Annotated in this window: 52 protein-coding genes and 2 pseudogenes (1 of these 54 cut by a window edge); 25 read left to right on the top strand and 29 right to left on the bottom strand. The window is 65.6% G+C overall.

Translation table 11 applies throughout. The features are described from left to right. The 6 genes from AC3WRR_RS06385 to AC3WRR_RS06360 form a co-directional block, all read right to left on the bottom strand. Positions 1-333, bottom strand: partial view of an MFS transporter gene (locus tag AC3WRR_RS06385; protein WP_010811794.1) — the start only. 1,029 nt of this gene lie to the left of the window's left edge; the window shows 333 of its 1,362 coding nt (coding positions 1-333); it begins with the start codon at positions 331-333; its stop codon lies off the left edge, out of view. Positions 334-451: 118 nt separating this feature from the next. After that, positions 452-1,267 (bottom strand): enoyl-CoA hydratase/isomerase family protein, encoded by an 816-nt coding sequence (locus tag AC3WRR_RS06380; RefSeq protein ID WP_492296458.1) that lies wholly within the window; start codon positions 1,265-1,267, stop codon positions 452-454. 4 nt (positions 1,268-1,271) lie between these two features. Next, positions 1,272-2,825 (bottom strand): AMP-binding protein, encoded by a 1,554-nt coding sequence (locus AC3WRR_RS06375; RefSeq protein ID WP_439668867.1) that lies wholly within the window; start codon positions 2,823-2,825, stop codon positions 1,272-1,274. Continuing rightward, a complete protein-coding gene (locus AC3WRR_RS06370; protein ID WP_010811797.1) occupies positions 2,818-3,390 on the bottom strand; it encodes a (2Fe-2S)-binding protein in 573 nt (190 codons plus the stop codon). Before AC3WRR_RS06370 ends, AC3WRR_RS06375 begins: the two co-directional genes overlap by 8 nt. Continuing rightward, a complete protein-coding gene (locus AC3WRR_RS06365; protein WP_010811798.1) occupies positions 3,387-4,202 on the bottom strand; it encodes an FAD binding domain-containing protein in 816 nt (271 codons plus the stop codon). The genes AC3WRR_RS06370 and AC3WRR_RS06365 overlap by 4 nt, the downstream gene beginning before the upstream one ends. After that, entirely contained in the window at positions 4,199-7,231 is a 3,033-nt protein-coding gene (locus AC3WRR_RS06360; protein ID WP_492296456.1) for a xanthine dehydrogenase family protein molybdopterin-binding subunit, read from the bottom strand. The genes AC3WRR_RS06365 and AC3WRR_RS06360 overlap by 4 nt, the downstream gene beginning before the upstream one ends. Positions 7,232-7,494: 263 nt before the next feature. Here AC3WRR_RS06360 and AC3WRR_RS06355 point away from each other — a divergent pair, with 263 nt between their 5' ends. The 13 genes from AC3WRR_RS06355 (at position 7,495) to AC3WRR_RS06295 (ending at position 22,307) form a co-directional block, all read left to right on the top strand. Continuing rightward, positions 7,495-8,397 carry a LysR family transcriptional regulator gene (locus AC3WRR_RS06355; RefSeq protein WP_010811800.1) on the top strand — a complete coding sequence of 301 codons (903 nt, stop codon included), beginning with the start codon at positions 7,495-7,497 and terminating at the stop codon, positions 8,395-8,397. A 214-nt stretch (positions 8,398-8,611) separates the two neighbouring features. After that, on the top strand, positions 8,612-9,487 hold the full coding sequence (locus AC3WRR_RS06350; RefSeq protein ID WP_439668869.1) for a glycine betaine ABC transporter substrate-binding protein: 876 nt from the start codon (positions 8,612-8,614) through the stop codon (positions 9,485-9,487). 497 nt (positions 9,488-9,984) lie between these two features. Beyond that, a complete protein-coding gene (locus AC3WRR_RS06345; protein WP_010811802.1) occupies positions 9,985-10,791 on the top strand; it encodes an enoyl-CoA hydratase/isomerase family protein in 807 nt (268 codons plus the stop codon). A gap of 7 nt (positions 10,792-10,798) precedes the next feature. Then, a complete protein-coding gene (locus tag AC3WRR_RS06340) occupies positions 10,799-12,949 on the top strand; it encodes an acetate--CoA ligase family protein (RefSeq protein WP_037024410.1) in 2,151 nt (716 codons plus the stop codon). After that, entirely contained in the window at positions 12,946-13,773 is an 828-nt protein-coding gene (locus AC3WRR_RS06335; RefSeq protein WP_081645129.1) for an enoyl-CoA hydratase/isomerase family protein, read from the top strand. Before AC3WRR_RS06340 ends, AC3WRR_RS06335 begins: the two co-directional genes overlap by 4 nt. A 4-nt stretch (positions 13,774-13,777) precedes the next feature. Continuing rightward, on the top strand, positions 13,778-14,695 hold the full coding sequence (locus AC3WRR_RS06330) for an ABC transporter permease (protein ID WP_058698398.1): 918 nt from the start codon (positions 13,778-13,780) through the stop codon (positions 14,693-14,695). Next, positions 14,692-15,582 carry an ABC transporter permease gene (locus AC3WRR_RS06325; protein ID WP_052181628.1) on the top strand — a complete coding sequence of 297 codons (891 nt, stop codon included), beginning with the start codon at positions 14,692-14,694 and terminating at the stop codon, positions 15,580-15,582. The genes AC3WRR_RS06330 and AC3WRR_RS06325 overlap by 4 nt, the downstream gene beginning before the upstream one ends. 52 nt (positions 15,583-15,634) lie before the next feature. Beyond that, a complete protein-coding gene (locus AC3WRR_RS06320; RefSeq protein WP_492296452.1) occupies positions 15,635-17,197 on the top strand; it encodes an ABC transporter substrate-binding protein in 1,563 nt (520 codons plus the stop codon). Continuing rightward, positions 17,194-18,210: an ABC transporter ATP-binding protein gene (locus tag AC3WRR_RS06315; RefSeq protein WP_492296450.1), complete on the top strand. Its 1,017-nt coding sequence runs from the start codon at positions 17,194-17,196 to the stop codon at positions 18,208-18,210. The genes AC3WRR_RS06320 and AC3WRR_RS06315 overlap by 4 nt, the downstream gene beginning before the upstream one ends. Then, on the top strand, positions 18,194-19,210 hold the full coding sequence (locus AC3WRR_RS06310) for an ABC transporter ATP-binding protein (RefSeq protein WP_010811809.1): 1,017 nt from the start codon (positions 18,194-18,196) through the stop codon (positions 19,208-19,210). The genes AC3WRR_RS06315 and AC3WRR_RS06310 overlap by 17 nt, the downstream gene beginning before the upstream one ends. Before the next feature lie 60 nt (positions 19,211-19,270). Continuing rightward, positions 19,271-20,722 (top strand): aldehyde dehydrogenase family protein, encoded by a 1,452-nt coding sequence (locus tag AC3WRR_RS06305; RefSeq protein ID WP_010811810.1) that lies wholly within the window; start codon positions 19,271-19,273, stop codon positions 20,720-20,722. Between the two features lie 12 nt (positions 20,723-20,734). After that, positions 20,735-21,547 (top strand): enoyl-CoA hydratase, encoded by an 813-nt coding sequence (locus tag AC3WRR_RS06300; protein ID WP_439668874.1) that lies wholly within the window; start codon positions 20,735-20,737, stop codon positions 21,545-21,547. A gap of 70 nt (positions 21,548-21,617) precedes the next feature. After that, complete coding sequence (locus AC3WRR_RS06295) at positions 21,618-22,307, top strand: TetR/AcrR family transcriptional regulator (RefSeq protein ID WP_037024413.1); 690 nt, start codon at positions 21,618-21,620, stop codon at positions 22,305-22,307. A gap of 145 nt (positions 22,308-22,452) precedes the next feature. Here AC3WRR_RS06295 and AC3WRR_RS06290 read toward each other — a convergent pair whose 3' ends face one another. From AC3WRR_RS06290 to AC3WRR_RS06250, 9 genes are all read right to left on the bottom strand, one after another. Then, positions 22,453-22,806 carry a RidA family protein gene (locus AC3WRR_RS06290; protein ID WP_010811813.1) on the bottom strand — a complete coding sequence of 118 codons (354 nt, stop codon included), beginning with the start codon at positions 22,804-22,806 and terminating at the stop codon, positions 22,453-22,455. Then, positions 22,803-24,011 (bottom strand): NAD(P)/FAD-dependent oxidoreductase, encoded by a 1,209-nt coding sequence (locus AC3WRR_RS06285; RefSeq protein ID WP_454750531.1) that lies wholly within the window; start codon positions 24,009-24,011, stop codon positions 22,803-22,805. The genes AC3WRR_RS06290 and AC3WRR_RS06285 overlap by 4 nt, the downstream gene beginning before the upstream one ends. Continuing rightward, positions 24,001-25,380 (bottom strand): FAD/NAD(P)-dependent oxidoreductase, encoded by a 1,380-nt coding sequence (locus AC3WRR_RS06280; protein ID WP_010811815.1) that lies wholly within the window; start codon positions 25,378-25,380, stop codon positions 24,001-24,003. Before AC3WRR_RS06280 ends, AC3WRR_RS06285 begins: the two co-directional genes overlap by 11 nt. Then, positions 25,373-25,753 (bottom strand): (2Fe-2S)-binding protein, encoded by a 381-nt coding sequence (locus AC3WRR_RS06275; protein ID WP_063048021.1) that lies wholly within the window; start codon positions 25,751-25,753, stop codon positions 25,373-25,375. Before AC3WRR_RS06275 ends, AC3WRR_RS06280 begins: the two co-directional genes overlap by 8 nt. Then, complete coding sequence (locus AC3WRR_RS06270) at positions 25,743-26,879, bottom strand: NAD(P)/FAD-dependent oxidoreductase (protein ID WP_010811817.1); 1,137 nt, start codon at positions 26,877-26,879, stop codon at positions 25,743-25,745. Before AC3WRR_RS06270 ends, AC3WRR_RS06275 begins: the two co-directional genes overlap by 11 nt. A 13-nt stretch (positions 26,880-26,892) precedes the next feature. Next, positions 26,893-27,687: an ABC transporter permease gene (locus tag AC3WRR_RS06265; protein ID WP_010811818.1), complete on the bottom strand. Its 795-nt coding sequence runs from the start codon at positions 27,685-27,687 to the stop codon at positions 26,893-26,895. Between the two features lie 12 nt (positions 27,688-27,699). Beyond that, positions 27,700-28,497, bottom strand: a complete 798-nt coding sequence (locus AC3WRR_RS06260; protein WP_234788257.1) for an ABC transporter permease — start codon at positions 28,495-28,497, stop codon at positions 27,700-27,702. 118 nt (positions 28,498-28,615) lie between these two features. Continuing rightward, the gene (locus AC3WRR_RS06255) at positions 28,616-29,683 is read right to left on the bottom strand and encodes an ABC transporter ATP-binding protein (protein WP_439668876.1); all 1,068 of its coding nucleotides are present in this window, start codon (positions 29,681-29,683) and stop codon (positions 28,616-28,618) included. A 54-nt stretch (positions 29,684-29,737) separates the two neighbouring features. Further along, complete coding sequence (locus AC3WRR_RS06250; RefSeq protein WP_010811821.1) at positions 29,738-30,772, bottom strand: ABC transporter substrate-binding protein; 1,035 nt, start codon at positions 30,770-30,772, stop codon at positions 29,738-29,740. A 187-nt stretch (positions 30,773-30,959) separates the two neighbouring features. Here AC3WRR_RS06250 and AC3WRR_RS06245 point away from each other — a divergent pair, with 187 nt between their 5' ends. Next, positions 30,960-31,868 (top strand): LysR substrate-binding domain-containing protein, encoded by a 909-nt coding sequence (locus AC3WRR_RS06245; protein WP_010811822.1) that lies wholly within the window; start codon positions 30,960-30,962, stop codon positions 31,866-31,868. A 48-nt stretch (positions 31,869-31,916) separates the two neighbouring features. Here the strand turns inward: AC3WRR_RS06245 and AC3WRR_RS06240 are convergent, their stop codons facing one another. The 8 genes from AC3WRR_RS06240 to hisD form a co-directional block, all read right to left on the bottom strand. Continuing rightward, positions 31,917-32,276 (bottom strand): RidA family protein, encoded by a 360-nt coding sequence (locus tag AC3WRR_RS06240; RefSeq protein WP_010811823.1) that lies wholly within the window; start codon positions 32,274-32,276, stop codon positions 31,917-31,919. A 25-nt stretch (positions 32,277-32,301) separates the two neighbouring features. Further along, entirely contained in the window at positions 32,302-33,000 is a 699-nt protein-coding gene (locus tag AC3WRR_RS06235) for a GntR family transcriptional regulator (protein WP_010811824.1), read from the bottom strand. Positions 33,001-33,009: 9 nt separating this feature from the next. Next, the gene (locus tag AC3WRR_RS06230) at positions 33,010-34,266 is read right to left on the bottom strand and encodes an NAD(P)/FAD-dependent oxidoreductase (RefSeq protein ID WP_010811825.1); all 1,257 of its coding nucleotides are present in this window, start codon (positions 34,264-34,266) and stop codon (positions 33,010-33,012) included. After that, positions 34,263-36,032 carry an ABC transporter permease subunit gene (locus tag AC3WRR_RS06225; RefSeq protein ID WP_058698406.1) on the bottom strand — a complete coding sequence of 590 codons (1,770 nt, stop codon included), beginning with the start codon at positions 36,030-36,032 and terminating at the stop codon, positions 34,263-34,265. The genes AC3WRR_RS06230 and AC3WRR_RS06225 overlap by 4 nt, the downstream gene beginning before the upstream one ends. Beyond that, positions 36,025-37,203: an ABC transporter ATP-binding protein gene (locus tag AC3WRR_RS06220; protein ID WP_439668877.1), complete on the bottom strand. Its 1,179-nt coding sequence runs from the start codon at positions 37,201-37,203 to the stop codon at positions 36,025-36,027. Before AC3WRR_RS06220 ends, AC3WRR_RS06225 begins: the two co-directional genes overlap by 8 nt. Before the next feature lie 29 nt (positions 37,204-37,232). Beyond that, positions 37,233-38,321 (bottom strand): ABC transporter substrate-binding protein, encoded by a 1,089-nt coding sequence (locus AC3WRR_RS06215; RefSeq protein WP_037024414.1) that lies wholly within the window; start codon positions 38,319-38,321, stop codon positions 37,233-37,235. Positions 38,322-38,672: 351 nt separating this feature from the next. Then, the gene (locus tag AC3WRR_RS06210) at positions 38,673-39,632 is read right to left on the bottom strand and encodes a LysR family transcriptional regulator (RefSeq protein WP_010811829.1); all 960 of its coding nucleotides are present in this window, start codon (positions 39,630-39,632) and stop codon (positions 38,673-38,675) included. Positions 39,633-39,818: 186 nt separating this feature from the next. Next, positions 39,819-41,132 carry a histidinol dehydrogenase gene (hisD, locus tag AC3WRR_RS06205; RefSeq protein ID WP_492296442.1) on the bottom strand — a complete coding sequence of 438 codons (1,314 nt, stop codon included), beginning with the start codon at positions 41,130-41,132 and terminating at the stop codon, positions 39,819-39,821. 120 nt (positions 41,133-41,252) lie between these two features. On the opposite strand from hisD, the gene hisN reads away from it, so the two are divergent. The 6 genes from hisN to AC3WRR_RS06175 all read left to right on the top strand — a co-directional run bounded on the left by hisN (position 41,253) and on the right by AC3WRR_RS06175 (position 47,660). Continuing rightward, positions 41,253-42,044 carry a histidinol-phosphatase gene (hisN, locus tag AC3WRR_RS06200; protein WP_010811831.1) on the top strand — a complete coding sequence of 264 codons (792 nt, stop codon included), beginning with the start codon at positions 41,253-41,255 and terminating at the stop codon, positions 42,042-42,044. Positions 42,045-42,159: 115 nt separating this feature from the next. Further along, complete coding sequence (locus AC3WRR_RS06195; RefSeq protein WP_439671719.1) at positions 42,160-42,867, top strand: GntR family transcriptional regulator; 708 nt, start codon at positions 42,160-42,162, stop codon at positions 42,865-42,867. 39 nt (positions 42,868-42,906) lie between these two features. Then, positions 42,907-43,929 (top strand): tripartite tricarboxylate transporter substrate binding protein, encoded by a 1,023-nt coding sequence (locus tag AC3WRR_RS06190; protein ID WP_439671720.1) that lies wholly within the window; start codon positions 42,907-42,909, stop codon positions 43,927-43,929. 17 nt (positions 43,930-43,946) lie between these two features. Then, on the top strand, positions 43,947-45,647 hold the full coding sequence (locus AC3WRR_RS06185; protein ID WP_492296439.1) for a thiamine pyrophosphate-binding protein: 1,701 nt from the start codon (positions 43,947-43,949) through the stop codon (positions 45,645-45,647). Further along, complete coding sequence (locus tag AC3WRR_RS06180; protein ID WP_010811835.1) at positions 45,644-47,272, top strand: GMC family oxidoreductase; 1,629 nt, start codon at positions 45,644-45,646, stop codon at positions 47,270-47,272. The genes AC3WRR_RS06185 and AC3WRR_RS06180 overlap by 4 nt, the downstream gene beginning before the upstream one ends. Before the next feature lie 10 nt (positions 47,273-47,282). Then, complete coding sequence (locus tag AC3WRR_RS06175) at positions 47,283-47,660, top strand: carboxymuconolactone decarboxylase family protein (protein WP_010811836.1); 378 nt, start codon at positions 47,283-47,285, stop codon at positions 47,658-47,660. Positions 47,661-47,672: 12 nt separating this feature from the next. Here AC3WRR_RS06175 and AC3WRR_RS06170 read toward each other — a convergent pair. Beyond that, positions 47,673-48,599 (bottom strand): annotated as a pseudogene (locus AC3WRR_RS06170) (LysR substrate-binding domain-containing protein). A gap of 114 nt (positions 48,600-48,713) precedes the next feature. On the opposite strand from AC3WRR_RS06170, the gene AC3WRR_RS06165 reads away from it, so the two are divergent. From AC3WRR_RS06165 to AC3WRR_RS06145, 5 genes are all read left to right on the top strand, one after another. Next, positions 48,714-49,037, top strand: a complete 324-nt coding sequence (locus AC3WRR_RS06165; protein ID WP_058698407.1) for a MoaF-related domain-containing protein — start codon at positions 48,714-48,716, stop codon at positions 49,035-49,037. Between the two features lie 153 nt (positions 49,038-49,190). Further along, a complete protein-coding gene (gene dkgB / locus AC3WRR_RS06160; protein ID WP_010811840.1) occupies positions 49,191-49,997 on the top strand; it encodes a 2,5-didehydrogluconate reductase DkgB in 807 nt (268 codons plus the stop codon). Between the two features lie 92 nt (positions 49,998-50,089). Beyond that, a complete protein-coding gene (locus AC3WRR_RS06155) occupies positions 50,090-51,205 on the top strand; it encodes an alkene reductase (protein ID WP_010811841.1) in 1,116 nt (371 codons plus the stop codon). 20 nt (positions 51,206-51,225) lie between these two features. Next, complete coding sequence (locus AC3WRR_RS06150) at positions 51,226-52,167, top strand: cyclase family protein (protein WP_058698409.1); 942 nt, start codon at positions 51,226-51,228, stop codon at positions 52,165-52,167. After that, a complete protein-coding gene (locus tag AC3WRR_RS06145; protein WP_010811843.1) occupies positions 52,164-52,505 on the top strand; it encodes a MoaF-related domain-containing protein in 342 nt (113 codons plus the stop codon). Before AC3WRR_RS06150 ends, AC3WRR_RS06145 begins: the two co-directional genes overlap by 4 nt. A 423-nt stretch (positions 52,506-52,928) precedes the next feature. Here the strand turns inward: AC3WRR_RS06145 and AC3WRR_RS06140 are convergent, their stop codons facing one another. From AC3WRR_RS06140 to AC3WRR_RS06120, 5 genes and pseudogenes are all read right to left on the bottom strand, one after another. Beyond that, positions 52,929-53,888 (bottom strand): tripartite tricarboxylate transporter substrate binding protein, encoded by a 960-nt coding sequence (locus tag AC3WRR_RS06140; protein WP_010811844.1) that lies wholly within the window; start codon positions 53,886-53,888, stop codon positions 52,929-52,931. A 204-nt stretch (positions 53,889-54,092) separates the two neighbouring features. Further along, positions 54,093-55,050, bottom strand: a pseudogene (locus tag AC3WRR_RS06135) (fumarylacetoacetate hydrolase family protein); the annotation flags it as partial. Next, the gene (locus AC3WRR_RS06130) at positions 55,050-55,244 is read right to left on the bottom strand and encodes a hypothetical protein (protein ID WP_143010746.1); all 195 of its coding nucleotides are present in this window, start codon (positions 55,242-55,244) and stop codon (positions 55,050-55,052) included. The pseudogene AC3WRR_RS06135 and the gene AC3WRR_RS06130, both read right to left, overlap by 1 nt. 95 nt (positions 55,245-55,339) lie before the next feature. After that, the gene (locus AC3WRR_RS06125) at positions 55,340-56,128 is read right to left on the bottom strand and encodes an SDR family oxidoreductase (protein ID WP_010811846.1); all 789 of its coding nucleotides are present in this window, start codon (positions 56,126-56,128) and stop codon (positions 55,340-55,342) included. Between the two features lie 112 nt (positions 56,129-56,240). Next, the coding region (locus AC3WRR_RS06120) for an iron-containing alcohol dehydrogenase (RefSeq protein WP_492296435.1) at positions 56,241-56,986 on the bottom strand (746 nt) is incomplete at its 5' end.

Raw genomic sequence — 56,986 nt, 5'->3', positions numbered from 1 at the left:
GCCGACGCCGGTGACGGCCACCACCATGGCACCCTTGCGCCCGTGCCGGTCCGCGTACGCGCCGAAGATGGCCGAGCCGAGCGGGCGCATCAGCAGCGTCACCGCGAATGACGCGTACACGGCCGCCAGCGACAGCATCGCGTGCTCGGACGGAAAGAACAGCTTGCCGATCACCGGCGCCACGAACAGCAGGATAAACAGGTCGAACAGGTCGAGCGCCCATCCCATGCACGAAGCCGTCACCGCGCCCAGCACCTGCCGGTTGTTCGCGGCCACGGGCGCCGCGCTCTGCGCGCCGCTGGTCGGCACCTTGTCATTTGCCAGCACTTCCATCGTTGTCTCCATATATTTTTGAATGAACGGCTCCCCGCGATGCCCGCCAGGGGCATCGTCGATAGGTCCGTATGCGTCCGTATCTCCGGCGCGGCAGGCGGGTCAGCCCCGCCCGCGCTCAGCTGCCGCGGAAATCGGGATTGCGCTTCGCGTGGAACGCTTCCACGCCTTCGCGGAAGTCGTCCGAGCTGCGCAGGCGGCTGTAGCAGTGCCCTTCGAGTTCGATGGCGGTCGACAGCGGTGCGTCCTCGGTGTCGTTGAGCAGCTTCTTGGCGGTGCGCTGGGCCAGCGGGGAGAAGGCACGCAGTTCGTCGACCAGCGCATCGGTGGCGGCTTCCAGCTCGGCGTCAGCGACGCAATCCACGGCGATGCCCCACTCGTACGCCTGGCGCCCCGGGATGCGGCGCGAGCGCATGACGATGTCCTTGGTGCGGCCCACGCCCACCATCTTCTGCAAGCGCGCCGAGCCGCCGGATCCCGGAATCTGGCCGAGCTTCTGCTCGGGCAGCGCGTATTCCGTGGTGGCGGTGGCGATGCGGAAGTCGCATGCCAGCGACAGTTCGAAGCCCACGCCGAAGCAGTAGCCCTGGTTGGCCGCGATCACCGGCTTGCTGCAGCGCGCCGGCGCCGCCACGTTCCACGCGAGCTTCGACACATGCTCCGGCGACGCTTCCAGGAAGCCGCGGATGTCGCCGCCGCTGGAGAAATGCTTGCCCTGCGCGCGCAGCACGATGACGCGCAGGCGGTCATCGGCGTCCAGCGCCTCGAACACGGCACGCAACTGGTCGCGGGCCGCCATCGAGATCACGTTGTAAGGCTGGCGGTGCAGGATGATGTCCGCGCGCTCGCGGGCCGGGTCGATCTCCACGGAAAAACCGTCGAGGTCCTGCAGGCGCTGCTGGTCGGGATGGGTCAGTGCGAAGGCCTGGGTCATGTCGTTACTCCTTGATGGGGTCGCTGTGGGGAAGAGAGGAAAGTGCGCTGTATTCGCCCGCCGACAGCTTGCGGCGCAGGATCTTGCCGACCGGCGATTTCGGGATGTCGGCGACAAACACGTAGTCGCGCGGGCGTTTGAAGTTGACGAGGTCGGAGCCGCGGCAGTAGTCGTCGAGCGCGCCCGCGTCGACACAGCCGCGCGGCTTGACGAAGGCCACCACCTTTTGGCCCCAGCGGGCGTCGGGCACGCCGGCCACCGCCACCTCGTCCACGGCGGGGTGCAGGGACAGCACCGATTCGATATCGGCGGGCGAGATGTTTTCGCCGCCGCTGATGATCATGTCGTCGACCCGCCCGGTGACGAACAGGTCGCCGTCAGCGTCGAGGTAGCCGATGTCGCCGGTGAAGTACCAGCCGTCGCGCAGGGACTTGGCATTGGCGTCGTCGCGGTTCCAGTAGCCTTCGAAGGCCTCGTCGCCGCGCAGGTCGGCGATGATCTGGCCTTCCTCGCCGGGCGCGGCCAGCTCGTCGGGCGAGGCCGCGTCAAGCCGCGCCACGCGCAGCCGCGTGTTGAGGCCGGCGCGGCCCGCGCTGCCGGGTTTGCGTGCCGCGTGCTGGTCGACGCTGAAGGTGTAGACCTCGGACGAGCCGTAGTGGTTGACGAACAACTCCGGTCGGAACGCGTGCTCCAGGCGGGTCAGCAGGCCATCGTTCATGGCGGCGCCGGCGAAGCCGAGCTTGGTGACGGTGCGCACATCGTTGCTGTCGAAACCGGGCTCGGCCAGCAGGTCATGGTAGAGCGTGGGCACGAGATAGAGGCAGCTGACACGATGGCCGGCGATGGCCTGCAGCGCCTGCGACGCGCTCCAGCGCCGCACGCAGACGAATAGGCCGTCCACCAGCGCCATGGCCAGCAGGGACCGCACGCCCATGGTGTGGTACAGCGGCATTACGCCCAGCGTCCGTTCGCCGCGCCGGTACAGGTTCTGCGCAACATGCGCCAGCGCGGCTGCGCGTTCCTGCCGGTGGCGGCGCGGCACGCCCTTCGGCTTGCCGGTGGTGCCGGAGGTGTAGAGCATCAGCGAGACGTCGCCGGCCTCGGCCTGCGTGCTGTCCCGGCGGGGCGTGGCACGGAGCAGGGTGTCGAACGACAGCGAGCCGCCCGGCGCGCCGTCCAGCGCGATGCAGGGGATTTCCTGCGCGGCGGGGCTGTCCAGCACCGCGTCGGCGCTGACCGGCTCGAACACCAGCGCCTTCACGCCGGCGTCGCGCACGCAGTAGTCCAGTTCGTCCGGCTTGGCGCGCCAGTTCAGCGGGACGATGACCAGGCCGGCGAACTGGCAGGCCCAGTGCAGGGTCGCCATCTCCCAGCGGTTCTGCAGGATGGCGAGCACGCGGTCGCCCGGCTGCAGGCCCAGGTCGAGCAAGCCGGCGGCCACGCCGCGAATGCGCGCAAGCCATTGCTCGTAGGTCAGCAGCAGGTCGCCGTCGACGATGGCGGGGGCGTGGGGGCTGCGCTCCACGCTTTGTAGGAAGGTGCGGCCGAGATCAAGCATCGCAGTGCTCCTCGGCAAGGGGTGCCGCAATCCGGCGCAAGCGCGCGCGGCTGGCGGCCACGTCGAGGACGGCGGCGACGATCGGCGTGTAGCCCGTGCAGCGGCACAGGTGGCCGGACAGCATGTCGCGCACCTGCGCCTCGGTCGGCTCGGGCACCCGCTCCAGGTAGTCCGCGCACGACATCAGGATGCCGGCCGTGCAGAAGCCGCACTGCAGCGCATGGTGGCGGCGGAAGGCTTCCTGCAGGTCGCCCAGGCCTTCGCGCGGGGCCAGTCCTTCGACGGTATCGATGGCGCGGCCATCGGCCTGCACCGCCAGCATCAGGCAGGAACGCGCGGCGACGCCGTCCACCCGCACCGTGCATGCGCCGCAGACACCGTGCTCGCAGCCGACGTGGGTGCCGGTGGCGCCGAGCTCATGGCGCAGGAAGTCGGACAGCAGCTCGCGCGGCGCGCATAGGCCGCTGCGTTCGGTGCCGTTCAGGGTCAGGGTGATGCGCTGGCGCTCATCGCGCCGCATCACCGGGGGCGCACCCAAAGGTGCGCCGTGGGGGGTCTTGCTCATCTTGCCTCCTCGATTACGCGCATGCCCAGTTGCCGCACCAGGTGGCGGCGGTACTGCGCGCTGACATGGGCGTCGTCCTGCGCGCCCAGCTTCCAGCTGAAATCGTTGATTGCCTCGGCCAGCGCCTTGCCCTGCAGGCGTGGCCAGGTCTCGAGCACCGGCCGGTCAGCCACGCCGCCCACGGCCAGCGCAATGGCGTCGTCCGTGACGATGGCGGCGCACGCCGCCAGCGCGAAGTCGCCATGCCGGGCCGAGAACTCCGCAAAGCCGTAGCGCGCGCCGGGGCGCCGAAGCGGGAAGCGCACCGCTTCCACCAGCTCGTCGGGCTCGCGCGCCGTCATCAGCATGCCGCGGAAGAACTCGGCGGCCGGCAGCACGCGGCGCCGGCGCAGCGAGCGCAGCACCACCTCGCCGCCGAGCGCGGTGAGCACCAGCGGCAGCTCGGCGCTCGGATCGGCGTGGGCGATGGAGCCGCACACGGTGCCGCGGTTGCGGATCTGGAAATGCGAGATATGAGGGAAGGCGAGCGCGAGCAGCGGCACCTCGCTGGCCAATGACGGGCGCCATTCCACGCTGCCTTGCGTGGCGGCAGCGCCCACCACCAGATGGCCGTCTTCCACGCGCACGGTATCCAGGTCAGGGGTGCGCGAGATGTCGACCAGCAGTTGCGGCTGCGCGAGGCGCATGTTCAGCACGGCCATCAGCGACTGGCCGCCGGCCAGCACGCGGGCACCCTCGCCGGCATGGGCCAGCGCTTCCAGCGCATGCTGCGCGGATTCGGCGCGCAGGTAGTCGAATGCGGCGGGTTTCATCGACGGACTCCCAGGAGCGCCAGCAGGCGCGCGATCCAGCCCGGCTTGCGCGCGGGCTTGCCCCCGGCCTGGCGGCCGAGCGATTCGAACAGCTGGCGCAGCACCACCTTGGCCGCGCCTTCGAGCATGCGGCCGCCGACCGCGGCGACCTTGCCGGACACCTCGGCCTCGTAGTCATAGGTGAGACGGGTGCCGGCACCGTGCGGGGCCAGTTCGACCAGGCCCGCGCCGCGCGCGCTGCCGAGCGACGACAGGCCCGCGCCCGCGAGCCGCAACCGATGCGGCGGCTCCAGGTCGGACAGCGCGATCTCGGCTTCGTAGCGGGCCTTGATCATGCCCACGCCCACGGTCACGTCGGCGCGATAGCGGTTGTCGCCGATGGGCACGAGCGCGTGGCAGCCCGGCACGACCTTGGCCAGCGCCTGCGGGTCGAGCAGGACGGCGAAGACGGCCTCGGGCGTGGCGTCCAGGTCGACGGTGCCGCGCGCGCTCAGGGCCTTGCCGCCCTTGCCGCCGCTCTTGTTGTTTGCCGAGGCCTCTCTTGCTGCCTCGGCCAGTTCCGGACGCGATGGCGGCGGGTCGTCGAAGCCGATCATCGCCATCACCCTGGCGGGCGTGAGCGGCAGGCGGATGTCGCGCACGCCGAGCGCATCGGCCACCGCGTTGGCGACGCATGGCGGCGTGCTCATGTTGTTGCCCTCGCCGAGGCCCTTGGCACCGAGCGGCGTGAACGGGCTCGGCGTCTCCAGGTGGACGATGAGCGGGTCGGGCACCTCGCACGTGGTCGGCATCAGGTAGTCCGCCAGCGTGCCGGACTGGAAGCTGCCGTCCGGGCCGTAGCGGAACTCCTCCATCAGCGCCGCGCCCAGCCCCTGCGCGAAGGCGCCGCGGATCTGGCCGTCGGCCAGCGCCGGGTTGAGCAGCTTGCCGGCGTCGTGCGCGGTTACGTACCGGTCGATGCGCACGCGTCCGGTGGCACGGTCGATCTCGACGCCGCACAGGTCGAAGGCAAAGCCGTAGCAGGCGGAGGTGTTGACGCGGTCCTGCTCGTCCGGAGCGTCGAGGTTGGGGGGCGACCAGAACACGGTTTCGCGCAGGCCGGGCTCCTCACCGGCCGGCAGCAGCTGCGGCGACCAATGCGGCGCGTTACTGGCCGCGCGCGCAAAGGGCAGGGCGGTATCGGGCGCGCCCCGGCGCACGATGCGGCCATCCGCGAAGACCAGTTCGGCCGGGTCGCAGCCCAGGTGCGAGGCCACGATGCGCGCCAGCTTGTCGCGCACGCGCGTGGCGGCCAGGTGCACGGTGCCGGCCACGGCGCCGGCGAAGCGGCTGGAATAGTTGCCGGCGGCCACGGACCACGCATCCTTGTGCGTGTCGAACTCGACGTTGACCACGACGTCGCCCGGATCGATGCCGAGCACGTCGGCCACGACCTGCGCCGACACGGTCATGTGGCCCTGTCCCGCCGGCGTGGACGCGATGGTCACCACCACGCCGCCGAGCAGGTCCACGCTGACCGTGGCGCTGGCGATGGCGCCGTTCTTCGGGCCCGCCTTGCGGCGTGCCTCGGCCGGCGTCGCGGTGGTGATATAGCCCATGTTCGACACCGAGGGCTCGACGATGGCCGCGAAGCCGATGCCGTACAGCCTGCCCTCGGCGCGCGCGGCGTCGCGGCGGCGAGTGAGTTCACCGTAGTTGCCCGCTTCCAGCGCGCGCGACAGCGCCAGCTGGTAGTTGCCGGAGTCGAGCAGCGCGCCCGCCGCCGCGCGATAGGGAAAGGCATCGGCGGGCACGAAGTTGCGGCGGTAGACGTCGAGCGGATCCAGGCCCAGCTCCACCGCGATCCGCTGCACCAGCCGCTCCAGCGCGAAGTACACCTGCGGCCCGCCGAAACCGCGCACGAGGCCGGTCGGTGTCTTGTTGGTCAGCACCACGCGGTTGCGCACCAACAGGTTCGGGATCGAGTAGGCACCGGTCAGCAGGCCATGCATGCGGTAGAAGGTGGCGGGCTCCGGCGCACGCAGGTAGCCGCCGCAATCCTCGAGCTGGTCGTACGAGAGCGCGACGATGCGGCCGTCCGCCTCGACCGCGGCTTCCAGGGTGGAAAGCCGCGCGGTGGCAGACGTGGCGGCGCTCAGGTGCTCGAGCCGGTCTTCCACCCACTTCACCGGCGCGCCCGCCTTGCGCGAGGCAAGGCACATCAGCACCACGTAGGGGAACACCGCCTGCTTGACGCCGAAGCTGCCGCCCGAGTCGCGCGGCGCGACATGGCGCAGGCGGTTGGCCGGGACCTGCAGCGCCATCGCCATCACGGCATGCAGCGAGAACGGCCCCATGAAGTTGGAAGTGACCTGGTAGCCCTCGTTGCCCGGCAAGTGCTCGGCAACCACCACGCCACACTCGATCGGCGTGCATGTGTTGCGCGGGTAATGGGCGGTCAGCGCCACGCGGTGCGGCGCGGCGGCAAAGGCGGCCTCGGGGTCGCCGTAGCGGAAATGGCGGTCGCTGGCCACGTTGCTGCCGAGACCGGGATGCAGCACGCTCGCGTCGTCGGCGATGGCGGCCTCGATCGACACCACCGGCGGCAACACGCGGTACTCCACCCGCATGAGATCGAGCGCATCCTCCGCCAGTGCGCGGCTCTCGGCCACCACCACGGCCACCGGCTCGCCCACGTAGCGCACGCGCTCCATGGCCAGTGCCCACTGTTCCATCGGCGCCTTCACGCCCACCACGAAGGGCTTCGACCAGGAAGGCAGGTCGGCCCCCGTCAGCACGGCACGCACGCCCGGCGCCTGCAACGCGGCGGCGCAGTCGATGGCGCCGAGTTCGGCATGCGCGTGCGGCGAGCGCAGGATGGCGGCGTGCAGGGTGCCGGGCCTGACGCCGAGGTCGTCGGCGTAGCGGCCGCGGCCGGTCAGGATGGCGGCGTCCTCGACGCGCGGCATCGGGCGGCCGACATGTGGCGCCGGCCGGGTCTGCTGTGTCTCCACCGTGCCGGTCGTTTCGCCAGCATCGAATCTTTTCATTTGCGACTCCGTTCCGTGCGACGGAACCGCGCCGGAAGGCGATGGGGCCGTGCAACGTCAAACGGAGATTAGTGACATCTCGATATAAGATCTAATATTGATTTCTGATTAAGTTCATCATTGTTGATGATGGATAAGGGTCTTCCCGGAGACAAGCGGATGCGCAGTAAGCTGGTTAAATGCCCAAGTTTTCGCCATCGCGAGCCGCCCTTGCTTCATCACTAAAATTGATGTCGGAACGACAATGCCATTGATACCAACCCATGGACCTTAAGCAAATCCAGTACTTCATCGCGCTGTTCGAGGACGGCTCCGTCACGCGCGCGGCCAAGCGCCTGAATATCGTGCAGCCGGCGCTCAGCATGCAGATCGCGCGGCTGGAAGAGGAGTTCGGACAGAAGCTGTTCGACCGCATCCCGCACGGCATGGTGCCGACTGCTGCGGGTCGCATGATGTACCGCCTGTTCCTGCCCATCGTGCGCGACATCGCCGGCGCGCGGCAGCAGATGATGCAGCGCGAGGAGCAGATGGCCGGCCGCATCACGCTTGGCATGGTGGCCTCCGAGACGGAGAGCGTGCTGGTGGGATCCCTGGCCCGCTTCAATGCGCGCTATCCGAACGTAGAGGTATCCGTGGCGGACGGCTTCAGTGCCGCGCTGATCGATCTCGTTTCCGCCGGCCAGCTTGACGCGGCCGTGGTGCATCGCCAGCGCGGCCGGCCGGCGCTGCATGTGCAACCGCTGCACGACGAGGAAATGGTGCTGGTGACCAGCGTCGAACACGGCCCCGAACTGCCGGAATCGGTAGAGATGGCGAAGCTGCCAGGACTGGAACTGGTGCTGCCGACCAAGCGGCATGGCCTGCGCGTGGTGCTGGACACGGCGACGCAGGCGCAGGACGTCACCCTTGCGCCGAAGTTCGAGATCGACATCCTCGGCACCATCGTCCAGTTCGTGCAAGCGACGCGCTTTGCCACTGTGCTGCCGCGCATCGTGGTGCTGCGCGCCGTGGAAGAGGGACGGCTGCGGATGCATACCATCATTGCGCCGCGCATCGTGCGGCATCTGGTTTGCGTGAGCCATCCGCAACGGCCGCTGAGCACGGCGGCCGAGGCGTTGATCGCGATCGTTGCGGAGGAAATTAGGCGGGTTTCCGGGGTGGCTTAACGAGGTGGCTTAACGGTGGGGGTGATCGCCTGGGCACTGACGCAGGGGCCGGTGCGGTTGTCGCAACCGTTATCGGTCAATCCAGTCTTTTCATTACCGGGACCGGCCTGGCTCTCTTACTGTTCAGGCTGCGGTCCAGCGACACGCCGCGAGTGCCGCGCGTGCAAGAGGCCAAGCCGCTCGGCCTCCAACGGCTTGTGAAAGGAAGAATCGAATGCTCAAACGCCTCTGGAAATCTCTTGGTGTCGCACTGGCCCTTTGTTGCGGCTTTGGCCCGGTCCATGCGCAGTCCGCCGCGCCCATCACGATGGGCCAGATCAACCTGACCTTCTACGTGGCGACCGGCGCCGTGATACAGGCCGTGCTCGAGGACCTTGGCCATGGCGTCAAGGTGACGGAAGGCAATCATCCGGCCATATACGATCGCCTTGGCAAGGGGGAGGTCGATATGCTTGTCGCCTCCTGGCTGCCGCATGCGCATGGCAAGCTGCAGGCGCCACTTGCCAGCCAGCTGGTTGAGGCGGCCACGCTTTACGAGGGGGCCCGCCTGTATTGGGCAGTACCGGCCCATGTGCCGGCATCGGTGGTGCGTTCGGTGGATGACCTGAAGAAGCCCGATGTCATCGCCCGCATGGACAAGGAAATCGTCGGCGTGGGCCCGGGATCGGGCCTGATGGTCGGATCCGCGGAAATCATGCAGCGCTACGGCCTCGAATCCGCCGGCTACCAGTTGAAGCTGGGCAAGCCCGACGAATGGGCGAAGCGGCTGGCAAACGCTTCCGCGTCCGGCAAATGGATGGTGATGCCGTTGTGGCAGCCGCAGTACCTCAACGCGCTGTACCCGGTGCGCGTGCTCGACGAGCCCGCGGGAATCTTTGGCACGGACCGCGCGGTGGTGGTGGTGCGTAAGGCCGTCTGGGAATCGTGGCCCGCGCGCACGCGTACCGTGGTGTCGCGGATCCAGCTGGGGATTCCAGTCGTGACGGACCTTGAACGGCAGATCGTCGTCGACCGGAAGCCGCCGGCGGCTGTCGCGCGCGACTGGATGAAGGCAAATCCGGAAATCGTGCGCGCATGGTTTGCCTCGTGAACGTGCGGCTTGTGCCCGGCTTTCTTTCGTTTCGCAGGGGATGGACGGCGCGCTAGCGCAATGCGTCCTGGCTATTTCCCTGTTCACTACCTTACTAAATGCGCCAGGATCCCTGAATGCATGTCGCTGCCAGGCGCAGCGACATGTAGTTCGGTGGCATCCTGATTTGGCAGATCCCTCGCGCATTCCTGCCCCAGGCCGTCGCGGCCGCCATACCACTCAACCCACTCAGGGGCCGTTCCATCGGCCTCTCTTTGCGCTCCAGCCGTGACTGGATCGAGCAGACCTCCCTCCGGCTCGACGCAACCTTCCGCTTGCCACCGCTGCGCCGACCAAGCCAGCCTGGCCCGACAACAGCCCGATTTGCCTCTCTGAACCATTAGCGGCCTGGCCGGGTTAACGCTGATGGAAGGCCCATATTTGTGTACATAGAATCCATAAAAACACACGAAGTATAAAAACGAACACGTAGTTCAATTTCAACGGAGCACACAGCCATGGGTGAAATCCGGGCGGAAACGCGCAATGCGATCCGCATCCTGACTATCTGCAATGAACGCATCCGCAACGCGTTCGACGAGGCCATGTCAGTAGCGTTGCTCGCCGCATTCGACGAGGCAGAGGCGGATCCGCGCATTCGCGTCGTGGTCGTCACTGGCGCCGGCGACCTTGCATTTTCGAGCGGGCACGACCTGAAGGAACTTGCTTCAGGTGCGCATGCCCGCAGCACTGTCGGCGAGGCGCCGTTCGTGCGGCCGTTGACCATGAAGAAGCCGGTGCTCGCGGCGATCAATGGCCACTGCTGGGCGGCGGGTTTCATGCTCGCGCTGTCTTGCGACCTGCGCATCGCCAGCAATAACGCGGTGTTCGGCTCGCCGGGCGCACGCCTCGGCATCCTGCCCGAGGGCGGCCAGCTGTACCGGTTGCCGCAGTTGATTGCGCCGACGCGAGCGCTCGAAATGATGCTGACCGCGACCCCGATGAGCGCCTATGACGCCGCGAGCTGCGACCTGGTGTCACGGCTGGTGCCAAATGGCGGGGCGCTTGCCGAAGCCATCGCGCTCGCCGAAGTGATCGCATCGCGCTCGCCGGCGGTCGTGCAGGCGGTGAAGTCGGGGTTCAACCTCGGCCTGCGCGAGGGCAGCGTGCGCGCCGAGCGCTACGAGGCTGAGACCGCCCACATCCTGCATCAAGGCGACGACGCCCGCGAAGGGATTGCCGCGTTCCTCGAGAAGCGGGCGCCGCGCTTCGCGGACCAGCCTGCCTTGGCCAACCCGTTGTCCGCCGAACATCCTGGAGCCTGATCCGAACATGACTACCACGCATCCTCTGCAGCGCCTCTTCCGGCCACGTCACGTCGCGTTGCTGGGCGTATCCCGGGACACCGACAAGGCCGGCTACAAGTTCCTGCGCTCGTTGCTTGACGCCGGCTTCGCCGGGCGGATCTCGCTGCTCGGCAGGCAGGCCGGCGAGCTTGACGGCCTGACGATCCACACCGAGCCGGACGATCTACCGGGCGATATCGATGTCGCCTTCAATCTGCTGGGCCCCGCGCAGACGCCGGCGGTGCTTGAGGCGGTTGCCGCGCGCGGCGCTGCATTCGCGGTGGTGTTCACCGCGGGCTTCGCCGAGATGGGCGAGGAAGGCGAGCGGCTGCAAGATGAGATGGTGCGTGCCTGCAACGCGCATGGCATGCGCATCGTCGGGCCGAACTGCATGGGATTGGCCAACCTGCATGTCGGGCTGAACCTGACCGAGATCACGCCGCTGCCGGCCGGCCCGGTTGCGCTGGTGTCGCAAAGCGGCAATGTCGCGGTCACGCTGTGGGACCAGGCACGCAAGCACGATCTCGGGTTCTCCTGCTTCGTTGGCTTCGGCAACCAGGCCGACATCCCGATGCACGAGTACATCGACTACCTTGGCCAGGACGACGACACGCGCGTGGTCGCGGTCTACCTGGAAGGCCTGCGGCCGGGCAGCGGTGATGCGTTCTTCGAAGCCTGCGCGCGGGTTTCCCGCAAGAAGCCGATCGTCGTGCTCAAGGGCGGGCGCACCTCGGCGGGACGGCGCGCGGCGCAATCGCACACCGCGTCGCTGTCGTCATCCGAACGGGTTTACCAGGCGCTCTTCGACGAGGCGGGCATGGTCGAGGTGAGCCAGCTGGAGCATCTGCTGCCAGCGGCCGAGGCGCTGATGCGCTGCCCGCCGATGATGGGGGACGATGTCGCAATTGTCGGCTCGGGCGGTGGCCACTCGACCGTCTGCACCGACGAGGTGGAGTCCGTGGGCCTGCGCGTGCCCGAATTCCCGGCAGCGGTGGTCGAGACACTGTCCGGCCTGTTGCCGTCGTGGGCGCCAAAGCGGAATCCGGTCGACATGACCGGCGCCTACATCAACGATCCGAGCCTGTTCTCGTCGCTGACCGAACTGGTGATGCGCGCCTGCCCGTCGTTCGATGCCGCCGTCAATTACGGGCTTTACGGGCTGTGGAAGGGCGGCGTGCTCGGCAAGGAAAGCCCGCACGACTACGCCAGCGCCGCGCCGTTGCTCGGCGCCTTGCAGACGAAGCTCGGCAAGCCGCTGGTCTTCTACACGCCTTACGCTGACCGCGCGCATCCGTCGTTCACTGCGATGCGCCAATCCGGGGTGCCGTGCCTGGAATCGATCGAATCGGTCGGCGTCGCGCTCGCGGCGTTGCGGCGGCGCGGCCGCTATCTGGCACGCGCCGGTGAAGCGCTGCCGCAGCGCCAGGTGGCACCGCTGCCGGCAGCGGCCGCCACGTCCGCGGTGCCGTCGCAGGACTACTCGTCCGAAGTCGCCGCGTACCGCCTGCTGGCGCGCCACGACGTGAAGCTGCCCGAGGTGCTCACGGCGGAGTCGCCCGAGGCGGCCGTAGCGCAGGCGGAACGGATCGGATATCCGGTCGTCGTCAAGGCGATCCTGCCTGGCGTCGCGCACAAGAGCGACATTGGTGGCGTACGCACCGGCCTGGGCGATGCCGGCGCGGTGCGCGACGCGGCGCGCGCGATTTCCCACAGCGTGTCGCAGGCGCTCGGTGCCGCCGCGCTCGACGGCTTTACCGTCACGCGTGACCTGGGCCGCCGCCGCGAGCTGATCGTTGGCGTGCGGCGCGACGTGTCACTGGCGTCGCTTGGCCTGATTGGTCTTGGCGGCGTGCTGACCGAAGCGTTCAACGACGTTGCCGTGGTGCTGCTGCCAGCCACGCCAGAACGCGTGTCGCGCGCACTGGCACGCCTCACCAGTGCGCGTGCCTGGGGCGAGTTCCGTGGCGAGCCCGCCGTGCCCGCCGATGCGCTTGCCGACCTGCTCAATCAGCTTGACGCCGCCCTGGGATCCGATCCCGTCATCGACAGCGTCGAATGCAACCCCGTGATGGTAGTCGGCCGGGAACTGGTTCCCGTTGACGCCGCCATCACCATCACCGAAAAGGAGCCGACGTGACTATCCCGATGCCGCTTACCGAAATGCGGGACAACGTGCTGACCATCACGTTCAACCGTCCGGAAAAACTCAACGCGCTCACGCCGGAAATCTACGCGTTTGTGGGTGACCGCGTCAGCGAAGCGAGCGCGGATCCCGCCTGCCGCGCGGTGGTGTTGCGCGGCAATGGCCGCGCCTTCTCGGCGGGCTTCGACCTGTCGCTCCAGATGGGAGAGCGCTCGCACGAAGACCGGCTGCACTCGCTGCACGAAATCGCGAACCGCGCGCGTTGGGCGGTGTGGCGCTGCAAGAAGCCGGTGATCGCGGCGATCCACGGCTACTGCATGGGGGGCGCGTTCGAACTGGTGCTGCCGTGCGACTTCACGATCGCCACCGAAAGCTGCACGCTGGGCGAGCCCGAGATCCTTTTCGGCGAAGGGCCGGCATTCATGATGGTGCCCTGGCTGGTCAACCACAAGATCGCCAAGGACATCCTGCTGACCGGCCGGCAGTTCACCGCGCCAGAAGCGCTGCGCATGGGCATCGTCAGCACGGTAGTGCCGGACGACGGGCTGGACGCCGCGGTGGCATCGCTGACGCAGAAGCTGTTGCGGCTGCCGCCTGCCGCGGTGACGATCAACAAGGTCGGCATCAACCGCGCCTACGAGACGCAAGGCATGGCTGCGCATATCGACAGCTGGGTGGAGACGGCGGCGTACCTGTCGTTCATGGACGACGAGGCGCGCGGCGAGTTCGCGCGCCGCGTGAAAGAGCAGGGGCCTAGCGCCGGCATCCAGTGGCGCACGCAGTATTACGCCGACGGCAAGACAGCCGCCGGGAGCTGACGCCATGCTGAACCTGATCAGCAAGCAGATCGGACTGGGGCTCGCGGTCGTCATCACGGCGGTCACGCTGACATTCTTCATGGTGCGCATGAGCGGCGATCCGACCGCGCAGATCCTGCCGCAGGACGCGACCGCCGAACAGCGCCTCGCCATGCAGAAGCAGCTCGGGCTGGACCAGCCGCTGCCACGCCAGTACATGAACTACATGCAAGGCGCGGCCAGGGGCGAGTTCGGCAACTCCTACTTCGATGGTGACACCGTGACGGCGATCATCATGCGCCGCCTGCCCAACACGGCGCTGCTTGCGTCGAGCGCGCTGGCCATCGCACTGGTCTTCGCCATTCCACTTGGTGTGCTGGCCGCCACGCGGCGCGGCGGCCTGCTCGATCGCTCGGTCCAGGTGATCAGCGTGCTGGGCGCGTCGGTGCCGTCGTTCTGGATGGGCCTGCTGATGATCCAGGTCTTCGCGGTCGGGCTGGGCTGGCTGCCGACTTACGGCATCGGCGGATGGCAGCACCTTGTGTTGCCGTCGCTCACGCTCGCGCTGTATGTGTTTCCCAGTGTCACGCGGCTCACCCGTTCGTCGATGCTCGAAGTCTTGCCATCGAGCTACGTCAATGCGGCCAGGGCGAAGGGAATGCCTGAGCGCCGCGTGATCTTCCGCACGGTGATGCGCAACGGCATCGTGCCCGTGCTGGCGCTGATCGCGCTCGAGATCGGCTCGCTGTTCGGCGGGGCCGTGCTGACCGAGACGGTGTTCTCCTGGCCGGGCATCGGCCGGCTCGCGATCGAATCGATACAGCGCCGGGACTTCCCTATCACCCAGGGCGTCGTGGCCTACGTGGCGGTGATCTTCGCGGTGCTTACCGTGCTCGTCGAGATCGTCATCCGCATCGTCAATCCGAGATTGAGGCAAGCATGATATCCACCACCACATCCGCTTTGCCTGCGCCGGCATGGCGACGGCTGAGCCGGCGCCTCGCGCACCAGCCGGTCGCCATGCTGCTGTGCGCAGCCTTCATTGCCCTCACGCTGGTCGCGGCAATTGCGGGAGATGCGCTGACGCCGTTCGACCCCACCTTCCAGGATCTCGGCAGCCGGCTGCTGCCGCCTGGCACGATCGGCGCCGAAGGGCGCTATTGGTTCGGCACCGACGCGCTCGGCCGCGACGTGCTGTCGTTGCTGGTGATGGGTGCGTGGCCCGCGCTGTTCGTGTCGGTTTGCGCGGTCTCGCTGGCGGCCGTGGCCGGGATTGGCGCGGGCATCCTGGCCGGCTACCGCGGCGGGCGCTTCGCGGTGCTGCTGCTGTACCTGTCGAACATCCAGCTGTCGTTTCCGTTCTTCCTGCTGGCCATCACGATCGTCGGCATCCTGAGCCCGAGCGTGCCGCTGGTGATCGCGGTGATCGGGCTCGGCACCTGGGTGCGCTTCGCCCGCGTCACCTACTCGGACACCAACCAGATCCGGCAGCTCGAATACGTCGAAGCGGTGCTGGTCATGCGCGGCAGCATCTGGCGCGTGCTGTTCCGGCACATCCTGCCCAACGTGCTGCCCAACGTGCTGGTGCTCGCGACCTTCGCCTTCGGCACCGCCATCGTCATGGAGAGCGGGCTGAGCTTCGTCGGCCTTGGCGTACCGACCGATTCGCCGACCTGGGGGCGCATGCTGAGCGAAGGCCGTGACTATATGGAGACCGCCTGGTGGCTCACCGTGTTCCCGGGCTCCTGCATTTTCCTGCTCGTACTGTCGATCAACGTGCTTGGCGAGCAGGTGCGCGACATATCCGATCCGAAAGTCAACCGGCGCTGAAGACGCCGGGTCCGCTCCGCCAACCAAGCTGTTCACCTCCAAGGAGAAGGTCATGAAAACGGGAGACTTTGTCGAAACGACAGCCATGCGCAGGGCAGCGCTGCGCGCCTGCCGTACGCTTGGGCTGGCGCTGGCCATATCGGCCGGCCTGGCCACCACGCCACCTGCGTACGCGGCAGGCACGGACGTGCGCATCGCGCTGTCGGGCGGTATCGACCAACTCGATCCGGCACGCACCGCCAATGGTCCCGACCTGGCGATCATCAGCCAGATCTACGACACGCTGCTGGTGCTGGATCCCAAGACCGGCACGCTGCTGCCCAACCTGGCAACGTCCTACGCGCTCAAGGAGCCGACGTTGTGGGAATTCAAGCTGCGCAGCGACGTCAGGTTCCAGGATGGCAAGCCGCTGACCGCGGATGACGTCAAGTATTCGATCGACCGCATCCTCAATCCGGCGACGAACTCACTGCACGCGCCGCAGCTCGCGTCGGTTGCCGAGGTGATCATCGTCGATCCGGCCACGGTGCAGATCCGGACCAAGACGCCGGATCCGCTGTTGCCGCGTCGCATGCAGCCGATCGGCGGCAGTGGCCGCGTGTTCATCGTACCGAAGCACTATTTCGAATCACACAGCCAGCAGGAAGTCAATGACAAGCCAATGGGCTCCGGCCCGTACAAGCTGGCCGAATGGCGCAGGGGCACCTCGCTGACGCTCGAGCGCAACCCCGGCTACTGGGGCCAGAAGCCGGATGCGACCAGCGGACGCTACACGTTCATTCCCGAAAACGGAACGCGTGTGAACGCGCTGCTGCAGGGCGAGGTGGATATCATCCAGCGCGTGCCGATTGCCGATGTCGATCGCATCGAGAAGGCGCAGAACACCAAGGTCATCACCAGTATGGACGGCCTGGTGCACACCCTGCTGCTCGACTCGCGCAAGCCACCGTTCAACGACATCAAGGTGCGCAAGGCCTTTGCCGAATCGCTGGACATCAACAACATCGTCACGCACCTGCTGGGCAAATACGGCCGCGTCCTGGCGGTGCCGATGGCGCCGACTGTCGTGCAGTATGACAAGTCGATCAAGCCATACCAGACTGACCGCAAGGCGGCGAAGGCGGTGCTCGGGGGCAAGCCCATTGAGCTGAAGACCTATACGTCAGACGGGCGCTATGTGAATGACCGCGATATCTATCAGGCGATCAACGCGCAGCTCAACTCGACCGGGTTCAAGATCCAGCCCCAGGTCATGGAGTGGGGGCGTCTGATCAGCCTGATGCAGACGAAGAGCGGCGGCCCCTTCTACATCATCGGCTGGGACTTCGGCGAAGGCGATGCGAGCAAGATCAACTCGTTCCTCAATTCGGTCTCGCCACTCAGCGTGACCAACGATCCCGAGTTTGACCGGCTGGCCGCGCAGGCGGGGAGCCAGATGGACGATGCGAAGCGTACCGAGGACTGGAAGGCCGCGCAGAAGCTCGTGAACGACCGCTACTACGTCGCTGCGGTGTGGCAGGCCGCATCGATCTACGGCTTCTCGAAGCGGCTGCAGTGGGATGCCCGCTTCGGTGACAATTTCGACCTGGCCACGGTCAAGGTTTCGGCGAAATGACCGTGTCCACGCTACGTGAACCGTCCGATGCGCCGGTGCTCGAGGTTGCCGACCTGGACGTGTCGTTCCGCACCCGCACGGACGACGTGCGGGTGGTGCGCGACCTGTCCTTCACGGTCGCGCGCGGCGAGGTGTTCGCGGTCATCGGTGAATCGGGCTCCGGCAAGTCGACGATGGCGCAGGCGGTGATGGGCCTCTTGCCTGGCACCACGCACACCAGCGGGCGCATCTCGCTTTGCGGGCAGCCCATCCATAATCTTGCGCCGGCCGCGCGCCGGCGCCTGTGCGGCGAACGGATGGCACTGATCAGCCAGGATGCCCTCGCTGCGCTCAATCCGTGCACGACAGTCGGCTTCCAGATCGCCGAGACGCTGATGGTGCATCGCGGCCTTGGGTACGGCGCGGCGATGCGGCGTGCGGTCGAGTTGCTGAAGCTGACCGGCATCCCTTCGCCCGACGAGCGCGTGCATCACTATCCGCATGAGTTCTCGGGCGGCATGCGCCAGCGCGCGCTGATCGCGATGGCGCTGGCGCTCGAGCCCGACATCCTGATCGCCGACGAGCCGACCACCGCGCTGGACGCGACCATCAAGGCGCAGATCCTGCAGTTGCTGATGCGCCTGAAGCGCGAACTCGGCATGGCCGTCCTCATCGTGACGCACGACATGGGCGTGGTCGCGCGCATGGCGGACCGGATGCTGGTGATGTACGCGGGACGGGCGGTCGAGACCGGTCCCGTGGTCGAAGTGTTCGACGCGCCTGCTCATCCCTACACGCGTGCGCTGCTCAAGGCGATTCCGCGGCTCGACCAGCCTGGCTTGGCGCTGCGCGCGATTTCCGGCGCGCCGCCGGCGCCGCAGGCAATGCCGCCGGGCTGCCCCTTCCATCCCCGCTGCCCGATGGCCGTGGCCGCCTGCGCCAGCGAGCTGCCACAGCCGATCCGGTTTGCCGCCGGGCGAACGTCGCAGTGCCGAATCCCACCGGGCGAGGTTCCATATGCAGAACGTGCATGATTTCCCGAAGGTGAAGCCTTCCAACGACGACACGCCGGTGCTGTGCACAAGCGGCCTCGGACGGCGCTTCCGCATCCCGCAGCCGTGGCCGGCAAAGCCGCTCACGCTCGATGCGGTCGACGACGTGACGCTGTCGCTCGCGCCAGGGAGGACGCTTGGCATCGTTGGCGAATCGGGCTGCGGCAAGTCGACGCTGTCGCGCATGCTGGTCGGTATCCTGCCGCCGTCCGAGGGCAGCCTGTACGTGGACGGCATCGACATCACCACTCTGCGAGGCGAGCGCTGGCGCGAGGTCATGCGCGATGTGCAGATGGTGTTCCAGTCGCCCTATACGGCGCTCAACCCGCGGCTGACCATTGGCGAGATCGTGCGCGAGCCGCTCGACATCCACGAGGCGCACCTGCCGAAAAGCGAGCGCACCGCACGCGCGGCCGCGATGCTCGAACGCGTCGGGCTGAACGCCGGCCATGCGTCGCGCTACCCATACTCGCTGTCGGGCGGGCAGCTGCAGCGGGTGGGCATCGCGCGCGCCCTGGTGCGGCCCGCGCGCGTGGTGGTCTGCGACGAGCCGGTGTCGGCGCTTGATGTATCCGTCCAGGCGCAGGTCGTCAACCTGTTGCGTGAACTGCAGGACGAACTCAAGGTGTCGTATGTGTTCGTGTCCCACGACCTGGCGGTGGTCGCAAACGTTTCGCACGACATCGTGGTGATGTACATGGGCCGCATCGTCGAGTCAGGCGTCGCCGCCGACGTCCTGCAGTCGCCGCGTCACCCCTATACGCAGGCGCTGGTCGACAGCGCGAACGTTCCCGATCCTCACGCCGAGCGCGCCCGCAAGCCGCGCGTGCTGACCGGCGATCTGCCGAGCCCGACCGATCCGCCGTCCGGTTGCCGCTTCCGCACGCGCTGCTGGATGGCGAGCGACGAGTGCGCGCGTTCGGTGCCCGCATTGATCCAGCGCTCGGGAGCGCCGCAGCGGGTCGCGTGTCATTTCGCCTGAGCCCTTTTTTGCCTGAACCATTTCGCACGGCCCCTAGCGGGCGCCATGGGGGATCATGAGATGAAGCATTGCCATACCTACGCCGCTGGAGCGTGGTTTGAATCGGGGGGATCGGAGGAAATCGATCTCGTCGACAGCTATACGGAAGCGGTGTATGCGAGGTTGCGCGCCAGCTCGCGTGCTGACGTCGATGTTGCGGTAGCGAGCGCGCGCAGCGCGGGGCGTTCCTGGGCGCAGACGCCGGTCGAAGTACGAGCGAACGCGCTTGTGCGCATCGCCGAAGCGCTGGCCGAACGCGCCGATGAACTCGCGCAAGCCATCACGCGCGAAGTTGGCATGCCCGGCAAGCTGAGCCGGCGCATCCAGGTCGACGTACCCATCCGGGCGTGGCGGCGCCAGGCGGAACTGGCTGAGACGCTGGCACGGCCAGAGCGAATCGGTCATTCGATCGTAGAACGGCTGCCGGCTGGCGTGGTGGCGTGCATCACACCGTGGAACTATCCGCTGCATCAGCTCACGGCCAAGGTGGCTTGCGCGCTCGCCGCGGGCTGCACCGTGGTCGTCAAGCCTTCGGAAGTGGCGCCCGCGAGCGGGCTCATTTTGGCCGATGCGGTAGCGTCGGCGGGGCTGCCGGCAGGGGTTTTCAATCTTGTCAACGGTCGCGGTGAAAATGTGGGCGCGGCGCTCGCCGGGCACCCGGATATCGACATGGTCTCGTTCACCGGCTCTACCTCGGTGGGGCGCAGGATTGCCGCCGATGCGGGGGCACAGCTCAAGCGCGTCGCTTTGGAATTGGGTGGAAAGTCTGCCGCACTGATCCTGCCGGATGCGGACCTGGCAACGGCAGTCAAGGCCACGTTAGCCAATTGCCTGCTCAATTCCGGTCAGACCTGCTCGGCGCTGAGCCGGCTCCTCGTGCCACGTGAACGCTACGCGGAAGTCGTTGCCATGCTGCGCGAACAGGTCAGGACCTACGTCATGGGCGACCCTTCGGATCCTGCGACGCGGCTTGGCCCGCTGGCTTCGATGTCCCAGTTGGCGCGGGTGCGGTCCCTCGTCGACGCTGCACTGGCGGATGGCGCGACGGTCGTCGCAGGTGGGCCCGACGCGCTGCCGGTGCCGTCGCACGGCTATTTCTTCGCGCCGACAGTGCTGGGCAATGTGGATCCGTCGATGCCGGTCGCACAGCAAGAAGTGTTTGGGCCGGTGCTGGTGCTGCTGGCCTACGACAACGTTGACGAGGCCGTGGAGATCGCCAACGGCACGCGTTACGGGCTCGCCGCCAGCGTATGGGGGCCAATGCCCGACGCCGCATGGTCGGTAGCACGCCGGTTGCGCGCGGGACAGATCGACGTGAACGGCGCGCCGTTCAATCCCGACGCACCGTTCGGCGGCTTCGGCGACTCGGGCATCGGGCGGGAAAACGGCCTGCACGGCCTGCATGAGTTTGTCGATACCGTTTCATATCAATTACCTGCCGACCACATCGGGAACCTGGTCGGCGCAAGCTGAGGAAGCCACGACATGGACTACACAGAGTTGAACTACGTCGTACAGGACGCCGTTGCCACGATCGAGCTCAATCGGCCGGACCAGCTCAATGCGCTGACGTTCAGGCTGGAGGCGGAGTTGTACCAGGCGATTGCCGACGCCGATGCCGACCCGGAGGTGCGGACCATCCTTGTCACTGGCGCGGGCCGGGCATTTTGTGCCGGCATGGACATTTCCCAGCTGGAAGGCTTGCCGCCCGAGGATATCCGCTCGCGGCGCCACATGCGGACGTTCGACATGAACCGGCGGGCGGACTACCAGACGCGCTATTCCTACTTTCCCGCCTGCAGCAAGCCCATCATCAGCGCCGTCAACGGTGCGGCCGCTGGCCTGGGGCTTGTGCTCGCGCTTTACAGCGACTTTCGGCTCGCATCGCGTTCGGCGGTATTCACGACGGCATTCGCAAAGCGGGGGCTGGTCGCCGAGCATGGCGTGGCGTGGATCCTGCCGAGGATCGTCGGCGCCGCGCATGCGACCGATCTGCTGATGACGTCGCGCAGGGTGGAAGCGGACGAGGCGTTGCGTATGGGGCTGGTGCACCAGTTGTCGGATGCCACTGATTTCCGCGCCAGCGCACATGCCTTCGCGATGCGGCTCGGTCGCGACGTGTCGCCGCGCTCGCTACGCGTGATGAAGCGGCAGCTCTGGGAGGCCCCTTTCCAGGCCCTGGCCGAAGCGGTGCGCCTGGCCAACGACGAGATGGTGAAAAGCCTCGGAAGCGATGACTTCCGCGAAGGTGTCGCGCATTTTGTTGAACGTCGTGCACCGGTGTTTACCGGCCAATAGGCCAAGCGGGCGGGGCATAGGACCGCCTTTGTTAGAATCGCTGACTTGACATGTGAGAGAGGGGAAGTCGATGACGGCAGACTCGCTTGCCGGGGCGGGCGACGTACCATCGTCACTGAGATTCGAAGAGATGCTGGGGCGCAAGTCCCTGGATCGGTCGTTGTCGAAGCGCGAGCGTACCCGCTATGTATTCATGACGATCGCGGCGCGTTGCCTCCAGGATAATCCCGCGGAGAATCCCACGGTAGAAGTCGTCCTCTCGCAATCCGGGCTGGCGCGCAGCACCTTCTACAACCACTTCAAGGACATCGACGACTGCATCTTCGAAGTGCTCGACCTGTTCTTCGAGTACATCGAGGGCAGCCGCGTCAGCAGCTCGCGCGAACTGTCGACCTTCGATGCCATTGTCGAAGCCAATATGTGGTACGCGCGCGCCTACGCGGCGAACGCGAACCTGTTCGCGGCCATTCATCGCAACAGCGCCTTGCGCAAGGTGCGCGAACAACGTAACGCGCAGTGGGCGATGAAGATCGTGCATGTATCGGGGCGTCGGCGTGGCCGCGAATTCATTGGCGCCGAGCGCATCGAATATGCCGGCACGATCCGCATGCTGATCACGATGACGATCGAAGTCCTGCGCGAGCGTTTCGTGGCCAATGACGTGCTCCTCGCCGAAGCGTTTCCGACGGCCGACGAGGTCGCAATGAAAGTGAGTGAAATCTGGTACGAGGTGATGCAGCGCTATGAGCAGAAGGCGTGAGCGGAACCGGCTCCGGCTGCGGCTCCGGTAACGAGCCGCTGGTCCGCCAGCGCCCGTGAACTGCACGCCAACAGCCGGACACCGGCTGTTGGCGTGCAGTTCAAATCGGCCGGACTTCATGCGCGTTTGATGGCAGCGCCCAGCGTCAGACCGCGGCCGTCACGATGATTTCCACCAGCAATTCGGGACGTGCGAGCTTGGCCTCGCAGGTTGCGCGCGTCGGCACGGCGTCCTCGGGAATCCAGGCTTCCCAGGCGGCGTTCATGCCGGCAAAGTCCTTGTCGATATCCTTGAGCCAGATCTGCGCGGACAGCAGCCTGGTCTTGTCGCTGCCGACGGTGGCGAGGTAGCCCTCGATCTTTTCCAGGACATCGCGCGTCTGGGCGCCGATATCCCCGGAGATGTCGCTGGCCGTGACACCGGCCACGTAGACCACGCCGCTGTGCACGACGAGACGGGAAAGACGTTTGGTGGACTGGAAGCGCTGGATATTGCTCATCCGTATGACCTCGAAGAAGAATGAAGGGTGGAGCGGCCGGCTGGAACCTGCTCCCGTAGTGCGCCGGCCAAGGCACTGCGGGGCTTGCTGAAGCGGCCGATGGCAAAGGCATCGATCGGCAGGGTGGAGCGTTGTTCGGTGATGAGTTCGGCGACGATCTGGCCGACGATGGGGCCGAGTTCGAAGCCGTGCGCGGAGAAGCCAAAGGCATGCACCACGCCTGGAGCGGACTGGCTGGGGCCGATGACCGGAATCTGGTCGGGCATGAAGGCCTCGACGCCGGCCCATGCGCGGTTGATGCCAAGCGGGCCAAGGTGCGGGAACAGCGCCGTCACCGTCCGCGCGCTGGTGCCGAGCCTGAGCATGTCGACTTCGCCATGACGTGCCTGCGCATCGGCAGGGCAGCGCAAGCCGCCGCCGATCAGCACGGTGCCGTTGTCGAACTGCTTGAACGAGAGCGCACGCCCGGTGGCGCCGAGCACAGGCTTCACGAACGGGGCCACGCGGTGCGTGATCATCAGCATCAGTCCGCCGGCCTCGAGCGGCACGGGTTCGCCGAGCTGTGCCGCGAATTCCCCGGCCCAGGCGCCCGCCGTGTTGACAAGGCGTTCGGCGCGGAACACGCCCCGCGGCGTATGCACATGCCAGCGGCCGCCGGCCTGTTCCAGGCGTCCCGCCGGCGTGGCTTCGTGCACCACCACGCCTGCCGCTTGCGCGGCCCGGCGGAACGCCATGACGGCACGATAGGGCAACGCGTGCCCGTCGCGGCACGCCCAGATGGCGCCGGTGACATGCGGCGCGATGGACGGGACCAGCTCCCGCACCGCGTGTCCGTCGACAAGCCTTTCGTGCGTAAAGCCGAGGGCTTCGAGCCGGGTCACGCGCTGGCGCAGCGTGTCGAGCTCGGCATCGGTTTCCGCCACCTTCAGCTGGCCGCTGGGGACGAAGCCGGCGTCGTCGCCGGTGAGTTCGCCAAGGCGATGCCAGAGCTCGCGCGAGGCCAGCGCCAGCGGAATCTCGGCGAGGTGGCGGCCCAGGGTGCGCACGCCGCCGGCATTGACGCCGGACGCGTGCCGGCCGCAATACTCGGCTTCGAGCAGCGTGACGCGCAGCCCCTTGCGCACGAGATGGAGCGCGCTCGAGGTGCCATGCAAGCCGCCGCCGATGACAATCACGTCGGCATCGGCACCGCGATCAGGCTTCACTGGCCAGTTCTCCGAGCGTGACCGGCTTGATCGGCGGCCGGATGCGGTAGTAGCCGACCTCCTGCGGCGGCACGCCACGCGCGTCGGCGATGACCTCGGTCACCGTCAGCCCGCATTGGCGCCCCTGGCAAGGCCCCATGCCGCAGCGCCCGAAAGACTTGGCCTGGTTGGGGCCGCTGCAGCCCAGCGCGACGAAGCCGCGGATATCGCCGGCGGTCACTTCCTCGCAGCGGCATACGACCACATCGTCGGCCGGCACTCGGTTGGCCGGCTTGGGGCGGTACAGCGCGTCGAGGAATGGCCGGATGCCCAGGTGCGAGCGCAGCGCGGCGCGCAGCGGCACGGCCAGGCGGTCCCGTTGTGGGGCGCCGAGCTTGCCCACGTTGTGGGAGGCCGCCAGGCCGGCCAGCTCGCCCTGCAGCGCGGCGGCCACGGCGCCGCCAATGCCGCGGCCATCGCCCGCCACGAAGATGCCGGGCACGTCGAGCGTGCCCCATTCGTCCACCACCGGCTGCCAGCACAGCTGCGTGTCGTCCCAGCGGTGCGCCGCGCGCAGCGCCCAGCTGAACTGGGTGTTGGGCACCACGCCCTGGTGCAGCAGCACCGCATTGGTGGCAAGGCGGTGGGCCTGCCCGCGGCTGGTGAAGTGGAGGGCCCGCACCGCGTCGTCGCCCTCGATCGACAAGGCCGACGCCCCTTTGTAGAACGGCACGCCGCCGCGCTTCAGGGCGCGCATCAGCGCCAGGCCCTTTTTCAGGTAGCGCCAGCCGGCCAGCGCGCCGCCCAGGTGGGCCAGCGCGCGCTTGTAGTCGGCGCCATCGGTGGTATCGACGATGGCGCGGATCGGCACCCCGGCCCGCACATATTGCCAGCCCAGCAGGTACAGCAGCGGGCCGCAGCCGGCCAGCACCACCGGTTCGGCAGGCACCACGTCGGCGCTCTTGAGCAGGATCTGCGCGGCGCCGGCAGTCAGCACACCGGGCAGTGTCCAGCCCGGGATCGGGAAGGGGCGTTCCATGGCGCCAGTGCACAGGATCACCTGCCGGGCCTGCAGGCTGGCCACGCTGCCGTTGCGCAGGTAATGCACCGTGTGCTCGCGCGTGACCTGCCACACCGCTGCGCCGGTGATGTGCTGCGCGCTGCTGGCGGCAAATCGGTCTGCCAGCGCGCGGCCGGCCGCGTAGTCGGGGCCCAGGATACGCAGTCGCTCCGGCGGGGCGCTCTGGATGCTGCGATAGATCTGGCCGCCACAGGCTTCCTGCTCATCGAGCAGGGCCACGCGCGCGCCGGTAGCGGCGGCGGCCACTGCGGCAGCCATGCCGGCCGGGCCGGCGCCGACGATGGCGATGTCCACCTCGAGGTCAGCCATGTTCCACCTCCGGGGCACGGGCAGCGGGCACGGCGGGCGGCAACGGCAGGGTGCGCGCGCCATCCTGGGTGCGCACGCGCATGCCTTCGCTGACGGTCACCAGGCAGCTTTGCCGGCTCGGTTGCCCGTCGATTTCCATCAGGCATTCGAAGCAGACGCCCATCATGCAGTACGGTGCGCGCGGCTCGCCGCTGACCGGCGAATTGCGGAAGCGGGTCACGCCGCTGGCCAGCAGCGCCGCGGCAACGCTGCACCGGGCCGGCACCCGCAGCGGCGCGCCGTTGAATTCGATGGCGACCGTATCGGCGCCGGCGCTGCTGCCGGCATTGCCGCCGGGGGCGGCCATCCGTTTGAACAAGCGATCAGTGGGCATGGTGGAAGGTCTGGTTGGAGTTCAGGAAGCGGTCGCCGGCGAACACGTCGATACCGTGCGGGCGCTCGCCGCCCGCCACCCAGGGTGCGACCCGCAGCGCATGCGAGGCGGCCAGCGTGACGCCGCTATGGCACGTGGTGACAAAGGCGCCCGGACAGGCCTGGCTCTCCTGGTAGATCGGGAAGCCGTCCGGGCTCATCACGCGCAGCGCACCCCAGGCCCGCACCAGCTTGAGGCCGGCCAGCGCGGGGAAACTGCGCACGCCGCGCCGGGCAATCTGGGCGAGCACGTCGGCGGTGGTGCCGTCGTCGAAGCCGACGTCTTCCATCGAGTCGCCCAGCTGGATCGTGCCTTCGTCGGTCTGGCGCACGTAGGTGGTCGGGAAATCGAGGAAGGGCGTGGCGCGTTCGCCGATCAGGACCTGGCCGCGGTTCGGCGCCACCGGCGCATGCAGGCCAACCTGCGCCGCAAGCTCGCGGTTGCCGAGGCCGGCGGCCAGCACGACGCGTGGTGCGGCAAAGCGCGCCTTGCCACCTTCGCCCGCATGGACGGTGAAGCCGCCCGCCTCGGGCGTGATCGATTGCGCGCCATGCCGGCCGACGATGCGGACGCCGCGCGCCTGGCAGGCGGCATGCAGCGCGCGCAGCAGCTTGAGCGGATTGGTGTGCCCGTCCATCGGCGTATAGCTGGCACCGGCCACGGCCGGCCCGACGCCGGGTAGCCGCTGCGCCACCTCGCGGTGGTCGAGCATCTCGAACGGATAGTCGCCGTCCAGAGCGTCCTGGATGCCCTGAAGGCGTTGCCGGCGCTCTTCGATCTCCTGCTCGGAAAAGCACAGGTGGAAGCCGCCGGGCTGCCTGAGGCAGACGTCGATGCCGGTTTCGTCGCGCAGCGCATCGCGCAGCTGCGGCCACAGGCGCGCCGAGCCCAGCGTCCAGCGCGCGTAGGGCGCCATGCCGAAGCCCTTGCCCTGGACCCATACCAGGCCGAAATTGCCGCGCGAGGCGCGCAGGGCATCGTCGCCCTCGTCGAGCACGGTGACACGCGCGCCTTGCCTGGCCGCGCCGTAGGCAATGGCAGTGCCAACCAGGCCGCCGCCAATCACGATGAGATCGGATGTAGTCATGTCAGTCGGGGGTTCAGTTCTTGCCGATCAGCACGCGGTCGAGGCCGACGATACGGTCCAGCAGCACCATCAGCACGAGCGTACCGACGATCAGCACCGTGGATACCGAAGCGACCAGCGGATCGATAGTCTGCGCGATCTGGTTGTACATCGCCACTGGCAGCGTGGTGGTGCCGGGCGTGGCCACGAATACGGTCATGGTCAGCTCGTCGAAGCTCTGGATAAAGGCGAGCATCCAGCCGCCAACCACGCCGGGCAGGATCAGCGGCAGCACCACGCGGCGAAATGCCGTGAAGCGGCTGGCGCCGAGCGAGAGCGCCGCGCGCTCGGCATCGCGGTCCAGGCCCGTGGCCGCAGCCAGCACCAGCCGCAGCGCATAGGGCATGACCACCACCACGTGCGTGAGCGCCAGCCAGAAGAACGAGCCGGTCGCGCCCAGCGTGGTAAAGAAGCGCAGGAAGGCCACGCCCAGCACCACATGCGGGATCATCAGCGGCGACAGGAAGAAGGCCATCAGCGCGCCACGGCCGGGAAAGCGATGGCGGACCAGCGCCAGCGCGGCGGGCACCGCCAGCGCCACCGCGATGGTGGCGCTGGACAGGCCGAGCGTCAGCGACAGCCAGAAGGCGTCGACGATCTCGTGCGCATCGGCAATGGCGCGGAACCAGCGCAGCGAGAAGCCGTCGGTGGGCATGGAGATATAGCCCTTGCCGGTGAAGGACACGGCCACCACCATCAGCAGCGGCGCCACCATGAAGACGATGAACAGGGCGTGGAACAGCAGGGAAAGCGGACCATTCTTGCGCATGGCGTCGGCTCCTTATGCGTCGAAGACTTGGCGGAAGCGGCGCTCCACCAGCCGGTTGCAGCCGACGATGACGATCACGTTGGCCACCAGCAGCAGCACCGCGATCGATGCGCCCAGCGGCCAGTTCAGCGTGTTCAGGAATTCGTCGTAGGCGGCGGTGGCCACCACCTTGAGCCGGCGGCCGCCGAGGATGGCCGGGGTGGCAAAGGCCGATGCCGACAGCGCGAAGACGATGATGCTGCCCGACAGGATGCCGGGCAGGATCTGCGGCAGGACCACGCGGCGGAACACCGTGAACGGCGAGGCACCGAATGCCTGGCCGGCCTGTTCCACCTGCGGGTCGAGTTTCTGCAGCGACGCCCACACCGAAATCACCATGAACGGCATCATCACGTGGGTCAGCGCGACAATGACGCCGGTCTGCGTGAAGACGAGCTTCAGCGGCGCGTCGACAATGCCCAGCCATTGCAGTGCCTCATTGATCAGCCCGTTGTTGCCCATCAGGATGGCCCAGCCCAGCGTGCGCACCACCACCGAGATCAGCAGCGGACCCAGGATGACGATCAGGAACAGCCCGCGCCACGGGCTGCGCATGCGCGACAGGATGATGGTCTCGGGCACGCCGAACACGATGGACAGCACCGTCACCGCCAGCGCCATGCCCGCCGTGCGCAGGAAGATCTCGTGGTAATAGCTGTCGCCGAGGATTTCCAGGTAGTTGGCAGCCGTCATCTCCGGCAGCACGCCGCGCGTGCCGTCGAACGCGTGGAACGACAGCAGCGCCGTGAGTGCCAGCGGGACCAGCAGCATCGCGCAGAACAGCAGCAGGGCGGGGCCGCACAGCAGCCACGGTGCGGCGCCGGCGAACGGCTGGCCGGCCGGGCGTGGCGCCGACACGGGCGCGCCGGCCAGGTTGGGGCTTGCGGTATCAGCCATGCTTCGACTCCGATGCCAGCACGCGTAGGTCCTGGTCTTGCCAGAGCACGCTGACCGCGGCGCCTTCCGCGGGTGGCGCCTCGCCAAGGTTGGGCTGGCTGACGCGCAGCCGGCCCAGCGCGCTGTCGACCTCGAGCATCCAGTGGTTGCCGAGGAACAGGCGTGCCTGCACCGTGCCGGGAATGCCGCCGTCGCCGGCCCGGCCGAGCCGGATCTTCTCGGGGCGGACGTAGACGTGCACGTCGCGCCCGACCTGGCGGCCTTCATGCGGCACGTGCGCGAGCGTTTCGCCCAGGCGCACTTCGCAGCAACGCGGATTGGTCTGTTCGACCACGCCCGGGATACTGTTGGTCTTGCCCAGGAATCCCGATGCGAACGCCGACTGCGGGCGCTCATAGGCCTCGAACGGCGTGGCAAGCTGGACGATGCGCCCGCCATGCATCACCGCGATGCGGTCGCTCATCGTCATCGCCTCGACCTGGTCGTGCGTGACCAGGATGGTGGTGATGCCGAGGTGGCGCTGGATCGCGCGCAGCTCGATGTGCATGTCCTCGCGCAGCTTGGCGTCGAGGTTCGACATCGGCTCGTCGAGCAGCAGCACCTCGGGACGGATCGCCAGCGCGCGGGCAATGGCCACGCGCTGGCGCTGGCCGCCCGATAGCTCTTTCGGAAAGCGCTTGCCGAGGCCGCCCAGGCGCACCAGCTGGAGCGCCTCGTCGATCCTGCGGGCGCGCTCCGCCGCCGCCACGCCGCGCATTTCCAGCCCGAAGCCGATATTGCCGGCCACGGTCATGTGCGGAAACAGCGCGTAGCTCTGGAACACCACGCCCATGCCGCGCTTTTCCGGGCGCAGCGCGGTGATATCGCGCCCGTCGAGCACGATGCGCCCGCGCGTTGGGTCGACAAAGCCGGCAATCATCTGCAGCGTGGTGGTCTTGCCGCAGCCGGACGGGCCCAGCAGCGACAGGAATTCGCCGCGCCGGACTTCGAGGCTCAGGTCTTCGACGGCATGAAAGCTGCCAAAGGATTTCGCGAGGCCGCTCAGTGTAAGGAAGCTCATGGTTATGCAGGGGCGGTCATGTTGACGGTGTCGAGGGGCGGGAGGATGGCCGGACTAGCGTTCCACCGTCCGGTTCCAGCGGTTGGTCCACTCGGCGCGCTTTTCGTTGACCAGGGTCCAGTTGGTGGGCAGCAGCTTGTCGACCTGCGCCTGGCCATACGGCACCTTGGCGGCCACCTTCGGCTCGAGTTTGGCCTTGCCATTGACCGGCCCCCAGCCCTGGCTGTCCGCCAGGATGGCCTGGACTTCCGGCGTGAGCAGGTATTGCACGAAGGCCTGGGAGGCTTCGGGCACATCGCTCTGCACCACCGGGCACGCGGCGGTCAGCAGCGCCGGGGCGCCTTCCTTCGGATAGACGAATTCCACCGGAAAGCCGGTGTCCTTCAGGCTTTGCGCGCGCCCGCTGCCCCACACGGCCAGCGTGACATCGCCGTTCTGGAACAGCTCGGTCATCTTGCCCGGCGACGGCTCCCACGCCAGCACATTGGGGCCGACCTCCCTGGCCAGCGCGCTGAAACCGGGGTCGATGTTCTGGTCGCTGCCCTTGCGCAGCTTGGCGAACACCATCAGCGTCTGCAGCCCATAGGTGTTGCTGATCGGCGGGATGGCGACCTTCTGGCGGAATTTCTTGTCGGTCAGAGCTTCCCAGGAATCGGGCTTCGGCAGGCCCGTCTTCCTGAACGCTTCGGTGTTGTAGACCAGGCCGGTTGCCACCACGCCGATGCCGGTGGCCTTGTTGCCGCCGATTTTCGCGATCGGGTAGAGGTCCTTGTAGATCGGCGCGTCCTTGATGGTGTCGCAGAAGCCGAACTGCACGGCCTGGTACATCGGGCCGTCATCCAGCAGCACCACGTCGAGTTCCTGCTTGGCTTTCTGTGCCTGCAGCTTGGCCAGTGTGTCGGTGGAGTTGCCGGCCACGTAGACCACCTTGACCTTATGCCTGGCCTCGAAGGCGGGAATGATCTTTTCCTTGAACGCCTTTTCGGTGGAGCCGCCGTACGAACCGACGTAGAGGGTCGGCTGCTGGGCCATCGCCGCTGACGCACTGCATAACGCGACCACTGCCGCGGCCAGAACTTGCTGCTTCATGCTTTCCTCCGTGGTATGCACCAATAAAATGCAAGTCGATCACCACATCCATGCATTAGGGTTATCCCTGCACCATAACGACTATGCTCAGGAACTATGCGGCGTTGGGATAGATTAGGAGGATGGAGCGGCCGTGAAAAATTCTTTTTTTTGGCACATCCATAATGGCATGTTATAGACTTGCCGCATGAAAATCCGCCAGCTCGAAGCCTTCCGGGCCGTGATGCTCTGCCAGACCGTCACGCGCGCCGCCGAGATGCTGCACATCTCGCAGCCAGCCACCACGCGCCTGATCGCGGATCTGGAAGAGGCGGTAGGGTTTGCCCTGTTCGAGCGGTTGCGCGGCCGGCTCCATCCCACCGCCGAGGCGCAGGCGCTGTTCGAGGAGGTGCAGCGCTCGCTGGTGGGGATCGACCGGATTGCGCAGACGGCCCTGGAGATCCGCGACATGCAGCGCGGGTCGCTGCAGATTGCCGCCGCACCGGCGCTGGCGCTGTCCTTTCTGCCGCGGGCGATCGCCGCGTTCATGCAGGATCACCCCCAGACCCACATCACCATGCTGCCGCATTCGTCACGCACGGTGGTCAATATGGTGTCGGAGCAGCGCTGCGACGTGGGCTTTGCGATCCTGTCGATGAACCACCCCAGCACGCACGGCGAGCGCCTGCTTTCGACCCGGATGGTCTGCGCCATCCCGGCGGGACACCGGCTTGCCGGCAAGGAGGTGATCCGGCCCGAGGATCTCGCGGGGGAGCGCTTTGTCTCCCATCCGCGCGTGCTGGACTCCCGGCTGCAGATCGATGCGCTGTTCGCTTCCTACGGCATCGAGTGCAAGGTGCAGGTGGAGACGCAGGTGTCCTGGAGCATTTGCGCGTTCGTGGAGGAGGGGCTGGGCGTGGCCCTGATCGACCCGATCACCGCGCTCGAATACAAGGGCACTGGCGTCTGCTTCCGGATGTTCGAACCGTTGCTGACCACTGACTTTTCCGTGCTGTTTTCGGCCCAGCGTTCGCCGTCGATATTGCTCAAGGCGTTCGTCACCCACACGCGCGCCTTCGCGTTGGCCAGGCTGGATCCCCGCTTTGTGGTGGCTTAGCGGTGGGCTAATGGTGGATTGGCGCTGCTGATGCCGGGCTGGCCTGGGTCAGGCCTGAGCGGCGGTGATGACGATTTCAATGCGCCAGGCGGGATTTGCCAGCTGTGCCTGGACCGTGGCCCGGCTGGGACATTGGCCCTTGGCGACCCACTCGTCCCAAACGCTGTTCATGCCTGCAATGTCCGCGATGTCGGTAAGGAAAATCTGGCAGGACAGGATTCGCTCCTTGCTCGAACCGGCTTCGGCAAGCAGATTGTCGATCGTAGCCAGGACCTCTGCGGTTTGCGCTTCAATCCCTTGATCCAGGGTCTTCCGGGGTACCTGGCCGGCGAGGTACACCGTGCCGTTATGAATGGAGACGTCGGACAGGCGAACGCCGGTGTTGATGCGCGAGATGGTGTTGCTCATTTTCTGTGTTGGGGTTTGGGAGGGTTTAAACAAAAATTTTGCCGTTGCGCTGTTTGACAATGTCCATGACAGATTCACGGCTGCGCTTGATGCCAGCGAGGGTCCGGCTGGCCGCAAGGTCGCCGTCGCCGGAAACCAGGACGTCAATCATGCCTTCGTGCCCGTGTCGCCACGAAGCCGAGCGGTCGCTTGCACTGATACTCAGATAAAGCACCCGCAGACTTTGGTCATGAAGTTGTTCCAGGATCAAGGCGAGGCGACTATTGCCGCAGGCCCTGGCAATGCCTACGTGGAACGCGGCATTGGCCAGCAGGAACGCCCGCTTGGCGTCCGTGTCGTCAAGGTCGTATTCCTTCGTGCAGGCCGCGTTAAGCTGCTCCAGCGTGGCTTTCGATATCTGGCCGGCAGCCAGGCGCGCCGTTTCAGGTTCGATGAGCTCACGCGCATCGAAGATCTCAATCACGTCACGCAACAGCAGGGGTGACACGACGTGCCCCTTGCGTGGAGAACTTACCAGCCAGCCGGCCTCCGTCAGGCGTGTGAGGGCGCTGCGGATCGGGGCTTTCGTCACGCCGTACGCTTCCGCCAGGGCCTTTTCCGTGACCTCGACTCCCGGCAGCAAGTCGCAAGTGATGACGCGTCGCTTGATGTCGTCAAAAATCTGGCGCTGCAGCGGACGGTTATCTCCGGTCTCAGCCAGCAAAGCAGGGTCGATGGCATTCATTGCTGCTCCTTACGCAAAGCGCGAGATGGAAAACTCGCGCCACGTTTCACTGATGACGCTGTTTGCCGCCGCGAGTGCAACCGCGCGCCCCGTGAACGACGCGGCAGTCAATCCGATGTGGCCATGGCCAAAGGCACAGATAATACGTTCGTTGCCTGGCAGCGGGCCAAGGACGGGGAGCGAATCAGGGGTGCAAGGCCGGTGGCCCATCCATTCCTTCCGATCCTCGGTCCTGGCATCCGGGTAAACCTCCCGCAGCGTTGCCAGGAGCTGATCAAAGCGGCTCCGGGTCGGCGCGGCATGCAATCCGCCAATCTCGGCCGTTCCGGCAACACGCAAGCCGTCATTGATCGGTGTCACGAGCGTCTTCCGCTCTGCCCACATGACGTTGCGCGAGACACCTACGCCGGTGTCACTCACTTGCAGGTGATATCCGCGGTGACTTTCCAGGGGAACCCGCCAGCCGAGCGGCTGGACCAGAGACTTGGAATGGATGCCGGCCGCAATCACAACCTGTCCGGCGAGACGTTCGCCGCCGCTGGTGCGTACGCGAACGCCATGGCTGCCTGGCCGGAGGTCAATCACATCTTGCTGGACAAGCCGGGCGCCCCCCTTGTTGACGCATGCCCTGACGATGCGCTCCACGAACTGCTGTGGATTGGAGCAGTGGCCGTGGCCTGGGAAGTAGATAGCATGCCTGAAGATGTCCGACAGGGCTGGCTCATACTCCCTCAGTTCCCGAGCGCTCAGGACGCGCTGTTCGATCCCGAGCTCGGTCCGGGTGCGCAGCGCACGCTGCTCATCCTGAAAGCCCTCGTCGGTGCTGTAAAGATAGAGCTGACCCACGTGGTGGACCAGGTCTTCCGCGCCGGCGAACGCGATGATCGGCGCATAGTCGTCGAGGGAGTTTCGCATCATCTTGCGCACGCCTTCGGCTGCAACGCGTGACCTGGCGGGGGTTGCCTCGTGCAGGAACTTCAACAGCCAGGGCAGCGCAGCCGGCAGGTGCTTCCACAATACCGTCACCGGACTCGCGGGATTCACCAGCCACTCCGGAATGTGCCGGTAGATGCCCGGCATGGCGAGCGGGAAGCTGATGCCCGGGCTCAGTCCGCCGGCATTGCCGAACGAGCAGCCATATCCAGGCGCCTGCCGGTCAATGATGGTCACGCGCCGACCTTGCTGAACCAGGTTGTAGGCAGCGGTTGCGCCGATGATGCCCGCGCCGATGACGACCACATCGTCTTGTACAGGATCGCTCGTCATGCTGCGCTCGCGAGTTTGGCCGACTTGCGGCGAAGGAGGTAGGAGATCGCCATCACCATCAGGATGGCGGCAAAGAGCAGGACGGATACCGCCGCCAGGGTCGGGCTGACCTTCAGGAGGGCGTCGTCCCACATCTGCTTCGGCAGCGTCGTAAACATCCCGCCACTGACAAACAGCGCCAGGGTCAGGTCGTCAAACGAGGTGACGAATGCAAAGATGAATGCGGACAGGATTCCCGGCGCAATAATGGGAAGGGTAATCAGCCGGAGCCTTGTTAGCGTATTGGCACCGGAGATACTGGCCGCCGCATCCAGCCGGCGGTCATAGGAACGCAGTGCCGCCGATACCGTGATGACCACATACGGAACCGCCAGTGCCGTGTGCCCGATAACCAGGGCAAGCGACGAGCCCAGCCAGCCGATACGGGAAAGCACGTAGAAAAGGCCCAGGGCAACGATGATGCGAGGCAGGATCATCGGCGCCAGGATTGCACCGAGAACCAGCGAGCGCAGCGGAAGCTTCTGTTGGGCAAAGGCGAACGCCGCCGGAATGCCGATGACGCTTGCCAGAATCGCCGTGCCCACGGCGACTCCCAGGGAGCGCTGGATTGCCGAGGTCCAGAGCGGCGACGCGAAGATCTCCTCGTACCAGTGAAGCGTGAATCCTTGGGGCGGCCAGTCGATGAAGGCGCTCGTGGTGAAGGACTCTGGAATCAACAGCAGCACCGGAAGGCTCAGGGCAACGATGATGCCGACCGCGATTGGCCTGGAGATGCCCTGCGCCCCATCGGCCTTCGGGCGACGCGAGACGGCGGGTCCGATGAACCGGTCTACAGCCTTGCCCGCAACCCAGCATGCGCTGAAGGCGGCATTGCGAATGAACCCCGTGCCAGAGCGGTTGCCGGCCTTGGTATTCGATGTGTCGCCCGTCATTGTCGACAGGCCTACCAGTTTGTCATAGAGCCAGTAGATGATGAGCGTTGCCAGCAATGTAACGACGGCTAGTGCAGCTGCCAGGCCCCAATCGAGCATTTCCTGCACTTGCTGGATGATGAGCTGGGCCATCATGGTTTGTTTGGGGGAGCCAAGCAGCGCCGGTGTAATAAAGAAACCCAGTGCGGAAATGAAGGTCGAGAGCCATGCGGCAGTCACCCCGGGGGCGCTCAACGGCAAGTAGACCGTGAAGAATGTCACCCCTGGCTGCGCGCCGAGCGTGTGCGCGGCTGAAAGGAGCCGTCTGTCGATGGATTCGAACACCGGCAGCATGGTCAGGATGGCGAGAGGCAGCAATACGTGAACCAGGCCAACGACGACGCTGAAGTTTGTATACAGAAGCTCCATCGGTTCGCTGATCACCCCCATGTTTACGAGGGAGCTGTTCACCACGCCGGTCCGGCCAAGAATCACGATCCAGGCAATGGTGCGAACCAGAAAGCTCGTCCAGAACGGGAGCAGTACGCCAAGCCAAAGCCATTGACGCCAGCCGGGTGTCGCCCGCGTGATGGCCGCGGCCACGGGGAAGCCGGCGATAACGGCAATGGTTGCCGCGGCGGCCGACAGATAGAGACTCTGGATGAGCACCTGGGTGTAGACAGGCGTGCGCACCAGCCGCGTGAACGAGGTGGACGAGAAGCCGTCATTGCCAAACAATGACGCGCTCAGCAAAAGCACAACGGGAACGAAGACCGTAGCCAGCAGGAAGATCAGTGTGGGGGCGACCAGGGCCGGGCCGGTCCAGCGCCCACGGAAGGTGGCCGCGCTAGACATGCTTCTCTCCGAAGATGATGGCGGTTGGCGCGTCGAATGCAATCTGGCTCCTGCCCCCCGTTATCGGCTTTGTGGCTTGGGTCAGGCCAACCGAAACCATCGTCGAACCGTCGTCCAGCTTCATGCGCGTGCGGGAAAGCGAACCCATCACCGTGCATTCCTCAATGGCACACGGGATCTGGTTGACATTGGCATCGGCCTTGTCAGCGCCGACCCGGATGGATTCGGGTCGGACCAGTAGAACTGCCGAGGCGCCAACCTTTGCAGAGTCCGCGACGCGCCCGCGAAGCGTCATACCGCAGGGGAGGCTCAGCGTCCCCGTGCCAGAGGCCGCGTCGATGCCAGAGAGCTTGCCGCGGACGCAATTCGAATCCCCCAGGAATTGGCCGGCAAACAATGTGCGCGGGGAGAAATAGAGGTCTTCCGGCGAGCCGATTTGCTCGATCGCCGCATTGTTCATCAGGCAGATGCGATCCGACATCGTCATCGCCTCTTCCTGGTCATGGGTGACGTAAAGAACGGTGATACCCAGCGCCTTCTGCAGTTGACGAATCTCGGTCTGCATATGGGAGCGCAGGGCTTTGTCGAGCGCGGCCAGCGGTTCATCCATCAGCACGATCGACGGCTTGTGGACAATCGCCCGCGCCAGCGCAACTCGTTGCTGCTGGCCACCGGAGAGCTGGGTCGGAAAGCGGCCATGGATGCCGGGAAGCTTGATCAGGTCGAGGATGGCGTCGACTTCCTGCCGGATCTGCTCCGCACTCATGCCGCGCATGCGCAGGGGAAAGCCGATGTTCTCCGCCACGGTCATATGCGGGAACAGCGCGTAACTCTGGAACATCATGCCGATGTCACGGCGATGAGGCGGCGAGAAGGTAGCGTCCTTCTTCTCGATCCAGATTTCGCCGCTCGTTGGCTGGGTCAGCCCCGCAATCATCATCAGCAGCGTCGTTTTTCCCGAACCCGACGGGCCAAGCAGCGTGACGAATTCGCCTTGCTGCACAACCAGGTCAGTGGCGGTCAGGGCGAACGTCTCGCCATAGCGCTTGGACAGGCCGGCGATCCGGAGCTTTTCACTGCTCTGGCCGCCTTGGATGACCGGCTCGCTCATCCGTGCCACGCGCGCTATGCCGCCGACTGCGGAACGATGCTCAAGCATATTTCTATTCATGACTTCCATTTCCTTCCACCGTCTTCTGCTCAGGCCAGCAACCAGGTATTGAACGATTCCGTCAGCTTGTCCTTGCTCTTGCCCCAGTATTTCGCGTCGATCTGGATGGCCCTGGAAATGTTGTCGGGATGGGTGGGCAGCGCTTTCGCCCGGACCGGATCGATAAACTTGTACGCGTCCGGATTGGAGGGACCGTAAGTCAGAATCTTCGTGTACGTTGCCTGGCGCTTTGCATCGCACGTGAACTTGATGAACTCGCGGCAGATGTCGGCCTTTGGCGTGCCTTTCAGAATGCAGAATCCTTCCGTGCTCCAGAGACCCTGATTCCAGATGATCTTCACCGGCGCCCCTTCATCGATGGCCGCCTGTGCCCGGGCATTCCAGGTGGGGCAAATGTCCACCTCACCGCTCTTCAGGATCTGGGAAGTCTGGGCGCCACTGGTCCACCAGACGTTGACGTTCTTCTTGATCCGGTCAAGGCTGGCGAATGCAGCCTTCGCATCAATCGGATACAGGGAAGCGGCCGCCCCGCCACCGCCGAGGAAAGCTTCTTCGAGCGTGTCTTGCGGCGCGCGACGCAACGCGCGGCGGCCAGGGAAATTCTTGATGTCCCAGAAGTCAGCCCAGGAATTCGGCAGCGGCCGGTCCTTGAACTTATCGGTGCGGACCGCAAGCACCGTCTGCAGAACCAGCGTGGCGATCATGTACGGGCTGTTGTACCTGGCCGGAATCTCCGGGGCATTGACGCGAACCTCTTCCAGGAACACGCCCGTGGAAGGATCCGTCAGGACTTCCTGAGACTGGCGATTCAGCAACGCCATGTCCCAGGCAAAGTTCTTTGCCTCAACCATTCCCTTGATCATCGCGGTGGGGTCCGATTGCGCAACCACCGGAACCACTTCGATGCCAGTCGCTGCCTTGAACGGGCGATAGAACGCCTCCGCAAAGGCTTCCGAGTAGGGGCCGCCCGGATCACGGACTACGATCCGCTTGTCGGCAGCAAGCGCACCTTTGTTGATGAAAGGGAATGCCAGGCTGGCGGTGCCAGCCATGGCAAGTTGCCGCAGTACACGACGGCGCGGCGTACTGACTTCAGGGTTTTGGGTAGGGGTGACCATGAACGACTCCGTAGGCTCTGCTGTTATTCATGACAACGGTTACTGACATGTCACAGGCATCGTAGACATGTCAGAAATCGAAGTCAAAGATCTTCTTATGAGCGTTTACCCGTGAGCAGTGCTATTCCTGTGATTCGCGCTTTGCACAAATGCCTGCGCACGCACTTGTCGGTGCACGAGGTCATGGATTGACGATGGGAACAGCTGTAGCGCTCTGCAAACAGGGCCAGGGCGACTATGGCGATGAGGAGGAAAGGGAGGGGCGAAAAAGCGTGCCGCCGAAGCGTTCGGATCGACGGTATTCAGGACAGCCTGCGATGCAGGCTGTCCTGTCCATGAGAAGGAAGAAAGTCAGAAGAAAAAGGAGTCCGTCGCCGACGCGGTGGGCAGGATTTCCGCGGTGCCTTTTGCGGAACGCTGATAAGCCATCAGCGCGTCGTGTGCCAGTCGCGCCATCTCGCGCGTCGCCGGAGACAGCAATTGACCTCTGCGCTTGACCAGCGCGAGCGTATCGTAAAGGGGTTCTTTGAAAGAGACGTGGAACAGCGATGGCGGAAAGCGATCGCTTGCGATGGCGGCACGGCAGGCAATCGTGTCTCCGATCCCCTCGCTGACAAGCGCCAGGGCGGACGTCAGGTATTCCACCTCGATCATCGGCGAGATGCGAATGCCAGCGACCCTTGCACGGTCGATGATCTGGCGCCTGGCGGGGTCGGTGTCGGCATAGTGCGCGTCATAGAAGACGAGCCGGGCTTCGCTCAGATCCTGGATCGAAACGGGTTTTGCGCAGTGTTCCGTATCTGCACTCACGAAGCAGACTTCGTCGCGAACGAGGGGCACGACATCCAGATCGGTATCGTCGACCGGGAGCGTGACAAGACCTGCCTCCAGGTAACCTGAGGCCACATCAGTGGCCGTCTCCGCGCTGTTCTGGCCGATCAGCCGGATGCGTACATTTGGATAAAGGGCGTGGAACTGCTTTGCCAGGTTGGTACTGAGATAGAAGTCCGCATTGCGCAACAACCCGAAGGTCGCGGTTCCCCCGCCGAGCGACATCATAGCTTTGACGGCTCGTTCACCTTGCTCGGCTGACACCGTGGATTGCTCCGCAAATGGCAGAAGCTGCTCCCCCGCCACGGTAAGCACGAGTTGCTTGTTTGCGCGATAGAAGAGTTTCGTACTGAGCTCAGCCTCCAGACGCCCCACCAGGTCGGAAACGCCAGGCTGGCTGATGCCCATTTCAGCGGCCGCGGCACTGAACGTGCCAAGGCGAGCGGCCCGGATAAATGCCTCAAGCTGCACAAGTGTCACAAGTAAACCTTATGGAAGGTACAAGGATTTGCGCATTGTCTCACGCGCGGCGCGGCGCCGTTGCGTGAGAGCCAGCTTGAGAAGCCGGGACCGCCGAAAGGAAGCAAGCATTGCCCTGCCAATGGCGGGCAATGCTCGGAGCTTGTCAGTGAAGGGTCGAACTTCTGCCGATTGAGATCGCGCTTCTCACGCGCCGGTTTTCACCGCCCAGTCAGGCCTGGTGCCTTTGGCACGGGCAACACGCACGTCCCCCGATCGCGCATGCCCTTCGAAATTCTCGGCACGTGATGCGCGCGCGCACAGCTCCCCCATTGCGGCGCTTGCTTCCAGCGAAGCGATTTCCTGGTACGTCACTGTCTTCAGGAACTTCCCCACCCAAAGCCCGCCGGTGTAACGGCTGGCGAGGCGGGTCGGCAGAACGTGATTGGTACCGATGACCTTGTCGCCGAAGGACACGCAGGTATTCTCCCCCATGAACAGAGCGCCATAGGTTGTCAGCTTTTCGAGCGCGTACCGGGGGGTCCTGGTCAGCACCTGGACGTGCTCGCTGCCGTAGCGATCGGATACGGCAAAGGCCTCTTCGATGGTGTCCGTAATGATGATCTCACCGAAATCGCGCCATGCGGCCTGGGCCACCTCTCGCGTCACCAGGTTTGACATCTGGGCATCCATTTCCTTGAGTACGACCTCGCCCAAAGCCCGCGACGTCGTGACCAGCACTGCCGGTGAATCGGGACCGTGCTCGGCCTGGCTGATCAGATCCGTGGCGACGATGAACGGATCCGCGGATTCGTCCGCGATGATGAGCACCTCGGTGGGGCCCGCGAACAAATCGATTCCGACTTCACCGAAAAGCTGGCGTTTCGCTTCCGCCACGTAGGCGTTGCCCGGGCCTGCGAGCATGTCGACGCGCTGCATCGTTTCCGTACCAATGGCCATGGCGCCAACGGCTTGCACCCCGCCCAACAGATAGATTTCATCGGCACCGGCGTAATGTGCGGCGGCCACGGAGGCATAAGGAATTTCACCGAGATTCGGCGGCGTGCAGGCGATGACGCGCTTGACCCCCGCAACTTTGGCCGTCGTGATAATCATGTGTGCCGACGCCAGCAGCGGATAGCGCCCGCCGGGGATATACGCCCCGACCGAGTTGATTGGGATGTTTTTCTGTCCGAGCACGATGCCAGGCTGGACCTCGGATTCGAAATCCGTGATGGACGCGCGCTGGAGTTGGGCGAAGCGCTGCACGTTGGCCTGGGCCTGGCGAATATCGGCCAGGGTTTGCGCTGGCAGTTGGGCGATGGCAGCTTCAATCTGCTCGGGCGTCAGACGGAACGACGCCGGGTCCCACTTATCGAATTTCACGGACAGATCGCGCACTGCCGCGTCGCCGCGGCTCCGAATGCCGCGCAGCGCGTCTTCCACGACTTGCCGTACCTGCGGCGACGAGGTCTCGGCGGCACCATATTGGATGGCAGGGGATTTGAGGTGGTATTCCATGTTGACGATCTCCTTGTTGCCCGGCTTTCGCGACATGCGTCGAGCAGTGCGTCGGAGCATAGAATTCACCGCAGCATTAGACAATCACTGATGATATTATGCTTTTCATAATCTAATCTTATGGGTGAAAAGGTGGACACTGATTCGCTTCAAGAGCTGATTGCATTGGCTGAGGAGCTGGCTAACGCCGCGCGGTCAAAGGCAAGACACTACTTTCGATCTGGCGTGGCAGTCTCGACCAAATCGGACGCCAGCCCCGTCACCCAGGCCGACAGGGAGATTGAGTCGGAATTGCGATCCATGATCGCAAGCCGCTACCCAGGGCACGGCGTATTCGGCGAGGAGCATGGCGGCTCGATTGAAGCGGGGCTGAGCTGGGTAATCGATCCCATTGACGGCACCAAGAGCTTCGTCTGCGGTGTGCCGCTGTTCGGTTCCCTGATTGCCCTTCTCAATCACGGCAAGCCGGTTCTGGGCGTCCTGGAAATGCCTGCGCTCGGCGAGCGCTGGATCGGACATTCCGGGCGAACCACGCTGAACGGAACTGAAGCGCGCGTGAGTTCATGCACGTCGATAGGAGAGGCTCGACTCTTTGCCACATCGCCGGACATGTTTTCCGGCCCGGATGCGGAAGCGTTCGCTGCGCTCAGTCGCAAGGTCGGCATGCGCAGATTTGGTACGGATTGCTATGCGTACGGGCTGCTCGCATCGGGGCATTGCGACCTGGTGGTTGAAGCCAGTCTAAAGACTTACGACGTGATGGCGCTTGTGCCCGTGATAGAAAACGCGGGCGGCGTTGTGACCGACTGGGACGGGCATCCAATCGACATGGATTTTTCGGGCCGTATTGTGGCGGCGTCGACCCCTGCACTGCATGAGCAGGCGCTGGCGCTGCTGAAGCACGCTGATTGACCATCCGACGCCAGGTGTACAGGTGTGAAGCCCAGTGTCATGGAGTGGAACGAACGCGCCTGAACGCGGCAATTCCTGCGACAATGTCGACATTCGACATTTGATCATCGGGGCTATGCAAACCAAATTCGAGCCGCAACTGCTGCAGACCTTGCCGCTGCAGATCGCGGAGCAATTGGTGCAATCGATCATGACTGGCAGTTTCTCGCCAGGCACGCGGCTGCGTGAAGTCGAGCTGGCCGAGGCATTCGGCGTCAGCCGGGCAACGATTCGCGAGGCGCTGCGCCTGCTGGAGCAGCGGGGACTGGTGAAGATCCAGCCGCAACGGGGCGCGCACGTCACTCAGTTGTCGGCACAGGAACTGAACGATCTGTATGAAGTGCGCGCCTCGCTGCTGGCCACGGGCTCGGCGCTTGCCGCCGGGCGCTGCACGCCCGAGCACATTCCTGTGCTGCACAGGTCGCTTGACCAAATGGCAGCGGTCATCGATGACCTGTCCCGCTATGCCACGCTGAGTGGTGAGCTGGTGGCCTACATCATGGACATGTCCGGTAATGTGGTGCTGGCGGCATATGTCGCCGACTTCGCCCAGCGCATCGGCCGCTATATCCGCATGGGACTGACGACGCCCGAGCGGCGCGCCGCGTCGATGGCGATGTGGCGGCAGATTGTCGACGCCATCATTGCCGGAGACGGCGAGGCCGCCGGTGCGGCACACCGCAAGCTGGCGCTGGAAAACCGCGACGCGGCGATGGCAGAGTTCGCCAGGCTCGAATCCAGTCCTTCGCCGGCGGCGTTTCCAGTCACAGTGACAGCGTCCTGATCTTCCTTGCGCACGCGATGCGCGTTTGCTAAAGTTCAAATGTCGACATTTGAAATGACAACACCGGAGACAACGTCCATGATGCTTCAGCGAACCCGAGCTGTTGCGGTCGCGCTGCTCTGCGCGCTCGGCGCAACCATCGCGGCGGCGCAGCCTGACACCAAGCTGCTGCCCGCCAAGCCTGTCCGGATCATCGTGCCTTTTTCTGCCGGCGCACTGACCGACATCATTGCCCGCATCTATGCCGAAAAGCTGACGCCCAGGCTCGGCCAGCCTGTCCTGGTGGAGAACCGCCCCGGGGCGGGCGGTGTGGTGGCGTCCCAAATGGTGTTGAAGGCGCCTGCGGACGGGTCTTCGATCCTGTTCGTCTCATCGGCGCATGCGGTCAATCCGGCGCTGCAGAACAACCTGCCATACGACACGCTGCACGATTTCTCAGGCCTTGCCTTGCTCGCCTCGTCACCCTCGGTGATCGTCGTCAATGCCAACCACCCGGCCAAGACCTTGCCGCAGTTCATTGCCATGGCCAAGCGCAAGCCGGAGAGCATGAGCTACGGCTCCGCCGGGGTCGGTGCGGCCACGCATCTGGCTGGGGAATATTTCAACCAGGAAGCCGGCATCAAGATGCTGCATGTCCCCTACAAGGGCGTGCAGGAAGCCGTCGCGGAAGTGGTCGGCGGCCGGCTCGACGCCGCCTTCCCGCCGGTCGCGCTCGCGCTGCCGTTCACGCGTTCGGGCCAGCTGCGCGCGCTTGCCGTGACCAGCTCCGAGCGCTCGCCGATGCTGCCGGACGTGCCGACGGTGCAGGAGCTCGGCATTGCCAGGTTCGACTACAGCATCTGGTACGCGCTGGTCATGTCGTCGAAAGCGCCGAAGCCGGTGATGGAAATGCTTGCCGGCGAAATGCGGGCGGTGTCCGACCTTCCCGACGTCCGTGAAAAGCTCCTCTCGCAGGGCCTGGTCACGCAGCAGCTCACGCTTGCCGATTTCGACCGCTTCATCAAGGCGGATATCAAGAAAATGGACCGCATCGTCAAATCGAGCGGCGCCAAGGTTGAATAAACAAGGAGACCCTTTACATGAGCGCAATCACTGGCGGCCAGGCCGTTGTCGAATCCCTCCGGATCGAAGGCACCTCGCATGTATTCGGCTTGATCGGCTCCGCCGGCATGGAGATCTTCGACGCGCTATACGATGCCGATTCGATTCGCTTCATCGGAGTGCGCGATGAAAGGACCGGCGTGCATATGGCGGACGGCTTTGCCCGCGCGTCCGGACAGGCCGGCGTATTCCTCGCTGGCCAGAATGGCCCCGGTGCCACCAATCTGGTGACTGGCCTGGCGCAGGCGTACGCCGCTTATTCACCCGTGGTGGCGCTTGCCGGTTCGCTGTCTTCCGCCCACATCTACCGCGATGCTTTTCAGGAGGTGGACCAGCAGGCGCTGTTCCGCCCGGTGACCAAGAAGACCTGGACCCTGACGCAGTCCTCGCGCATTGCCGAGATGATGCGCGAGGCCTTCCGCACGGCCCTGAGCCCGCGCCGGGGTCCGGTGCTGCTGAACCTGCCGCGCGACCTGTTGGCCGAAACCATCGAGTCTGGCGCCACTGCCTATGCGCCGGATGGCCGCCAGTTTGACGGCGCCTTCGGTGCGCCGAGGGGCGTGACGGAGCGTGCCGCACAATGGCTGCGCGGGGCCAAAAAGCCGTTGATCGTTGCCGGTGGCGGCGTCAAGAATGGCCGCCACGCCGCGAGCGTGCTCAAGCTGGCCGAATTGCTGAATGCTCCCGTAGCGATGTCGCCGGGTCATGGCGATGCCATCCCGTGTTCGCATCCGCTCTATGCAGGCCAGATGGGCCCGCGCGGCAACGTGGTCGCGTCCGATCTCGCGCGCCAGGCTGATGTCATCCTGGCGCTCGGCACGCGCCTGGGATTCAACACGACGTTCTATTCAGCGGAGAATATCAACGCGGCGGCCGCCATTATCCAGGTCGAGGTCGAGCCGACCGCGATTGGCCGCTTCTTCCCCGTGGAGGAGGGAATCCTCGGCGATGCCGGCACGGCAGCCGACGACATTGCAAACGCCCTGCGAGGTCACCAGCCGGGCGCCGACGTTGCGGCCTGGACGACCGGGTTTGCCGAGCGCCGCCGCGCGTTGCTGGAAACACGCGACATCGAAGCCGGCACCGCGCAGGATCCGCTGCAGCCCGGCTTTCTGTTCAAGACCTTGCGCGATGTGCTGCCACAGGACGCCATGTTCACGATGGACGCGGGCACCCTGTGCCTGCAGGCTACCGACCAGCTCAACTATTTCCAGCCACCCGCGCTGTTCACGCCGCTCGACTTCGGACTGGTGGGATTCTCATATGCATGCGGCCTCGGCGTGAAGCTCGCTCACCCGGGCCGCACGGTGGTCAGCCTGATGGGCGACGGCGGCTTTGGCATGACCAGCAGCGAGATCGGCACGGCCGTGGCGAACGGCATCAACACGGTCTGCATCGTCATGAACAACGGCTGCTGGGGCGCGGAAAAGGCTTATCAGCGCGACTTCTTCGGCAAACGTTACCTTGGCGCGGACGTGCCCAACCCGCCGTATGACAAACTGGCCGAGCTTTGGGGGGCGAAAGGATTCCGCGTCGACCGCGCCGCGGACCTGGCGCGAACCGTCGCGGATGCCGTCGCCTGCGGCCAGCCCGCCATCGTCGACGTGCAGGTCGATCCGAACGCGCTCTACAGCTTCCGGCGCGATTCCTTCAAGCATCGTGCTACGGGTGCGAAATGAGCCGCGAGGATTTCGATTTCATCGTGGTCGGGGCCGGCTCGGCCGGCTGCGTGGTCGCCGCGCGGCTGACGGAAAGCGGCAAGCACCGCGTGCTGCTGCTGGAGGGCGGCGGCAAGGACAACCATGTGTGGATCCATATCCCGCTGGGGGTGGGCAAACTGCTGACGAACGACACCTACGCATGGCGCTTCCAGACCGAGCCGCAGCAGTACATGCAAGGCCAGAACATCTACTGGCCGCGCGGCAAGGTTTTGGGCGGTTCCAGCGCACTGAATGGCATGGCCTACGTCTGGGGCGATCCGGCCGAGTACGACAGCTGGGCCAGCCAGGGCGTCACCGGCTGGAGCGCCAGCGACGTGCTGCCGTACTTCAGAAAGCTCGAGTCGACCGAGTACAGCGCCAATCCGCTGCGGGGCAGGGACGGGCCGATCCGCATCACGGACCGCGCCGTGCGCGAGCCCGACCAGATCTCCGATGCATGGATCGCCGCCTGTAAGAGCCAGGGCATCCGCGAGACGCTGGACTACAACGCGGTCAGCTACGAAGGCGTGCGCTATCTTGAGCAGACCGCCTACAACGGCCGCCGCTGGAGTGCCGCCGTGGGTTACCTGAAGGACGCGCAGCGGCGCAGCAACCTCGTGATCCGTACGCACGCGGTAGTCAGCCGCGTGATCGTCGAAGGCGGGCGTTGCACCGGGGTCGAGTACACCTGGCAAGGCCGCCGCCACGTAACCAATGCGCGCTGCGAGGTAGTCGTGAGCGCGGGCGCGATCCAGTCGCCGCAGATCCTGGAGTTGTCGGGCATCGGCCAGCGCGCCCATCTGGAAAAGCTGGGCATTCCGGTCCGGTGCGATTTGCCAGCGGTGGGCGAGAATATGTCCGACCATCTGCAGGTCCGCTGTACCTACCGGACGCGTATTCCGGAAACCATCAATGACCTGATGAACAGCCCGTGGCACAAGATGCGCGCGGGACTCAAGTACCTGCTGCAGCGCAAGGGACTGCTTGCGGGAACGTCTTCCACGGCGCACGCCATCACGCGGTCCTCGCCGCAGGCGATGCATCCGGATGTGATGATCCGCATCTACCACATCAGCGGCGCGGACCGTTACTCCCGCAGCAAGATCGCCGGCATGGACCGGTGGTCGGGCTTCTCCGTGGGCGGCTTCATGCTGTATCCGTTCTCGCGCGGCAACATCCACTGCATGTCGGCCGATCCGACCGCGGCGCCGGCGATCCAGCCCAACTACTTCGCGGACGAGCGGGACCGGCGCACCACCGTCAACATGCTGCGCCTGATCCGCGAGGTCGCCGATCAGCCGACGATGCGCGACATCGTCATCGAGGAGAACCGGCCCGGACCGGCCGTCACGAGCGACGAGGAACTGCTCGACTACGCCAGGCAGATCGGGCAGACCGCATGGCATACGGTCGGCACCTGCCGCATGGGGACGCCCGACAGCTCCGTGGTCGATTCCCGGCTGCGCGTGCATGGCATCGCGGGCCTGCGTGTCGCCGACGCCTCGGTGATGCCAACGATCGCCTCATCCAATACCAATGCGCCGGCCATGATGATCGGCGAGCGGGCGTCGGAGCTGTTGCTGGCCCAGGCAAATCACTGGTAGGAGACGCGGCATGACCGAAACCGAGCGTATTCCGACCCCGTTGTGCGAGGAGCATATCGCGCGGGGTGACTGGAACGTCCTGTGGGACCAGATGCGCGAACTTGACCCTGAGTTCATGGAAGCCTATCTGGCGTTCCGCAGCGTGCCGCACCGCAAGGGCCCGCTGCCCCCGAAGGTCAAGGAGCTGATCATGGTCGCCATCAACGCGGCGACCACCCACTTGTATGCCCCCGGCGCGCGCAGGCATATGCGCAATGCCATCCGGCATGGCGCCACGCGGGAAGAAATTCTCGAGGTGCTGCAACTCACCACCGTGATGGGTATTCACTCCTGCAATATGGCCATCCCGATCCTGATGGAGGAGATCGAAGCCGCGCGGCAGTCCTGAGATTCCGCGATATCACCGATCCGTCCACGTCGCCGCCCCGCGCGCGGGGCTCCTGCTGCCGAGCACCTCGATCAGATACTCGACGAACGACGCGATCCGTGACGAGATTGCCGTGTTGCGGTAGTAGACCGCATGCACCGGCTGCCGCACGTCCTGCGTGTGGCGCGCAAGGACCTGCACCAGGCGCCCGGACTCGCGATCCTGCGCGGTCATGAAATCCGACAGGCAGACGATGCCTGCCCCGTCGAGCGCAAGTTGCCTGAGCGTCTCTCCGCTCGACAACCACAGGGCCGGCGCGATCCGGTACGGTTCGCCGTCCGCGCCAAGTACCGGTCACACGTTCAGCGACTCGGGCTGGTTGAAGCCGAGCAGGGCATGCCTGCCAAGGTCCTCGGCCTTGCGCGGCTGGCCATGTGTGTCGAGATAGGCGGGGGTGGCGAGAATGCGCACCCGGCTGTTGCCGATCAGCCGGCTGTGCAGCGTCGAATCCTTCAGGCGGTCGATCCGGATCGCCACGTCGGTGCGCCGCTCGAGCAGGTCGATGATGCCTTCATTGCTGTTCATCTCCAGTTCCACCTGCCGATAGCGCTCGCGATAGCCGCGCACGAGCGGCAACGATCACGTGCAGCATGAACGGCGTCGCGGCGTCGACCCGCAGGCGTCCATACGGCTTCTCGCGCCGCGCCAGCATCTGTTCTTCGGCGCTTTCGACCGAGTCGATGATTGCCCGCGCGTTCTGCAGGAATGCCCGGCCTTCCTCGGTCAATTCGAGGCGGCGCGTGGTCCGGCGAAGCAGCGTGGTCTTCAGCTTTTCCTGAGCCGCGCGAGCGTGCGGCTGGTGGCCGACACGGTCAGGTCCAGCTGCTGCGCGGCGGCGGTGATCGAGCCGGTGTCAACCACCGTCGCAAACGCCTGGGGTTCGTCGAGCGTGATGTTCATTGTTGATCTGAAATCAAGACAGTTTGGTTTATAGACCACTTTTTTGGCAATAGTAAAGCGGGCACACTGATGGCCCATCGCTTCCTAATTTCACGCCTTCGCAGGAAACCGTCCATGAACGCACCGACCCATCGCCCACCGTTTGCCGGCAAGACGTTCGAAGTCCGCTACGCCGGGCTGACCGCGATCAACGCCTATGCCGAAGACGGCATCCACATGCGCTACGAGATCACCGAAGGCGATTTCGCCGGTGCCACGGGCGAAGTCGCCTACACGTGGCAGCACGTTGCCGGCGAGATCTATGCGATCTCATGGCAGGAAGCCGACCGGGCCACGGTCGTCCACCTCGACGACTTTGCCGCCGGCACTTCGCGTTCGTTCTTCACCGCGCCGTCGCTGGACTTCTACCGGCTGGAAGGCAGCCTGCGCGCCCTCTGAACGGCGCCCTTGAACGGATTTAAAGCCCGTTCCGGGCGGCATCAATACTTGATTTGAAATCAAATATTTTTGTCCAGTAACGGCGTTTATTTCATCAGTTTCCGCCGGCAGAATCTCCTCCAGATCAAACCGGTCCCTTCCAAGGAGCACACCATGCGCAATATCCCCGCTTTCGGCCTCGGCACGTTCCGCCTGCAAGGCCAGGTTGTCATCGACTCGGTCCGCAACGGCCTCGAACTCGGCTACCGGGCGATCGACACTGCCCAGATCTACGGCAACGAAGCGGAAGTGGGCGAGGCGATCGCCGCTTCCGGCGTGCACCGCGACGACCTTTTCCTGACGACGAAGATCTGGGTCGACAACTACGCCAAGGACAAGCTCGTGCCCAGCCTCGAGGAAAGCCTGGCGAAGCTGCGCACGGACTACGTCGACCTGACCCTGATCCACTGGCCGGCCCCCGGCAACGGCGTGCCGCTCGAGGCCTACATGACCGCGCTCGCCGAGGCGAAGGAGAAAGGCCTGACGCAGCAGATCGGCATCTCGAACTTCAACATCGAACTGACAAAGCAGGCGATCGCCGCGGTCGGCAAGGACGCGATCGCGACGAACCAGATCGAGCTGAGCCCCTATCTGCAGGGCCGCAAGCTGGTTGACTTCCTGCAGCGCGAGGGTATCCACGTCACGTCGTACATGACGCTGGCGTATGGCAAGGTGCTCGGTGACCCGGTGATCGGCGCGATCGCGCAGCGGCACCAGGCGACGCCGGCCCAGGTCGTGCTGGCCTGGGCGCTGCATCTCGGCTTGTCGGTGATCCCGTCGTCCACCAAGCGCGAGAACCTCGCCAGCAACCTGCTCGCGCAGACGCTGCGCCTGAGCGACGAAGACATGGCGCAGATCGCCGCGCTCGAGCGCAACGGCCGCGAAGTCAGCCCCGACGGCCTCGCGCCGCAATGGGACTGAACGCGCAGCGACCCTTTTTCGACTCTTTTTCGACCCGTCTTTCATCGATCCCTCCGCGGCCAGCAGGCCGCGGATCCGACAGGACACGCACCATGACCCAGGATCCGCTGTTCCAATCGCTTCAACTCGGCGGGCTGACGCTGCCGAACCGCGTCGTAATGCCACCGATGACGCGCTCGCGCGCCAGCCAGCCCGGCGACGAGGCCAACGAGCTGATGGCCGCGTACTACGCGCAGCGCGCGGGCGCCGGCCTGATCGTCAGCGAAGGCACCTACATCGCGCCGCTCGGCAAGGGCTATGCATGGACTCCCGGCATCCACACGCCGGCGCAGGTGGCCGGATGGCGCAAGGTGACCGATGCCGTGCACTCGGTGGGCGGCCACATCTTCGCGCAGCTCTGGCACGTGGGCCGGCTGAGCCACGCGAGCCTGCTTGGCGGGCAACAGCCCGTGTCGTCGTCGCCGATCCAGGCGCAGGGCGTGAACGTGTTCATCGCCGGCGAGGACGGCAGCACGCCCGGCTTCGTCCAGGCCTCCGCGCCGCGCGCGCTGACCGCCGACGAGATCCGCGAAGTCGTGGACCAGTACCGCGCCGGCGCGCGCAACGCCATCGATGCGGGCTTTGACGGCGTCGAGCTGCACGGCGCGAACGGCTACCTCGTGAACCAGTTCATCGACTCGAATGCCAACACGCGCACGGACGCATACGGCGGGTCGCTGGAAAACCGCTTGCGTTTCCTTGGTGAAGTCGCGCAGGCGCTGATCGCAGGCACGGGCGACGCGTCGCGCGTCGGCATCCGTCTCGCGCCGCTGACCACGCTGAACGGCTGCGTCGACGACGATCCCGAAACCACGTACCTTGCCGCGGCCAGGCTGCTCGGTGAACTCGGCGTCGGCTACCTCCACGTCGCGGAAGCGGACTGGGACGATGCGCCGCTGATGCCGGCGGCATTCAAGCGCAAGCTGCGCGAAGCATTCCCCGGCGTGCTGATCTATGCGGGCAAGTACACCGCGGAACGCGCGCGCGAAGCGATTTCGGCGGGCTGGGCCGACCTGGTCGCCTTTGGCCGTCCGTTTGTCGCGAACCCGGACCTGCCCGAGCGCCTACGCGTTAGCGCGCCGCTCGCGCAGCATGACCGCGGCACGCTCTTCGGTGGCGGTGCGCAAGGCCTGACCGACTACCCAACGCTGGCCGAAGCCGCAGCCTGAACGGGACCCGGAGATCGATGATGAAGACGACTTTCGCGAAACTTGCGCTGGCCGCCATGCTGCCGCTTGCCATGCACGCTGCCTCCGCAGCGGACTGGTATCCGTCCGCCTATGGTCCGAACGACGAAATCGGCGCGGCGAACCTGCTGACCCCCGATGTGGTCAGGCAGGCCGTCACGCTGGTGAAGTCTGGCAAGACATATCCGCTGGCCGTGCCCGTGCACAAGGAGCTGCCCGCGTTCCGCCACCGTAGCTTCCGGCTCTACAACGTGCAGGTGGGCCAGCAGGGTGGAAAGTCGCTGGGGCCCAACAAGTTCACCTTCAACGATGAACTCGTGAATGCCTGGACGGGTGTCGGCACGCAGCTCAACGGCATCGGCCACATTGGCATCGACAATGTCTACTACAACGGGAACAAGGCGGAGGATTTCGTCACCGTCGACGGCGTGAAGAAACTCGGGGTCGAGAAGGTGCCGCCGATCGTCACGCGCGGCGTGGTACTCGACATGACCGCGCACTATGGCAAGGCGATCGTCCCGGGCGGTACCGAGTTCACCGTCGCCGACATCCAGGCAGTGCTGAAGAGGGAAGGCCTCACCCTCCGGAAGGGCGACGTGGTGCTGTTCAACACCGGCTGGCTGGAACTGGTCGGCAAGGACAACCAGCAGTTCCTGGAAGCAGAGCCGGGCATCGGCATGGAAGCCGCGCAGTGGCTGGCCAACCAGGGCATTGTGGCCTTCGGCGGCGACACCTGGGCGTCTGAGGTCTACCCGAACCCGCACAGCAAGGAAGAGTTTCCGATCAACCAGTACATGCTCGCCAGGCGCGGCATCTACAACCTGGAACTGATCGACAGCCGCGCACTCGTGCGCGACAAGGCGTGGGAGTTCCTGTTCGTACTCGGTCAGCCGCTGTACGTGGGTTCCACACAAGTCAACATCAATCCGGTGGCCATCCGATGAACACGAACACTCCCCAAAAGCCGCTCTTCGCCGGCCGCAGCTTCCGCGTCGACTACGACGGCCTGTCTGCACACAACATCTATTCCGAAGATGGCGAGTCGATCCGCTACGCCATCGTCGCCGGCCCCTACGCCGGGGCCACTGGCGAGGCGCGCTGCCAGTGGCAGCAGGTCTCGGAGGGTGTGTATGCCATCTCATGGCAGGAGGCCAACGGTGCGACCGTGGTGCATATCGACGATTTCGTCAACGGCCGGTCCATGGCGTTCTTCACTGCCGCCGACATGACCTTCTACCGGATGCAGGGACCGTTGACGGCGCTGAGTGGCACCGATGCCTGAAATGGCTCGGGCGAAGAGGAAAAAAAACATGCGTATTTCCGTACCTGCGAAACGCCGCCCTGTAGTCCTCGCTGGCGCATCCGGGCGTGGCCGCGGTCATCCCGGGCGCCAGCCGGCCGGAGTGCATCGCCGGGAATCTGGCGCTTGCCAGGGCGGAAATTCCCGCTGCGTTCCGGCAGGCATTGCGCGAGAAAGCATTGGGGTTCGGCAGGGCATAGCGGGAAAGGGCCGGGGCAGGGTGCCGCCCGGCCCTTTCCCGCTTTGGAGTGGTCGCGCCCGCCGCATTCAGGTCGGCTACCTGATTACCAACGAAATGGCCGGTACGTCTCTGGACCAGGTAGGGTGCGAGCAATTGCAGGGCATGCCTGCTGCGGCCCACCGGTCGCCATCGACCAACACCGTGGCGGGAGCGGGATACACCATTTATAGACTCTTCAGCTTCAGCTTTTGGACCAGCTCCTTGTAGAACGCATGGTCGTGGGCCATTACCGCGCCGAACGCGTCGCCATCGGCGTACGCATAGCCCATGTTCTGCTTGTCCAGCGCTTCGCGCAGGCTGGGCTCCTGCACGGCCTGCGCAGTCATCGTGCGCAAGGCGGACACGATCGCCGGCGGCGTGCCCTTGGGCACCCCCAAGCCGCGCCAGGTGCCGATCTGGATGTCCAGGCCGCGCTCCTTCAGCGTGGGCACGCTCTCGAAGCCCTTGATGCGCTGGTCCGACATCACGCCCAGCACGCGCAGCTTGCCGCCAGCGACATAGTTGTAGACTTCGGCCGCGCTGACGGTGATGGCCTCGATGTGGCCGCCCAACAGCGCCAGTGCGGCAGGGCTCGCACCGGCGAAGGGGATGTGGTTGAAGCGCACGCCGGTCTTGTTCTCGATCGCCGCCGCAGCCAGGTGCCAGGTTGAGCCGTTGCCGGAGTTGCCGATGCGGAAGTCGCTCTTCTTGGCGGCCGCGATGAACTCCTCCACTGTCTTCCAGGGCGCATCGGCGCGCACCGTGATTGCCGCCGGGTCGTAGTTCAGGCGCGCGATCGGCGTGAAATCCTGGTAGGTGATCTTCGTGAACCCCATGTTCGGCTGGGTCATGAGGTCGGTCGCCAGCAGCGCCATCTTATAACCGGGTTCTTTGCTGGTCAGGACATCGGCCCAGCCGATCGCGCCGGAGGCGCCCGGCTTGTTCATTACGATCAGCGGCTGCGCAAAATGCTTGCTCGCGGCCAGTGCGAAGGCGCGGCCCAGCACGTCGGTGCCGCCGCCGGCCGAGTAGGGCACGACCAGTTCGACCGGCTTGGTCGGGTAGGCGGCCTGTGCAAAGGCCGCCACGGGCAGCGCCGCGGCGCAGAACAGTCCGAGAAGGCGGCGTTGGAAGCAATGGATCATTGTCTTATCTCCTTTGGTTGATTTATTTAATGTGATTCGGTGCAAACAGGATCGCGCCGGCCGGCACTGTGGCGCGGGCATCCACCCTCCACGGCGTCCGGCCGGAGGTGGACGCGTCCATCAGAGCTTGCCTGTCGCCAGCAGCCCGCACCGTGCCAGATTGGCGATCAGGGCGCGCAGGCCGAAGGTCCAGGGCGCCGCCTATTGGTGCGCGGCGATTGCCTGGTCGACGATGTCCTGCGGCTCGCGGCTGATGAACGCCATGGAGTTCACGCCTTCCAGCACAAAGCCCTCGGGTCCGTCCACGCGCAGGTCGATCCTCTCCTGGCGCACGTCAGCCAGGCGCCAAAGCTGGCGTCGAACAGGCGCATGAAGGGGCCGATGGCGCAGGAGGCGTTGTTGTCCTTGGCCGTGGACAGCAGCAGGGCGCTGCGGCCTTCCAGGTCGCGCAGGTTGACGTCGTTGCCCAGCGTGGCGCCCACGATGCGGCCGCGACTGTCGATGCCAGCACCACTTCGGGCTCCGGGTTGTTCCAAGAGGAGTCGCTGCGGATGCCGATGTCGGCGCCGGTGCCCACCGACGAGAGCACCGGCGCCTTGGAGAACATCTCGGCATCGGGGCCGATGCCCACCTCCAGGTACTGGGACCACAGGCCCTGTTCCTCCAGAAGTGTTTTCAGCCGCATGGCCTGCTCGCTGCCCGGCTTGAGCGCGGCCAGGTCGGTGCCGATCTGGGCGACCACGCGGGCGCGCACTTCCTCGGCCTTAGCCGGGGCGCCATCGGCCTGCTCTTCGATCAGCCGCTCGATCAGGCTGGTGGCGAAGGTGACGCCCGCCGCCTTAATCACCTGCAGGTCGCAGGGCGCCAGGAAGAACGGCTTGCCGGCGTCGCGCTGCGACTCGTCGCTGTTGGCCAGGATATCCTCCAGGCTGCCGATTCGCTGGCCTGGGGCCTGTTGCACGCTGTGCGCCGGCTCGGGCTGCTCCATCCTCGTGGCCATGGTGGGGAATTCGGCACTGACGTCGAAGACGCCTTCTTCGCGCAGGGTCACCACGGACGGCCCCTGGACAGCGGGGCGCCAGACGCGCGCCACCAGCGTGCCGGCATAGCCGTCATCCGGCAAGAAGCGCCGGGCTCGTAGAGAAAGGGGAACGGACTTCATCACGGCGCAATGGGGCGGGCTGCGTCCGCAAGCTTCTTCATGTCGGTCATGCCGTAGTACCTCCTGTAGATCGGGGTGAACTTGGCTAGAGGGCGCGGCTCGCCCCACATGATGCTGATCGCGAGGTCGAAGGTGAGGATCACGAACTTCGACTCCCAGGACTTCTGCGGGCTTCTGGCGGAGATTTGGTTCACGTGAATTGCGCTGCAAATGACGCAGTTTTGGAGGTGCATCAACCAACAACCTGTTGAAGCCTCACCCCGTTCGTCGCAGCAGCTGACGGAGCGAATCAGAAGGTGCCAGGATAGGCACCGCCGTCAAGCAGGACGTTCTGGCCCGTGAAATAGCCGGCGTGCGCACTGCATAGGAGAGCGCAGAACGCGCCGAACTCTTCGGGCGATCCGAAACGCCCGGCCGGAATGAGTTGCCGCTTTGCCTCCAGCGCCGCGTCGTAGCTCTTGCCTTGCGCCTTCGCCGCGGCATCCGTCGATTGGCGCAGGCGGTCGGTGTCGAACAGCCCGGGCAGCAGATTGTTGATTGTCACGTTGCGTTCCGCGATGCGCTTCTGCCGGGCGATTCCAGCGATGAAACCGGTCAGGCCCGAGCGCGCACCGTTCGACAGCCCCAGCACGTCGATCGGCGCCTTCACGGCCCCGGACGTGATGTTGACGACGCGCCCGAAGCCGCGTTCGGCCATACCGTCGACGGTCGCCTTGATCAGTTCGATCGCCGTCAGCATGTTGGCGTCGAGCGCGGCAATCCAGTCTTCGCGCGACCAGTCGCGGAAGTCTCCCGGCGGCGGGCCGCCCGCGTTATTGACGAGTATGTCGAATCGCGGCGCGGCCGCGAGCGCCGCAGCGCGGCCCGCGCTTGTCGTGATGTCGCCGGCCACGGCCGTCACCGTGACAGCCGGATTGAGCTGCCGCAACGCCTGAGCGGTCGCTCCGAGGGCCTCGCTGCCGCGCGCCGTGATGACGACGTTCACGCCCTCGGCAACGAGCGCTTGCGCGCATCCCTTGCCAAGTCCCTTGCTTGCCGCGCAGACCAGCGCCCAGCGGCCCTTGATATTCAGATCCATCTGCCTTGCTCCTCGATTCCAACGATGGCCGGCCCGGCGGCAAGCCGCCGCCGGGCCGGAAAAGTTAATTAGCCGTCGCGGCCCTTCCTGTATCTGTATCGCGCGCGGCGTCTTACATGGATGCCTCGAGCATTGCGCTGTAATCGCTTTCGGAAGCCACGCGCGGATTGGTCTTGTGGCTATGGTCCTTGAGGGCCCCCCTGATGATGTCCGGGAACATTTCCCGCGTGACGCCCAATTGAGCGAGTCCCGTCGGCAAGCCGAGCCGCTCGGTCATTGCCCGTACTGACGGCGCCACGCCGGCACCGCTACCGAGGTCCATCGCCTTCGCCATGCGGTTGAGCTTGTCCTCGTCGCGCACTGACGGGGCATCCTTGTTGAAGTCGATCACCGCTGGCAGAAAAATCGCATTCAGCGTGCCATGATGCAGGCGCGGATTCATCCCGCCGAGCGAATGGCTCAGGCTGTGCACGCACCCAAGCCCCTTCTGGAACGCCAGCGCGCCCTGCATCGACGCGCTCATCATGTTCAGGCGGCCCGCACGGTCGTCGGGCTGATGCATCACGCGCTCGATGTGACGCCATGCGCGCCACAACCCGTCGAGCGCGATACCATCCGCCGGTGGATTGAATGCGGGCGACAGGAAGGTCTCGATGCAGTGCGCGATGGCGTCCATGCCGGTCGCCGCCGTCATTATCGGCGGCAGGCCCAGCGTCAGCGTCGGATCGCAGATCGCCACCTTGGGCACGACAAACGGCGAGATCACGCCGACTTTGCGGCCATCGTCCAGAATCAGGACCGCGCCCCGGCCCACTTCGCTGCCGGTGCCGGCTGTCGTCGGCACCGGCAGCGAAGTGG

The sequence above is a fragment of the Cupriavidus sp. FW305-3-2-15-C-LB2 genome, assembly GCF_058787575.1.
Note: the sequence above shows the minus strand (reverse complement) of the source record. Positions and strands in the feature narration are given on the sequence as shown.

Coding starts and splice junctions, on each gene's coding strand:
- AC3WRR_RS06380 (WP_492296458.1), bottom strand. CDS start 1,267: ATGACCCAGGCCTTCGCACTGACCCATCCCGACCAGCAGCGCCTGCAG.
- AC3WRR_RS06375 (WP_439668867.1), bottom strand. CDS start 2,825: ATGCTTGATCTCGGCCGCACCTTCCTACAAAGCGTGGAGCGCAGCCCC.
- AC3WRR_RS06370 (WP_010811797.1), bottom strand. CDS start 3,390: ATGAGCAAGACCCCCCACGGCGCACCTTTGGGTGCGCCCCCGGTGATG.
- AC3WRR_RS06365 (WP_010811798.1), bottom strand. CDS start 4,202: ATGAAACCCGCCGCATTCGACTACCTGCGCGCCGAATCCGCGCAGCAT.
- AC3WRR_RS06360 (WP_492296456.1), bottom strand. CDS start 7,231: ATGAAAAGATTCGATGCTGGCGAAACGACCGGCACGGTGGAGACACAG.
- AC3WRR_RS06355 (WP_010811800.1), top strand. CDS start 7,495: ATGGACCTTAAGCAAATCCAGTACTTCATCGCGCTGTTCGAGGACGGC.
- AC3WRR_RS06350 (WP_439668869.1), top strand. CDS start 8,612: ATGCTCAAACGCCTCTGGAAATCTCTTGGTGTCGCACTGGCCCTTTGT.
- AC3WRR_RS06345 (WP_010811802.1), top strand. CDS start 9,985: ATGGGTGAAATCCGGGCGGAAACGCGCAATGCGATCCGCATCCTGACT.
- AC3WRR_RS06340 (WP_037024410.1), top strand. CDS start 10,799: ATGACTACCACGCATCCTCTGCAGCGCCTCTTCCGGCCACGTCACGTC.
- AC3WRR_RS06330 (WP_058698398.1), top strand. CDS start 13,778: ATGCTGAACCTGATCAGCAAGCAGATCGGACTGGGGCTCGCGGTCGTC.
- AC3WRR_RS06325 (WP_052181628.1), top strand. CDS start 14,692: ATGATATCCACCACCACATCCGCTTTGCCTGCGCCGGCATGGCGACGG.
- AC3WRR_RS06320 (WP_492296452.1), top strand. CDS start 15,635: ATGAAAACGGGAGACTTTGTCGAAACGACAGCCATGCGCAGGGCAGCG.
- AC3WRR_RS06315 (WP_492296450.1), top strand. CDS start 17,194: ATGACCGTGTCCACGCTACGTGAACCGTCCGATGCGCCGGTGCTCGAG.
- AC3WRR_RS06310 (WP_010811809.1), top strand. CDS start 18,194: ATGCAGAACGTGCATGATTTCCCGAAGGTGAAGCCTTCCAACGACGAC.
- AC3WRR_RS06305 (WP_010811810.1), top strand. CDS start 19,271: ATGAAGCATTGCCATACCTACGCCGCTGGAGCGTGGTTTGAATCGGGG.
- AC3WRR_RS06300 (WP_439668874.1), top strand. CDS start 20,735: ATGGACTACACAGAGTTGAACTACGTCGTACAGGACGCCGTTGCCACG.
- AC3WRR_RS06295 (WP_037024413.1), top strand. CDS start 21,618: ATGACGGCAGACTCGCTTGCCGGGGCGGGCGACGTACCATCGTCACTG.
- AC3WRR_RS06290 (WP_010811813.1), bottom strand. CDS start 22,806: ATGAGCAATATCCAGCGCTTCCAGTCCACCAAACGTCTTTCCCGTCTC.
- AC3WRR_RS06280 (WP_010811815.1), bottom strand. CDS start 25,380: ATGGCTGACCTCGAGGTGGACATCGCCATCGTCGGCGCCGGCCCGGCC.
- AC3WRR_RS06275 (WP_063048021.1), bottom strand. CDS start 25,753: ATGCCCACTGATCGCTTGTTCAAACGGATGGCCGCCCCCGGCGGCAAT.
- AC3WRR_RS06270 (WP_010811817.1), bottom strand. CDS start 26,879: ATGACTACATCCGATCTCATCGTGATTGGCGGCGGCCTGGTTGGCACT.
- AC3WRR_RS06265 (WP_010811818.1), bottom strand. CDS start 27,687: ATGCGCAAGAATGGTCCGCTTTCCCTGCTGTTCCACGCCCTGTTCATC.
- AC3WRR_RS06260 (WP_234788257.1), bottom strand. CDS start 28,497: ATGCTGCTGGTCCCGCTGGCACTCACGGCGCTGCTGTCGTTCCACGCG.
- AC3WRR_RS06255 (WP_439668876.1), bottom strand. CDS start 29,683: ATGAGCTTCCTTACACTGAGCGGCCTCGCGAAATCCTTTGGCAGCTTT.
- AC3WRR_RS06250 (WP_010811821.1), bottom strand. CDS start 30,772: ATGAAGCAGCAAGTTCTGGCCGCGGCAGTGGTCGCGTTATGCAGTGCG.
- AC3WRR_RS06245 (WP_010811822.1), top strand. CDS start 30,960: ATGAAAATCCGCCAGCTCGAAGCCTTCCGGGCCGTGATGCTCTGCCAG.
- AC3WRR_RS06240 (WP_010811823.1), bottom strand. CDS start 32,276: ATGAGCAACACCATCTCGCGCATCAACACCGGCGTTCGCCTGTCCGAC.
- AC3WRR_RS06235 (WP_010811824.1), bottom strand. CDS start 33,000: ATGAATGCCATCGACCCTGCTTTGCTGGCTGAGACCGGAGATAACCGT.
- AC3WRR_RS06230 (WP_010811825.1), bottom strand. CDS start 34,266: ATGACGAGCGATCCTGTACAAGACGATGTGGTCGTCATCGGCGCGGGC.
- AC3WRR_RS06225 (WP_058698406.1), bottom strand. CDS start 36,032: ATGTCTAGCGCGGCCACCTTCCGTGGGCGCTGGACCGGCCCGGCCCTG.
- AC3WRR_RS06220 (WP_439668877.1), bottom strand. CDS start 37,203: ATGAATAGAAATATGCTTGAGCATCGTTCCGCAGTCGGCGGCATAGCG.
- AC3WRR_RS06215 (WP_037024414.1), bottom strand. CDS start 38,321: ATGGTCACCCCTACCCAAAACCCTGAAGTCAGTACGCCGCGCCGTCGT.
- hisD (WP_492296442.1), bottom strand. CDS start 41,132: ATGGAATACCACCTCAAATCCCCTGCCATCCAATATGGTGCCGCCGAG.
- hisN (WP_010811831.1), top strand. CDS start 41,253: ATGGGTGAAAAGGTGGACACTGATTCGCTTCAAGAGCTGATTGCATTG.
- AC3WRR_RS06195 (WP_439671719.1), top strand. CDS start 42,160: ATGCAAACCAAATTCGAGCCGCAACTGCTGCAGACCTTGCCGCTGCAG.
- AC3WRR_RS06190 (WP_439671720.1), top strand. CDS start 42,907: ATGTCGACATTTGAAATGACAACACCGGAGACAACGTCCATGATGCTT.
- AC3WRR_RS06185 (WP_492296439.1), top strand. CDS start 43,947: ATGAGCGCAATCACTGGCGGCCAGGCCGTTGTCGAATCCCTCCGGATC.
- AC3WRR_RS06180 (WP_010811835.1), top strand. CDS start 45,644: ATGAGCCGCGAGGATTTCGATTTCATCGTGGTCGGGGCCGGCTCGGCC.
- AC3WRR_RS06175 (WP_010811836.1), top strand. CDS start 47,283: ATGACCGAAACCGAGCGTATTCCGACCCCGTTGTGCGAGGAGCATATC.
- AC3WRR_RS06165 (WP_058698407.1), top strand. CDS start 48,714: ATGAACGCACCGACCCATCGCCCACCGTTTGCCGGCAAGACGTTCGAA.
- dkgB (WP_010811840.1), top strand. CDS start 49,191: ATGCGCAATATCCCCGCTTTCGGCCTCGGCACGTTCCGCCTGCAAGGC.
- AC3WRR_RS06155 (WP_010811841.1), top strand. CDS start 50,090: ATGACCCAGGATCCGCTGTTCCAATCGCTTCAACTCGGCGGGCTGACG.
- AC3WRR_RS06150 (WP_058698409.1), top strand. CDS start 51,226: ATGAAGACGACTTTCGCGAAACTTGCGCTGGCCGCCATGCTGCCGCTT.
- AC3WRR_RS06145 (WP_010811843.1), top strand. CDS start 52,164: ATGAACACGAACACTCCCCAAAAGCCGCTCTTCGCCGGCCGCAGCTTC.
- AC3WRR_RS06140 (WP_010811844.1), bottom strand. CDS start 53,888: ATGATCCATTGCTTCCAACGCCGCCTTCTCGGACTGTTCTGCGCCGCG.
- AC3WRR_RS06125 (WP_010811846.1), bottom strand. CDS start 56,128: ATGGATCTGAATATCAAGGGCCGCTGGGCGCTGGTCTGCGCGGCAAGC.